This is a genomic window from Streptomyces polyrhachis (genome assembly GCF_042663125.1).
Lineage (GTDB): Bacteria > Actinomycetota > Actinomycetes > Streptomycetales > Streptomycetaceae > Streptomyces > Streptomyces polyrhachii.
In genome coordinates, this window is sequence record NZ_JBHSZO010000032.1 from 1 (window position 1) to 54,392 (window position 54,392).

A 54,392-nucleotide genomic window follows, 5' to 3' on the forward strand; every position below is an offset into this window, starting at 1 on the left:
TCGCCGACCCCGACACCCTGCACCACACCCCCATCGGCGTGCTGCGCTCCGTCGAGCGGCCCGTCTACGACACGCTGCTGGCCGAGCAGCTGGAGACGGCGGTGGAGCAGCAGGGCAAGGGCGACCTGGCGGCGCTACTGGCCGGGGGCGACACCTGGACGGTCGCGGGCTGAGGCGGCCGTTTCGTTTCGTACGGGCGAGGGCCCCGGATTTCCGAGCTTGCTGCTTGGAAATCCGGGGCCCTCGCCCGTGTGCGTACGTCCGTCGCCCGCCGTCCGTCGCCCGCCGTCCGTCGCCCGCGGCCGGTCGGCGGCCTCGCGTAAGGAGCCATAATCCGAGACGGACATGACAGCGCGCCCTCCCGCCCGCTACCGTCGGAAAAGTCGCCCCCGCCCCACCCGCGCACCGCCGCCCGGACAGGAGGACTGCCGTGCAGGCATCCGCCCAGCAGACCCGCACCGGGATGCTCTACGGCCTCGCGGCCTACGGCAGCTGGGGCGTCGTCCCCCTCTTCTGGCCGCTGCTGAAGCCCGCCGGCGCGACGGAGATCCTCGCCCACCGCATGGTCTGGTCGCTGCCCGCCTGCCTGCTGCTCCTGCTCGCGCTGCGCCGCTGGTCGTGGATAGGCCCGCTGCTGCGCCGGCCCCGCCGCCTCGCGCTCGTCGCCCTCGCCGCCGCGATCATCACGGTCAACTGGGGCGTCTACATCTGGGCGGTCAACTCCGGCAAGGTCGTCGAGGCGGCCCTCGGCTACTTCATCAACCCGCTGATCTCCATCGCCTTCGGCGTCCTGCTGCTGCGCGAGCGGCTGCGCCCCGCGCAGTGGGCGGCGGTGGCGACGGGGGCGCTCGCGGTGCTCGTCCTGACCGTCGGATACGGGCAGTTGCCGTGGGTGGCGCTGACCCTGGCGTTCTCCTTCGGCACGTACGGCCTGGTCAAGAAGCGCATCGGGCTGGAGGGCGTGGAGGGCTTCGCGGCGGAGACGGCGATGCAGTTCCTGCCGGCGCTGGGCTTCCTGGCGCTGATCGCGGGGCGCGGCCAGTCCACCTTCGCCAGCGACGGTACGGGCCACGCGCTGCTCCTCGCCGCCTGCGGCGCGGTGACGGCCCTCCCGCTGATCTGCTTCGGCGCCGCGGCGGTGCGCCTGCCGCTCTCCACGATCGGGATGCTGCAGTACCTCGCCCCCACCCTGCAGTTCGCACTGGGCGTCCTGTACTTCCACGAGTCGATGCCCCCGGAGCGCTGGGCGGGCTTCGCCCTGGTCTGGGCGGCGCTGTCCCTACTGACCTGGGACGCCCTGCGGACGGCGAGGCGGGGGCGCGCGGCGGGTACGGCCGCAGAGGGCGCCCTCGATCCGGCCGAGGAAGATCCCGTCTCCCTGCGTTAGCGGCACGGGCCTCCCGCCTCAGTCGCAGTCGACACGATTGCGACGTAAGACAGAGCGTCTTACGCTGGACCCATGGCCGAGACCATCACCATTCGCACCGACAGCGAGACCGAGCAGGCGCTGGCTGTTCTGACACAGGACGGCACCTCGCGTTCGGCCGCCATAAGGCAGGCCGTGATGGAGAGCGCCATGCGCCGGGAGCGGGCTGCCGCCATGCGGCGGGCCGTGCTCGGCATGCCGCTGGGCGAGCCCGATGCCGTGAATGTCGCCGAGGAGATCGCGCGGGCCCGGGAGGACGAGCGCTGATGATCTACCTGGACTCGGCTGCCGTGGTCAAACTGGTCCATGCCGAGGCCGGGTCCCGGGCACTGCGCGCCTGGCTGCTGGAGCGGGCGGACGACAGCTGGGTCAGCTCGGCACTGCTGGAGATCGAGGTCTTCCGGGCCCTCGCCCGGCACGCGCCCGAAGCACTGACCCGGCTCCATCCGGTGCTCGACCTGGTCGAGCTGGTCGGTCTGGAGCCGGCCGTCCGGCTACTCGCGCAGACCCTGCAGCCGGCGACGGTGCGCAGCCTCGACGCCGTCCACCTTGCCACCGCCCTCCACCTCGGCCCGTTGGTGACCTCGTTCGTCACCTACGACAAGCGACTGGCCGACGCGGCCCGCGGCGCGGGCCTCTCCGTAGCCGCACCGAGCTGACACGGTCCGCCCCACGCACGACCCGAGGAGCGGGACCGCCCTCGCGCGGCCACACTGGGAGGGTCTGGCGTACGACCTCACCGCAAGGAGTCCGGGATGCTGCGCGACGTCGAGGAAGCCGACCTGCCGGTGTTCTTCACCTACCAGCAGGACCCGGAGTCCGTCCGGATGGCGGCCTTCACCCTCGCCGACCCCGCCGACCACGACGCCTTCACGGCGTACTGGGCACGGCTGCTGGACGATCCCGGCACGGTGAAGCGGACGATCGCCTTCAACGGCGAGGTGATCGGCTGGGTCGCGGTCTTCGACCGGGGCGCGCGCCGCGAGCTGACGTACTGGCTGGCCCGCCCGTACTGGGGCAAGGGCCTGGCCACCCAGGCCCTCACGGAGTTCCTCCACGAGGTCACCGAGCGCCCGCTCTACTGCCGGGCGGCCACGGACAACGTGGCGGCGCTGCGGGTCCTGGAGAAGCTGGGCTTCGTGGTGGTGGCCGAGGAGTCGGAGTTCGCGGGCGGCCGGGGGGAGCGGACGGAGGAGGTCGTGCTGGAGCTGGTGCGGTAGCCGGGGACGCCGCGGCGCCCCTACTGTGGCGCGATGACCGAAGTGATCGTTCTCAACGGTGGTTCCAGCTCGGGGAAGTCCGGGATCGCGCGGTGTCTGCAGGCGGTCCTGCCGGACCCGTGGCTGGCCCTCGGGACCGACACCTTCGTCGACGCGCTGCCCGCGGCCATGCGGGCCTCGGATGCGGGGATCGAGTTCGCCCCGGATGGCGGGGTGGTCGTCGGGCCACAGTTCCGGACCCTGGAGGCGGCCTGGATCGCGGGGGTCGCCGCGATGGCCCGCGCCGGCGCCCGGGTCATCGTCGACGAGGTCTTCCTCGGCGGGCCCGACTCCCAGCAGCGCTGGCGGACGGCCCTGTGCGGAGTAGGGGTGCTGTGGGTCGGCGTCCGCTGCGACAGCGCGGTCGCCGCCGAGCGGGAGATCGCCCGCGGCGACCGGGTCGTCGGGATGGCCGCGGCCCAGGCGGAGCTGGTCCACCGGGACGTGGTGTACGACCTGGAGGTGGACACCACACGTGCCGGGGCGATGGAGTGCGCGCGGGCCGTCGCCGCGCGCCTCGGCTGACCGACGGCACCGATGCCGTCCCGGGGCGGCCACCCGTCTCGTACGGGCGGCCGCCCCGGTCCGGCGTCGGGGTCAGCCCGCTGCCAGGCGCTCCAGCTCCGCCTTGTCCACCGCGCCGACGAACATCCGGTCGTCGTCGGTGACCAGGACGTTCACCAGGTTCGTCGAGAAGAGGCGGCCGCCGTCCGCCTTGGTGGTCAGCGCGCCGAGGAGAGCTGCGGGGCCGCCTTCGCCGTCCTGCTCGCCCTTCCCGTCCTTCCCGTCCTTCCCGCTCTTCGCCTTGTCCGGCAGCCGCAGCTCCGCGACCGTCGTCCAGTCGGAGCCGTGGATCTTGACGTCCTTGGCGCCCTCGGCGCCCTTGCCGAAGCCGCCCAGCAGGCCCTCGGGCCCCGCGCCGTCCTTGCGGTGCTCACCGAGCTTCTCCTCGGTGACCTTCGTCCCGGCCGGCGGCTTGTACGCGAAGACGTCGGCGGCCGGCTTGGCGAAGCTCACCTGCGTGAAGCCGGCCTCCACCACCTTGGCGTCGCTGTCGGAGGTCAGCGTGAACCTCAGCGGCACGCCGTTCTCCGCGATGGCGATGCGGATGTCCTTCACCGTGGACGCCCGCTCCTTGGGCGCGATGCGCAGCAGGTAGGCGTCCTGCCCGGCGACGCTCGTCGTCCCCTCCACGCTCACGGAGGTGCTCTCCCCCACCTGTGCGAGGGCCTGCTTCGCGAACTCGCGCGGGCTGAGGTCGGCCAGTTCCTCCGGCAGCGCGGTGGCGCCGTCCTTCCCCCCGGCGCGGGCGGCGTCGGCGCCGGTGCCGTGGAAGACCTCCTTGGCGCCCCCGCCGTACGCCCAGACGTCATCGCCGTTGTGCAGCACGGTGTAGTCGCCGCCCCGCTCGCCGACCAGGGTGGCCTTCTGCCGCTCGGGGCCGTCGGCGGCGACGCGCAGGGTGTGCTCCCCGGAGAGGAGCCCCATGACGGCGGCACGCGGATCCGCGCCCGCCTCCGTCCCCCCGCCGAGGCCGCCCGGGAGGGTGGGCAGCCCGAGGTCGGCCCTGAACTTCACGGTGCCCTGCACGGCCTGCGCGTCCGAGTCGAGGACCTTGGCGATCAGCTCCTCGGCGGAGAGGTCCGCCAACCCCGCGCTGTCCTGCGCCAACGCGGGCACGAGCCCGATCGTCGCGGCGGCGAGCGCGGCGATGCCGGCGGGCACCCCGTACCGCACGGCCTTCCGCGTCCGCTTCACCGGCTCGTCCCCCACCGCCTGCGGAGCCCCGATCCGGATCATGCCCGGCTCAAGCTGCCCCTGCGTGTGCCCCGCACCCTGCTCCGGCGGATCCTGCGTCATGTCGTCTACCTCCGTCGTCGTCACGTCCGGCACTCGTCCACCTGGACAGCTGTCGCGAACCGCCGAGCCGGTGACCCCCGAGTTCAGCCTCCATCCCACCACCGAAACCCGCCCAGGACGTCACCCCAGAGAGGTGAATCGCCTACATCGGGGGGATGAGACCCCCACCCCCAGAGGGGGAGGCCACCACGGCCCGGCGTAAAACCGTGGACCGACCGACGCACTCCGCCCGGCGGCGAATCCGGCGGACAGCACGACAAGACATCCGTCAGTCCATCCCCAACTCCTGGCCAAGCCCGGCCAGTTCGTCCGCCGCATCGCTCCGGCGCCGGTCGTCCGCACGCTTGTAGCGCATGAGGTCTTCGAAGCGGACGCGCCGATGGCGGCCGGCGCGGCGGTACGGGATCCTGCCGTCGTCCAGCAGTCCGATGAGGTGGGGGCGGGAGACGTTGAGCACGTCGGCCGCCTGCTTCGGGGTGAGCTCCGCCTCCATGGGCATGGGCAGACCGGACCTGCGACCCGGCATACCGGAGATTCCGCCCCGCGTCCGCGAGACGGACCCAGCCTCAGCCCGTCCGCTCCACGACCGCCTCGCACAGGCCCTCCAGGGCCGAGCGGGCCGCGCAGTGCGGGAGGGCCGCGAGCATCGCGCGGGCCTCCTCCGCGTAGCGGATCGTGTCGCGGCGGGCCTGGGCCAGGGCCGGGTGGGCGCGCAGGCGGGTCAGGACCTCCGCGTGGCGGGCGTCATCCGTGAGGTCGCCGTCCAGCAGCGCGCACAGCTCCAGGTCCTCGCGCGAGCCGCTGCGCGCCGCCGCCGCCCGTACGTGCAGGACCGGCAGCGTCTGGATGCCCTCGCGCAGGTCCGTGCCCGGGGTCTTGCCCGACTCGTGGGAGTCGGAGGCGATGTCCAGCACGTCGTCGGCCAGCTGGAAGGCGATCCCGATGCGCTCGCCGTACTGCGTCAGTACGTCCACCACCGAGTCCGGCGCCCCCGAGGTCATCGCGCCGAAGCGGCCGGCCACCGCGATCAGCGAGCCGGTCTTCCCGGAGAGGACCTCCAGGTAGTGGTCGATCGGGTCGCGGCCCGCCGCCGGGCCCGCCGTCTCCATGATCTGGCCCGTGACCAGCCGCTCGAACGCCCGTGCCTGGACGCGGACGGCCTCGGGGCCCAGGTCCGCCAGGATGTTCGACGCGCGGGAGAAGAGGAAGTCGCCGGTGAGGACGGCCACCGAGTTGTCCCAGCGGGTGTTCGCCGTGGGCACGCCCCGGCGCATGTCCGCCTCGTCCATCACGTCGTCGTGGTAGAGCGTCGCCAGGTGCGTCAGCTCCACGACCACCGCCGCGGGCACGACACCCGGCGCGTACGGGTCCCCGAACTGCGCCGCCAGCAGCACCAGCAGCGGCCGGAAGCGCTTCCCCCCGGCCCGCAGCAGATGCTGCGCCGCCCCGGTGACGAACGGGACGTCGCTCTTCGCCGCTTCGAGCAGCCCCTCCTCCACGGCCGCCAACCCGGCCTGGACGTCGGCCTCAAGAGCCTCGTCCCGAACGCTGAGCCCGAAGGGTGCGACCACGGTCACGGGGCTCCTCCTGTCTGCGGACGCTCACGCGAAGCGCCTCGGAAGCGGATTGGACTGTCGGTGCGGGACCCGGTGTTGATCTCGCCGCGAAATGTCGACGTGTCACCGGCGAACACCGTGCCCCACCTTCGCAGCGTATCCGGTCACGTAACGATCACAGCGGGCGGCTGCCCCTACCGCGGGCGCGGGAACGTAGTGTGAACAGGCAGCCCACCTGCGACTCCACCACCCACTCCACGACCGACGAGACAACCCGAGGCCCAGGCCATGCCCGAGCGAAGCCCACTCGACCTCCCCGAAGACCACCCCTTCGGCCCGCACAACCTCCCCTACGGCGTCTTCACCACCCCCGCCGACCCGCGCCCGCGCCTCGGCGTCCGCTACGGCGACCACGTCCTGGACGCCTCCGCCGCCGCCCGCGCCACCGGCTCCCCGCACGCCGGGCTGCTCGCCGCGCCCACGCTGAACCCGCTGCTCGCCGCCGGCCGTCCGACCTGGCAGGCGGTACGGGCCGAGGTGCGCGCCTGGCTCACCGCGCCGGAGCACCGCGCGGCCGTCACGCCGCTGCTGGTCCCCCTCGCCGAGGCGACCATGCACCTGCCGTTCGAGGTCGCCGACTACGTCGACTTCTACGCCAGCGAGCACCACGCCTCCAACGTCGGCCGGATCTTCCGCCCGGACGCCCCGGACCCCCTCACCCCGAACTGGAAGCACCTCCCCATCGGCTACCACGGCCGCGCGGGCACGGTCGTCGTCTCCGGTACGGACATCACGCGCCCCAGCGGCCAGCGCAAGACCCCCGCCGACGCCGCCCCCGTCTTCGGGCCCTCCACCCGCCTGGACATCGAGGCCGAGGTGGCCTTCGTCGTCGGCGCCCCCTCCGCGCAGGGCGCGCCGGTCGCGCGCGGGGACTTCCGCGAGCACGTCTTCGGCCTCTGCCTGCTCAACGACTGGTCGGCGCGCGACCTCCAGGCCTGGGAGTACGTGCCCCTGGGCCCCTTCCTCGGCAAGTCCTTCGCCACCTCGGTGAGCGCCTGGGTGACCCCGCTGGAGGCCCTGGAGTCGGCGCGGGTGGCGCCCCCGGCCCGTACGCACCAGCTGCTGCCGTACCTGGACGACACAGCCGACGCGCAGGACGCCCCCGACGGCCTCGACCTGCGCCTGGAGGTGGCGATCAACGGCGAGACCGTCTCGCGCCCGCCCTTCGCCGCGATGTACTGGACGGCCGCCCAGCAGCTCGCGCACCTGACGGTCAACGGCGCCAGCCTGCGCACCGGCGACCTCTACGCCTCGGGCACGGTCTCGGGCCCCGAGCCCGACCAGCTCGGCTGCCTGCTCGAACTGACCGCGGGCAAGGGCCCGTTCCTCGCGGACGGCGACGAGGTGACGATCACCGCCTGGGCCCCCGGCCCGGACGGCACCCGCGTCGGCCTGGGCGAGGTCACGGGCCGCATCGCGCCCGCGATCGGCTGACGGCGACCGCGAGCAGGGAAAAGCACCGCGGCCGACCCCCTCGTACGGGGTCGGCCGCGGTGCTTTCGCGGGGATCAGCGCTGTGCGGGGGATCAGCGGACGAACACCCCCGCGTCCCCGGCCAGGTTGAGGAAGTACTGCGGGGCCAGCCCCAGCACCAGCGTCATCGCCACCCCGATGCCGATCGCCGTCGACGTCAGCGCCGACGGAACGGCCACCGTCGGCCCGTCCGCCTTCGGCTCGCTGAAGAACATCAGCACGATCACCCGGATGTAGAAGAACGCCGCGATCGCCGAGGACAGCACGCCGATCACCACCAGCGGGACCGCGCCGCCCTCCGCCGCCGCCTTGAAGACCGCGAACTTGCCCGTGAAGCCCGAGGTCAGCGGGATGCCCGCGAAGGCCAGCAGGAAGAGCGCGAAGACCGCCGCCACCAGCGGCGAACGCCGGCCCAGGCCCGCCCACTTGGACAGGTGCGTCGCCTCGCCGCCCGCGTCGCGCACCAGCGTGACCACCGCGAAGGCGCCCAGCGTGACGAAGGAGTACGCGCCCAGGTAGAAGAGCACGGACGTCACACCGTCCTCGGTCGCCGCCGTGACACCGGCCAGGATGAAGCCCGCGTGCGCGACGGAGGAGTACGCCAGCATCCGCTTCACGTCCGTCTGCGTCACCGCCAGGATCGCGCCGATCACCATCGTCGCGATGGCCACGCCCCACATCACCGGCCGCCAGTCCCAGCGCAGGCCCGGCAGCACCACGTACAGCAGCCGCAGCAGCGCCCCGAAGGCCGCGACCTTCGTCGCCGCCGCCATGAAGCCCGTCACCGGGGTGGGCGCGCCCTGGTAGACGTCGGGCGTCCACATGTGGAACGGCACCGCGCCGACCTTGAAGAGCAGTCCCACCAGCACCATCGCGGCGCCGATGAGCAGCAGCGCGTCGTTGCCCATGGTGCCCGCGAGCGCCGGGTCCATCGCCTTGCCGGTCCCCTCGACGACCTCGGCGATCCGGGCGTACGACAGGGAGCCCGCGTAGCCGTAGAGCAGGGCGACACCGAAGAGGAGGAAGGCGGAGGAGAAGGCGCCCAGCAGGAAGTACTTCACCGCGGCCTCCTGCGACAGGAGGCGCTTGCGGCGGGCCAGCGCGCACAGCAGGTACAGCGGCAGCGAGAAGACCTCCAGCGCGACGAAGAGCGTCAGCAGGTCGTTCGCCGCCGGGAAGACCAGCATGCCGGCGACGGCGAAGAGCAGCAGCGGGTAGACCTCGGAGGTGGTGAACCCGGCCTTGACGGCGCTTTGTTCGGCCTCGCCGCCCGGCACCGCCGAGCCCTGCGCGGCGAAGGAGTCCACCCGGCGGCCGTGCGCCTGGGGGTCCAGGCGGCGTTCGGCGAAGGTCATCAGGCCGACGACCGCGACCAGCAGGATCGTGCCCTGCAGGAAGAGCGCCGGTCCGTCCACGGCGACGGCGCCCATCGCGGCGATGTCGGCGTTCTTGTTCGCGTAGCCGTCCAGGGCCAGCCAGAGCACCGCGCCGAAGCCGGCCGCCAGGCCCGCGAAGGCCAGCACGGTCTGTACGGCGTAGCGCGCGCGGCGGGGCGCGAACGCCTCCACCACGACGCCCAGGACCGCCGCGCCGATGACGATCAGCGTCGGGGCGAGCTGGACGTACTCGAAGGACGGCGCCTCGATCCGGGTGGCGGGTTCCTGTGCGACCGTCCACAGGCTGTGGACAACGGTGGCGGTCACTTGTGCTCTCCCTTGGCGTCGGCCTGCTCATGCCCGCCGGCCGGCTGGTAGCCGAACCAGCTGCCGTCGGTGGCGGCGGGGTGTTCGGGCGCGGGGTCCTTCTTCTCGACCTCGGTGAGCGAGCGCTCCACCGACGGGTCGACCAGGTCGGTGAGCGGCTTGGGGTAGACGCCCAGCCCGATCAGCAGTGCGATCAGCGGCGCGATCACCAGCACCTCGCCGACCCGCAGGTCGGGCAGCTTCTCCAGGCCGGCCTTGACGGGTCCGGTCATCGTGCGCTGGTAGAGCACCAGTACGTACAGCGCGGCCAGCACGATGCCGGCGGTGGCGATGATCCCGACCGCCGGATAGCGGGCGAAGGTGCCGACCAGCACCAGGAACTCGCTGACGAACGGCGCCAGTCCGGGCAGCGAGAGCGTCGCCAGGCAGGCGACGAGGAACATGCCCGCCAGCACCGGGGCGACCTTCTGCACCCCGCCGTAGTCGGCGATGAGCCGCGAGCCGCGCCGGGCGATGAGGAAGCCGGCGACCAGCATCAGCGCGGCGGTGGCGATGCCGTGGTTGACCATGTAGAGCGCGGAGCCGCTCTGGCCCTGGGAGGTCATCACGAAGATGCCCAGCACGATGAACCCGAAGTGCGAGATCGAGGCGTACGCGACCAGGCGCTTGATGTCGCGCTGCCCGACGGCGAGCAGCGCCCCGTAGATGATGCTGACCAGCGCCAGCGCCAGGACCAGGGGCGTGGCCCACTTGCTGGCCTCGGGGAAGAGGCCCAGGCAGTAGCGGAGCATCGCGAAGGTGCCGACCTTGTCGACCACGGCGGTGATCAGCACGGCGACGGGGGCGGTGGACTCGCCCATCGCGTTGGGCAGCCAGGTGTGCAGCGGCCACAGCGGCGCCTTGATGGCGAAGGCGGCGAAGAAGCCGAGGAACAGCCAGCGCTCGGTGTCGGCGGGGAGCGCCAACTCGCCGTCCGCGCGGGCCTGGAGGATCTCCGGGAGGGAGAAGGTGCCCGCGCCGAGCTGGTCGTGGGTGACGACGAAGACGCCGATCACCGAGGCCAGCATGACCAGTCCGCCGGCCAGGTTGTAGAGCAGGAACTTCACGGCCGCGTACGTGCGTTGCCGGGCGGCCGCCTCCTCGTCGTCCCCCCCGTGGGCCCGGTCGCCGAAGCCGCCGATGAGGAAGTACATCGGGATGAGCATGGCTTCGAAGAAGAGGTAGAAGAGGAAGATGTCGGTGGCCTCGAAGGAGAGGATCACCATCGCCTCGACGGCCAGCATCAGCGCCAGGTAGGGCCGCGAGCGCTCGCCGCCCTCCTCGTTGCCCCGGGTGTCCAGCCAGCCCGCCGCGATCAGGAACGGGATCAGCAGCGCGGTGAGCAGGATCAGCGCCACGCCCACGCCGTCGACGCCCAGTTGGTAGCGGACCCCGAAGTCCGGGATCCAGGCGTGCGACTCGGTGAGCTGGAAGGCCGCGCCGCCGGGCTCGTAGCGTACGGCCACCGCGAGGGCCAGGCCCAGGGTGGCCAGCGAGACCGCGAGGGCGAGGGGTTTGGCAAGCGAGCGCCGCGCCGCGGGCACGGCGGCGGTGGCCAGCGCGCCCAGGGCGGGCAGGGCCGCCGTCGCCGTCAGCAGGGGAAAAGACATCTCAGACCGCCCTCATCAGCAGGGTGGCGGCGATGAGTACGGCCGCGCCGCCGAACATCGAGACCGCGTAGGAGCGGACGAAGCCGTTCTGGACGCGCCGCAGCCGCCCGGAGAGGCCGCCGACCGAGGCGGCGGTGGTGTTCACGACGCCGTCGACCACCTTGTTGTCCACGTAGACCAGACCGCGGGTCAGGTACTCGCCGGGCTTGACCAGGGCGACGTGGTTGAGGTCGTCCTGCAGCAGGTCGCGCCGGGCGGCCCGGGTGAGCAGGCTGCCGCGCGGGGCGACGGCCGGCACCGCGCGCAGTCCGTACATCAGGTAGGCGAGGCCGACGCCCAGGACCATCGAGGTGAGCACCATCGCGGTGATCAGGCCGACGCTCAGCCCGTCCGGCAGGTGGCCGTGCTCGAAGTCGGTGACGGGGCTCAGCCAGCCGGTGAAGCGGTCGCCGAGGTGGAAGAACCAGCCGGCGAAGACCGAGCCGACCGCCAGGACCGCCATCGGGACCACCATGACCATCGGCGACTCGTGCGGGTGGAACGCCTTCTCCCCCTCGCCCGCCTCGGCGTTGAGGGCCTCCCAGCGCTTCTCGCCGAAGAACGTCATCAGCATCATCCGCGTCATGTAGAACGCGGTGATCCCGGCGCCCAGCAGGGTCGCCCCGCCCAGGATCAGCCCCTGGGTGCCGCCCTTGCCGAAGGCGGCCTCGATGATGCCGTCCTTGGAGTAGAAGCCGGAGAGGAACGGGAAGCCGATGATGGCGAGGTAGCCCAGGCCGAAGGTGGCGAAGGTCCACGGCATCGAGCGCCACAGGCCGCCGTACTTGCGCATGTCGACCTCGTCGTTCATGCCGTGCATGACCGAGCCGGCGCCGAGGAAGAGGCCGGCCTTGAAGAAGCCGTGCGTGACCAGGTGCATGATCGCGAAGGCGTAGCCGATCGGGCCCAGGCCCGCGGCCAGCACCATGTAGCCGATCTGCGACATCGTGGAGCCGGCGAGGCCCTTCTTGATGTCGTCCTTGGCGCAACCGACGATCGCACCGAAGATCAGCGTCACCGCGCCGACCACGACGACCGCGAGCTGCGCGTCGGGCGCCCCGTTGAAGATCGCGCCGGAGCGGACGATCAGGTAGACGCCGGCGGTGACCATGGTGGCCGCGTGGATCAGGGCCGAGACCGGGGTCGGGCCCTCCATCGCGTCGCCGAGCCAGGACTGCAGCGGCACCTGCGCGGACTTGCCGCAGGCGGCGAGGAGCAGCATCAGCCCGATCGCGGTGAGCGTCCCCTCGGACGCCTCGCCGGCGGCGCCCAGCACGGGGCCGAAGGCGACGGAGCCGAAGGTGGTGAACATCAGCATGATCGCGACGGCGAGACCCACGTCGCCGACCCGGTTGACGAGGAACGCCTTCTTCGCGGCGGTGGCGGCGCTGGGCTTGTACTGCCAGAAGCCGATCAGCAGGTACGAGGCCAGGCCCACGCCCTCCCAACCCACGTACAGCAGCACGTAGTTGTCCGCGATGACGAGCAGCAGCATCGCGGCGAGGAAGAGGTTGAGGTAGCCGAAGAAGCGGCGCTTGCCCGGGTCGTGCTCCATGTACCCCATCGAGTACAGGTGGATCAGCGAGCCGACGCCGGTGATCAGCAGCACGAAGGTGATCGACAGCTGGTCCAGCTGGAAGCCGACGTCGGCCTGGAAGCCGCCGACCTCGATCCAGGTGAAGAGGGTGCTGTGCAGGCCGCGGTGCTCGGCGCCGCGGCCGAGCATGTCGACGAAGAGGGACAGGCCGATGCCGAAGGAGGCGAAGGCCAGCGCGGTGCCCAGGGCCGGGCCGATCCGGTTCAGCGCGCGGCCGCCGCAGAGCAGCAGGGCGGCGCCGGCCAGCGGCACGCCGACGAGCAATCCGATGAGTGACTCCACTGGTTCGTACCCCTTACAGCTTCATCAGGCTGGCGTCGTCGACCGAGGCCGAGTGGCGGGAGCGGTAGAGCGCGACGATGATCGCGAGGCCGACCACGACCTCGGCGGCGGCCACGACCATCGTGAAGAAGGCGAGGACCTGGCCGTCGAGGTTGCCGTGCATCCGGGAGAAGGTGACCAGCGTCAGGTTGCAGGCGTTGAGCATCAGCTCCACGCACATGAAGACGATGATCGCGTTGCGCCGGATCAGCACCCCGGAGGCGCCGATGGTGAACAGCAGGGCGGCGAGATAGAGGTAGTTGACGGGATTCACTTGGCCCCGGCCTCCTTCCGTGAGTCACGCCCGGCACTGTCGGCGCCGTCAGCGCTGTCCGTACGGTCGGCGCGGGCCTGCGGTACGACCACCGCCGGGTCCTCCTTGCCCTGGTAGTCCGCCGTGCGGCGCTCGATCGCCGCCAGGTCGTCCAGCGCCTGCTTGGACACGTCGCGGACCTGGCCGCGGGCGCGCAGCGTCGGGTTGACCGTCAGCTCGGAGAGGCTGCCGTCGGGCAGCAGGCCGGCGATGTCGACCCCGTTGTGGCGGGCGTAGACGCCGGGCGCGGGCAGCGGGGCGACCTGGGTGCCGTCCTTGATGCGGGCCGCGGCCTGCTCGCGCTGGCTGAGCGGCTGCTCGGTGCGCTCGCGGTGGGTGAGGACCATGCCGGCGACGGCGGCGGTGATCAGCAGGGCGCCGGTCAGCTCGAAGGCGAAGACGTACTTGGTGAAGACCAGCTCGGCCAACCCCTGGACGTTCCCTGCCGAGTTGACGGCCCCCAGGCCGTTGAACTCCTTGATGGAGGCGTTGCCGAGGCCGGCCATCAGCAGCACGCCGAAGCCGAGGCCGCAGACCACGGCCAGCACCCGCTGGCCCTTGATGGTCTCCTTCAGGGAGTCCGCGGCGGTGATGCCGACGAGCATCAGCACGAAGAGGAAGAGCATCATGACCGCGCCGGTGTAGACGACGATCTGCACGACACCCAGGAAGTAGGCGCCGTTGGCGAGGTAGAAGACGGCCAGGATCACCATCGTCCCGGCGAGGCAGAGCGCGGAGTGCACCGAGCGCTTCATCAGCACCGTGCCCAGCGCGCCCGCCACGGCGAAGACCGCCAGCACCCAGAACTGGGCGGCCTCCCCCGAGGAGGTCTGGTAGGCGGCGAGGGTGCTCGTCATGCCTGTCATGACGAGCACCCCCCCACCGGCTGCTCGCCCTTGGACACCGCCGCCTGCTGCTCCGTGCCCGGAGCGGCCTCGGCGACCAGGCCCGCGTAGTAGTCCTTCTCCGTCATCCCGGGGAAGATCGCGTGCGGGGAGTCGACCATGCCCTCGGTCAGACCCACGAGCAGCTCCTCCTTGGTGTAGATGAGCGATTCGCGGGAGGAGTCGGCCAGTTCGTACTCGTTGGTCATGGTCAGCGCCCGGGTCGGGCACGCCTCGACGCACAGCCCGCACAGGATGCAGCGCAGGTAGTTGATCTGGTAGACGCGGCCGTAGCGCTCGCCCGGCGAGTAGCGCTCCTCCTCGGTGTTGTCCGCGCCCTCCACGTAGATCGCGTCGGCCGGGCAGGCCCAGGCGCACAGCTCGCAGCCGATGCACTTCTCCAGCCCGTCCGGGTGCCGGTTGAGCTGGTGGCGGCCGTGGAAGCGGGGCGCGGTGGGCTTCTTGTACTCCGGGTACTGCTCCGTCAGCCGCTTCTTGAACATGGCCTTGAAGGTCACGCCGAAGCCGGCGACGGGGTTGAGCCGCTTGGGCTTGCCGCCCGGGGTTCGCGCGTCAGACACCGTCCGCCTCCTTGCCTTCCGATTCGGGGCCGCCCGTGGCGACGAGTTCACGCGGGTGGCGCGCGGGCCTGCGCGGCACGGGGGGCAGGTGCTGGCCGGGCAGCGGGGGTACGGGGAAGCCGCCGGCCATCGGGTCGAAGTCCTTCTTCTCCGCCGCCTCGCGGGCCTGCGCCTCCTGCTCCCCGCGCTGGCGGAAGGCGTCGAAGGCGAAGGAGGCCACCAGGAGCACCCCGACGACCCCGCCGACGTACAGCACGATCTGCTGGATGTCGTAGTCCTCGTTACGCAGTGCGCGGACCGTGGCGACCAGCATCAGCCAGACCAGCGAGACCGGGATGAGGACCTTCCAGCCCAGCTTCATGAACTGGTCGTAGCGCACCCGGGGCAGCGCGGCGCGGATCCAGACGAAGCAGAAGATCAGCCCGCAGAGCTTGGCGGTGAACCAGAGCATCGGCCACCAGCCGTGGTTGGCGCCCTCCCACACGGTGCTGACCGGGGCGGGCGCGCGCCAGCCGCCGAGGAAGAGCGTCACCGCGATGGCCGAGACGGTCACCAGGTGGACGTACTCGGAGAGCATGAAGAGCGCGAACTTGATCGAGGAGTACTCGGTGTTGAAGCCGCCGACCAGGTCGCCCTCGGACTCCGGCATGTCGAAGGGCGCGCGGTGCGCCTCGCCGACCATGGCCACCAGGTAGATCACGAAGGAGACCGGCAGCAGCACGGCGAACCACCGCTCCTCCTGCGCGGCGACGATCGTGGAGGTGGACATCGAGCCCGCGTACATGAACACGGCCGCGAAGGACAGGCCCATCGCGACCTCGTAGGAGATCACCTGCGCCGTGGCGCGCACCCCGCCCAGCAGCGGGTACGTCGAGCCCGAGGCCCAGCCCGCGAGCACCACGCCGTAGGCGGCGACGGAGGCGGTGGCCAGGACGAAGAGCATCGCCACGGGGAGGTCGGTGAGCTGCATGGTGGTGCGCTCGCCGAAGATCGAGATCTCGTTGCCGGGGGGCCCGAAGGGGATCACCGCGATGGCCATGAAGGCGGGCACCGCGCCGATGATCGGCGCGAGGACGTAGACCGCCTTCGAGGCGTTGGTGACGTTGATGTCCTCCTTCAGCATCAGCTTCACGCCGTCCGCGAGGGACTGCAGCAGCCCCCAGGGGCCGTGGCGGTTGGGGCCGATGCGCAGCTGCATCCAGCCGACGATCTTGCGCTCGAAGACGATCGAGACGAGGACGATCCCCATCAGGAAGGCGAAGCAGAAGACCGCCTTGAGCAGGACCAGCCACCAGCTGTCCTGGCCGAAGAGGGTCAGGTCCTCCGTGGCTGCGAGCCGGGTGAGTCCGGTCACTTGGTCACCTCCGTCTGGGCTGCGGTGGCGGCGCGGACGTCGACGACCTCACCGCTGCGGGCGCCCGTCGCGGCGGCCGTCCCGGGGGTGGTGGACTGCAGCGGCAGCCAGACCACCCGGTCGGGCATCTCCGCCGTCACCCGCAGCGGCAGCGTCACCGAGCCGAGCGGGCCGGTGACCGCGAGGGCGTCGCCGTTCTTGACGCCGGTCTCCTGCGCGGTGGCCGGGGAGAGGCGGACGACGGCGGCGTGGCGGGTGCCGGCCAGCGCCTCGTCGCCCTGCTGCAGGCGCCCGTTGTCCAGCAGCAGGCGGTGCCCGGCGAGCACCGCCTGCCCGGCCCGCGGGTCGGGCAGCGGGCGGGCCACCTCGGTCGGCGTGGCGGGCCGCGGCCCGCTCCAGACGCCGAGGCGGTCCAACTCCGTGCGCGCGGTACGTACATCAGGCAAACCCAGGTGTACGTCCATAGCGTCGGCCAGCATCGTCAGTACCCGATGGTCGGCGGGCGAGAGGCTGCGGGTCATCTGGTCCGGCTTGAGCGCGGCCTCGAACATCCGCGCGCGGCCCTCCCAGTTGAGGAAGGTGCCGGCCTTCTCGGCGACCGCCGCGACCGGCAGCACGACGTCCGCGAACTCCGTGACCTCACTGGGCCGTTGCTCCAGGCTGACCAGGAAGCCGACGTTCTCCAGCGCCTCGCGGGCCAGGCCCGGCTCGGGCAGGTCCGCGACCTCGACGCCGGCCACGAGCAGCGCGCCCAGCTCCCCGGCCGCCGCGGCGGCGAGGATCTGCCCGCTGTCGCGGCCGTGCCCGGCGGGCAGCGCCGCCAGGCCCCAGGCCGCCGCCGTCTGGCTGCGGGCCTGCGGATCGGTGGCCGGCCGCCCGTAGGGCAGCAGCCCGGGCAGCGCCCCGGCCTCGATCGCCGCCCGCTCCCCCGCCCGGCGCGGGATCCACGCCAGGGCGGCGCCGGTGGCGTCCGCCAGCCGGGCGGCGGCGCTGAGCCCGCCGGGCACGGCCGCCAGCCGCTCCCCGACCAGGATCACCGCGCCGGGCTCGCGCAGTGCGGTCGCGGCGCGCGAACCGTCCTCGCCCAGCTCCTCGTTGGCGATCAGCGCGTCCAGCCACAAAGGCTCGGTGCCGGGCCCGGCGGGCAGCAGCGTGCCGCCGGCCTTCGCCAGTCCCGGGGTGGTGTGCGTGGCCAGGCTGAAGGTGCGCTGGCCGTGCTTGCGCCACGCCTTGCGCAGCCGCAGGAAGACGCCGGGCGCCTCCTCCTCGGACTCGAAACCGGCCAGCAGCACCGCGGGCGCCTGCTCCAGCGCGCCGTGGCTCAGCCCCTCGCCGTCCAGGTCGAGACCGCGTCCGGCGACCCGGGCGGCCAGGAACTCCGCCTCCTCCGCGGAGTGGGCGCGGGCCCGGAAGTCGATGTCGTTGGTGTCGAGTGCGACGCGGGCGAACTTGGCGTAGGCGTAGGCGTCCTCGACCGTCAGCCGGCCGCCGGTGAGCACTCCGCTGCGGCCGCGCGCACCGGCCAGTCCGCGCGCGGCGGCGTCGAGGGCCTCGGGCCAACTGGCGCTCTGCAGCACACCGTTGCCGTCCCGTACGAGCGGAGTGGTGAGCCGGTCGGGCAGCTGCGCGTAGCGGAAGCCGAAGCGGCCCTTGTCGCAGACCCACTCCTCGTTGACCGCCGGGTCGTCCGCCGCCAGGCGCCGCATGACCTTGCCGCGCCGGTGGTCGGTGCGCAGCGCGCAGCCGCCCGCGCAGTGCTCGCACACGCTCGGCGAGGAGACCAGGTCGAAGGGGCGCGAGCGGAAGCGGTACGCCTTGGAGGTGAGCGCGCCGACCGGGCAGATCTGGATGGTGTTGCCGGAGAAGTACGACTCGAAGGGGTCGCCCTCCCCCGTGCCCACCTGCTGCAGCGCCCCGCGCTCCAGCAGCTCGATCATCGGGTCGCCGGCGATCTGGTTGGAGAAGCGGGTGCAGCGCGCGCACAGCACGCAGCGCTCGCGGTCGAGCAGCACCTGCGTGCTGATCGCGACCGGCTTCTCGAAGGTGCGCTTGCGGCCCTCGAAGCGGCTGTCGGACTGGCCGTGGGACATGGCCTGGTTCTGCAGGGGGCATTCGCCGCCCTTGTCGCAGACCGGGCAGTCCAGCGGATGGTTGATCAGCAGCAGTTCCATCACGCCGCGCTGGGCCTTCTCGGCCACGGGGCTCGACAGCTGCGTCTTGACCACCATGCCGTCGGTGCAGGTGATGGTGCACGAGGCCATCGGCTTGCGCTGGCCCTCGACCTCGACGATGCACTGCCGACAGGCGCCGGCCGGGTCCAGGGCGGGATGGTCGCAGAAGCGCGGGATCTCGATGCCCAGTTGCTCCGCGGCGCGGATCACCAGGGTGCCCTTGGGGACGCTGATCTCGACTCCGTCGACGGTCAGCGTCACGTGGTCGGGCGGCAGTGCCTCCCCGGAGGAGGCCGGCCCGGATGGGGCTGTGACGGTCATGCGGTCGCCTCCGAATCGGCCCACAGGGTGGACTTGGCAGGGTCGAAGGGGCAGCCCTTCTCGGTGATGTGCCGCTCGTACTCCGCGCGGAAGTACTTCAGCGAGGAGTAGATCGGCGCCGCGGCGCCGTCGCCCAGCGCGCAGAAGGACTTGCCGTTGATGTTGTCGGCGATGTCGGCGATCTTGTCGAGGTCGCCCATCGACGCCGTGCCCGCCTCGATGTCGCGCATCAACTGCACCAGCCAGTACGTGCCTTCCCGGCACGGCGTGCACTTGCCGCAGGACTCGTGGGCGTAGAACTCCGTCCAGCGGGTCACCGCGCGCACCACGCAGGTGGTCTCGTCGAAGCACTGCAGCGCCTTGGTGCCGAGCATCGACCCGGCCGCCCCCACGCCCTCGTAGTCCAGGGGTACGTCGAGGTGCTCCTCGGTGAACATCGGCGTGGAGGAGCCGCCCGGCGTCCAGAACTTCAGCCGGTGGCCCGGCCGCATCCCGCCGCCCAGGTCCAGGAGTTGGCGCAGGGTGATGCCCAGCGGCGCCTCGTACTGGCCGGGGCGGGCGACGTGCCCGCTGAGCGAGTAGAGGGTGAAGCCCGCGGACTTCTCCGTGCCCATCGACTTGAACCAGTCCTTGCCCCGCTGCATGATCACGGGCACCGAGGCGATGGACTCGACGTTGTTGACCACGGTCGGACAGGCGTAGAGGCCCTCGACGGCGGGGAACGGCGGACGCAGCCTGGGCTGCCCGCGCCGGCCCTCCAGCGAGTCCAGCAGCGCCGTCTCCTCACCGCAGATGTACGCGCCCGCGCCCGCGTGCACCGTCAGCTCCACGTCGACGCCCGAGCCCAGGATGTCGCTCCCCAGGTAGCCCGCCCGGTACGCCTCGCGCACCGCCTCGTGCAGCCGGCGCAGCACCGGCACGACCTCGCCGCGCAGGTAGATGAAGGCGTGCTGGGAGCGGATCGCGTGGCAGGCGATGACGATGCCCTCGATGAGGGAGTGCGGGTTGGCGTAGAGCAGCGGGATGTCCTTGCAGGTGCCCGGCTCCGACTCGTCGGCGTTGACGACGAGGTAGTGCGGCTTGCCGTCGCCCTGCGGGATGAACTGCCACTTCATGCCGGTGGGGAAGCCCGCGCCGCCCCGGCCGCGCAGACCGGAGTCCTTCACGTACGCGATGACGTCGTCGGGCTGCATGGCGAGGGCCTTGCGCAGCCCCAGGTAGCCCTCGTGGCGCAGGTACGTGGCCAGCTTCCACGGCTCCGGCTCGTCCCAGAAGGCCGAGAGCACGGGCGAGAGCAGCTTGTCCGCCCCGCCGTCGGCGGCGCCCGGAGCGCCGGAGCGGGCGGTGCCGCCCTCCTCGGTAGCCACCGACATCACTCCTCCTCCTCGGTGCGGGACGCGGTACGGGACGCGGTGCGCGGCGCGACGACCTCGGCCGGACGGGCGCCCTTGTCGGCCCCCCGGGCCGGCCCCTTGACCAGCCGCAGCCCCGCCAGCGAGGCCGGGCCCGCGCCGCCGCCCTCGGCGACCGCGCCCTCGCGCTGGTCGGGGAAGCCGGCCAGGATGCGCGAGGTCTCCTTGAAGCCGCACAGCCGCGCGCCTCGGGTGGGGCGGACCTCGGCGCCGGCGCGCAGGTCGTCGACCAGGCGCTTGGCGGAGGCGATGTCCTGGTTGTCGAAGAACTCCCAGTTGACCATCACCACGGGGGCGAAGTCGCAGGCCGCGTTGCACTCGATGTGCTCCAGCGAGACCTGGCCGTCCTCGGTGGTGTCGCCCTCGCCGTGGCCGCCGACGCCCAGGTGGTCCTTCAGCGCCGCGTAGATGGCGTCGCCGCCCATCACCGCGCACAGCGTGTTCGTACAGACACCGACCTGGTACTTCCCGCCCGGCCGGCGGCGGTACATCGAGTAGAAGGTGGCGACCGCCGTGACCTCGGCGGTGGTCAGCTCCAGCGTCTCGGCGCAGAAGCCGACGCCGGTGCGCGAGACGTACCCCTCCTGCGCCTGCACCAGGTGCAGCAGCGGCAGCAGCGCCGAGCGGCTGTCGGGGTAGCGGGCGACGATCTCGGCCGCGTCGGCCGCCAGCCGGGCGCGGACCTCGGCCGGGTAGTCGGGGGCGGGGAGCTGCGGCATGCCCAGGGCGACTTCGGTGCTCACCGGTCGACGCCTCCCATCACGGGGTCGATGGACGCCACCGCGACGATCACGTCGGCGACCTGGCCGCCCTCGCACATCGCCGCCATGGCCTGCAGGTTGGTGAAGGACGGGTCGCGGAAGTGGACCCGGTAGGGGCGGGTGCCGCCGTCGCTGACGGCGTGCACGCCGAGTTCGCCCTTGGGCGACTCGACCGCCGCGTACGCCTGGCCGGGCGGGACCCGGAAGCCCTCGGTGACCAGCTTGAAGTGGTGGATCAGGGCCTCCATGGAGGTGCCCATGATGTTCTTGATGTGGTCCAGGGAGTTGCCCAGGCCGTCGGGCCCCAGGGCGAGCTGCGCGGGCCAGGCGATCTTCTTGTCGCCGACCATCACCGGGCCGGGCGCGAGCCGGTCGAGGACCTGCTCGACGATCCGCAGCGACTGGTGCATCTCCTCCAGGCGGATCAGGTAACGCCCGTAGGAGTCGCAGGTGTCGGTGGTCGGGACGTCGAACTCGTAGGTCTCGTAGCCGCAGTACGGGTCCGACTTGCGCAGGTCGTGCGGGAGGCCGGCGGAGCGCAGGATGGGGCCCGTGGCGCCGGTGGCGAGGCAGCCGGCCAGGTCGAGGTGGCCGACGTCCTGCATGCGGGCCTTGAACACCGGGTTCCCGGTGGCGAGTTGGTCGTACTCCTTCAGGTTCCTGCGGAGCTTCCTGACCGTCTCGCGGACCGCGTCCACCGCGCCGGGCGGCAGGTCCTGGGCGAGGCCGCCGGGGCGGATGTAGGCGTGGTTCATCCGCAGGCCGGTGATCAGCTCGTAGAGGTCGAGGATCATCTCGCGGTCGCGGAAGCCGTAGATCATGACCGTCGTCGCGCCCAGCTCCATGCCGCCGGTGGCGATGCACACCAGGTGCGAGGAGAGCCGGTTGAGCTCCATCAGCAGGACGCGGATGAGCGTGGCGCGGTCGGGGATGTCGTCGGTGATGCCCAGGAGCTTCTCGACCGCCAGGCAGTACCCGGTCTCGTTGAAGAACGAGGTCAGGTAGTCCATGCGCGTGACGAAGGTGGTGCCCTGGGTCCAGGTGCGGTACTCCAGGTTCTTCTCGATCCCGGTGTGCAGGTAGCCGATGCCGCAGCGGGCCTCGGTCACCGTCTCGCCGTCGATCTCCAGGATGAGCCGCAGCACGCCGTGCGTGGAGGGGTGCTGGGGGCCCATGTTGACGACGATGCGCTCGTCGTCGGCGCGGCGGGCGGACGCGGCCTGGACGACCTCGTCCCAGTCGCCGCCGGTGACGGTGTAGACCTTGCCCTCGGTGGTGTCGCGGTGGGGGGCGTGCCCGTGTGCCCGCTCTGTCTGTTCAGCGCTCATCAGGAGTAAGACCTCCGCTGGTCGGGGGCCGGAATCTGGGCGCCCTTGTACTCGACGGGGATGCCGCCGAGCGGGTAGTCCTTGCGCTGGGGGTGGCCCTGCCAGTCGTCCGGCATCATGATCCGCGTCAGCGCCGGGTGGCCTTCGAAGACGATGCCGAAGAAGTCGTACGTCTCGCGCTCGTGCCAGTCGTTGGTCGGGTAGACGGCGACCAGGGAGGGGATGCGCGGGTCGTCGTCCGGGGCGCTGACCTCCAGCCGGATCAGCCGGTTGTGGGTGAGCGAGCGCAGGTGGTAGACGGCGTGCAGCTCGCGGCCCTTGTCCCCGGGGAAGTGCACGCCGCTCACGCCCGTACACAGCTCGAAGCGCAGGGCCGGGTCGTCGCGCAGGGTGCGGGCGACCTGCGGCAGGTGCTCGCGGTCGATGTGGAAGGTCAGCTCGCCGCGGTCGACGACGGTCTTCTCGATGGCGTTCTCCGGGACGAGGCCCTGCTCGTCGAGGGCGCCCTCCAGCTCGTCGGCGACCTCGTCGAAGACTCCGTAGCCCGAGCCGTCCTCGCCGGCGGGGCCGTACGGCCGCTGGGAGGCCCCCGGCAGCCGCACCGAGCGGACCAGGCCGCCGTAACCGGAGGTGTCCCCACCGTTGTTGGCGCCGAACATGCCGCGCTGGACGCGGATCTCCTCGCCGGCGCCGCCGCGCTGGCCGGGGAGGTTCTGCGCGCTCAGCTCCTTCTCCGGGTCGACCCCGTTGCCCTGTGCCCCGCTCACCGCAGCAGCCCCTTCAACTCGATGGTCGGCCGGGCCGCCAGCGCGGCGGCCTCCGCCTCGCGGGCGGCCTCCTCGCGGTTCACGCCGAGCTTGGAGTGCTGGATCTTCTCGTGGAGCTTGAGGATCGCGTCCAGCAGCATCTCGGGGCGCGGCGGGCAGCCGGGCAGGTAGATGTCGACCGGGATGACGTGGTCGACGCCCTGCACGATGGCGTAGTTGTTGAACATGCCGCCCGAGGAGGCGCAAACCCCCATGGAGATGACCCACTTGGGGTTGGGCATCTGGTCGTAGACCTGCCGCACCACGGGCGCCATCTTCTGGCTGACGCGCCCGGCGACGATCATCAGGTCGGCCTGGCGGGGCGAGCCGCGGAAGACCTCCATGCCGAAGCGGGCGAGGTCGTAGCGGCCGGCGCCGGTGGTCATCATCTCGATGGCGCAGCAGGCCAGTCCGAACGTCGCCGGGAAGACGGACGCCTTGCGCACCCAGCCCGCGGCCTGCTCGACGGTGGTGAGCAGAAAGCCGCTGGGCAGCTTCTCTTCGATACCCATCAGATATCCCTAGCCCTCGTCTTGCGGGTCAGTCCCATTCCAGGCCCCCACGGCGCCAGACATAGGCGTAGGCGACGAAGACCGTCAGCACGAAGAGACCCATCTCCACGAGCCCGAACATCCCCAGGGCGTCGAAGGAGACGGCCCAGGGGTAGAGGAAGACGATCTCGATGTCGAAGACGATGAAGAGCATCGCCGTGAGGTAGTACTTGATCGGGAACCGGCCGCCGCCGACCGGCTGCGGAGTGGGCTCGATGCCGCACTCGTAGGCGTCGAGCTTGGCCCGGTTGTACTGCTTGGGCCCGATGATCGCGGCCATGATCACGGAGAAGACCGCGAACCCGGCCGCGATGCCCCCCAGCACGAGGATCGGTGTGTAGGCGTTCACAACGGGTGCCTCGCTCCTCTCAGTCTTCGATGACTGCTGTCGGCCTTCGGCACGAGCCCCGCCCGCCTCGTGCGGTCCGTCGCCGTGACCGCGAAGATCGTGCTCATGTGAGGCAGTTCACAAGCCCGCGTGGGACGCATCCTATGCCCCTGTACTTGTGATCTGCGACACGGGGGGCGCCAACTAGTTTGTGATCTTTACCACCTGGCGGATGGTCATCTTTGCTGTCAGGACGGTAGATCTTGCGGCAAGCGGCGCGATGATCACCTTCGGTGACATTCAAGGGTGTTGAGGCAGGTCAGAGGGGTGGCTTAAGGCGGACGCCACTATCAAGTGACTTCCACTTTGCGCAAATTAGCGCTGGACGCGCCGAAGTGTTAGCGCGCCGTGGGGGGTTGGGCAGCATTAAGGAACAAACAAGGCTTTTCCTCCCTTACGTCCCCGACGCCACCTGAGCCTCCACCCCAGCACTCGCGGCTACCCGACCGCATGTCGGACATGCACGATACGTACCGTGACCTCGACCACACCGGAAAGGGCGTCAATTCGCGGCAGCGCCCACCGGCTTGAGTCCCCCGGACGGAGTGCTAGCCGGCCCCCCGCAACGCCCCCGTCCGGTAAATCCCGTGCCCAGCCCCGTGATCGGCCGGCCGCCCCGCCTCCGCGCCGGAGCGCGAAGGACGGTCGATACGTCCGATTGGTTCCGCGAAGGAACCGAACGTGAGGCATTCCACCTTGGTTGAAAGTGCACCTTTGGCCCTGATAGCAACGGTGGCTATGTCCTCCAAGACACTGAAAACCCATATACCCAGCCACCGGAAGCCCCGCCGCGGCCCGGCCCCGCTCCGGGCCCTGCGCACCGGGGTCGCCGGTGGCGCCCTCGTGACCCTGGTGGCCGCGGCCGCCCCCGCCTCCGCGGCGGAGACGGCGTCCGAGACCACCGCGGAGTTCCCCGCCCTCGACGCCACCACCGAACTCCCCGCACTCACGCAGACCGTGCGCGAGGGCGTCGAGGCGATGCAGCAGACCGCGTTCCTGACCGCCGTGGGCTCCGAGGCGCAGGACGCCCGGGAGTCGGCGCTCAAGGCGGCGCTCAAGGCCCGCAAGGCCGAGGAGGCCCGCAAGGCGGAGAAGGCCCGCGAGGCGGCCGCCGAGCGCGCCGAGGCGGCAGCGGCCTCGCGCTCGACGGCCCGCGCGAACCTCGGCGCCCCGGCGGCCACCGCCACCGTGACCGCCGCCCCCGCCACCGCCTCCGGCAGCGTCGGCACCCTGCTCGGCTTCCTGCAGGCGCAGGTCGGCAAGGCGTACGTGCTGGGCGCCACAGGCCCCTCCGCGTACGACTGCTCGGGCCTGACCCAGACGGCGTTCCGCCAGATCGGCATCTCGCTGCCGCGCACGGCGGCGGCCCAGTCCACGGCCGGCACCCAGATCCCCGTCTCCGAGGCCCGCCCCGGCGACCTGCTCTTCTGGGGCGGCGTCGGCTCGGCGTACCACGTGGCGGTCTACCTCGGCGGCGGCAAGTACCTGGACGCGGCGAACCCTTCGAAGGGCGTCGTGATCCAGGAGATGTCGTACTACATGCCGAGCTCAGCGGTCCGGGTCCTCTAAAACCCTCCCCCGGACACCTCAGACTGCGGGCCCCGTGCCGTCGTACGACGGCACGGGGCCCGAGGTCGTTCCACGCCGCCTCCTTGGGAACCGAGCCCCATCTTCCTACTGCCGGTAGGATTGGAGCCATGAGTGGTAGCAAGAAATACTCGATCAGCCTGCCCGAGGAGCTCGCCACGGCCGTCCGGTCCCAGGTGGGTTCAGGCGGTTTCTCCGCCTATGTCGCCGAAGCACTGGAGCAGAAGATCGCCATGGACCGACTCCGGCAGATCGTCACCGACTTCGAGACGGACAACGACGAGCTCACCCGCGAGGAGATCGAGGCGGCTCGCGCACTGCTGCGCCATGACCACCGGCAGACCGGCGAGGCCGCCGCCTGATGCCCGGCACCCTGCTGCTCGACAGCGAGGGTCTGTCGAAGCTCTACCGCAAGGACCGGACTGTCGTGGCCCTCCTCCAGGCAGCGGCGGAGGAGGGCGTTCGGGTGGCCACCAGCGCCATGACCGCCCTTGAGGCCGACTACGAACAGATCCACCCCGCCCGCATCACATGGGTGCTCTCCCGCGTGGACGTCCACGACGTCACCAGGAAGGTCGCTGACGAGGCCGCCGTGCTGCTGCGGTCCCACGGTCTCCACGGCCACAAGCACGCCACCGACGCCGCTTTCGCGGCCCTCGCCCGCAACGCACCCCGGCCGGCGACAGTCCTCACGTCCGACCCGGAGGACCTCACCCTCCTCTGCGGGCCTGGGGTTGAGGTCGTCAAGGTCTGATGGGGCGGGGCATTCGCCTTGCGCAGGGGGCGCGGGTGCGTTCGGCGCTTTTCGAGTACGCAACGACGCGACCGCACCCTTCCCCAAGCTCTCCGAGCAGGGGATACCCCACCCCCAAGCTCTCCGAGCAGGGGATACCCCACCCCCAAGCTCTCCGAGCAGGGGACACCCCATGACCGGAGTAAGGGCCCCGGATCGAGAACGCACCCCGAGCGCACCAGGAAGCCGGCCGCCGGAGTGAGGGGCCCGGAGCGACGACTCCGAAAAGACGTACCGCAACGCAGGCCCCCGACAGAGCAGCAAATCGACCGATGGCAAGTCAATCCCTATGGCTTTTCGGAGTTGTCGCGGAGAGGCCCCGCCCCCACAACGCAAAGCGGCCCCCTGCCGTCCCCCGCAGTTCCCCCGTCCTCGCCCCCACCACAGCAACCGCCGCAAGGCACAGCAGCCCCCCGCTGAGCAGAGCCACCCTTCCCGAGCTGACATCCGCAACCAGACCACCACGCAGATTGCCGAGGTCGGGCCCCGCCTGCCCCACGATCTGCTCAGCAGCGCCGACCCGCCCCAGAAGCTCGGGCGGAGTGTGCGCCTGGATCACAGTGCCCCGCGAGACCACCGAGACGGTGTCGGCCGCCCCGGCCACGACCAGGCAGGCCAACGGCGCCCACCGCCCCGACGACAGTGCGAACAGCGTCAACGCGGCCCCCCAGGTCGCGGAGCCGCCCAGCATGACGAGCCCGGGACACGCGAGCCGGGTGAAGGAACCGGAAAGAAGAGAGGCCGCCACCCCGCCGACGGCGACAGCGGTGAGGAACAGCCCCAGAGTCCGCGGATCCCCGCCGAAGCGCTCCTCGTTGACCAGCGGGAAGAGACTGACCGGCATCGACAGCACGGTGGCAGCCAGATCGGTGAGCAGCGCCCCCCGGATGACAGGGGTACGCGCCATGAACGCCAACCCGTCCCGCACGCCGCGAAGTCCGGGCCGTACCGACTCCCCTCCCCCCTCCATCCGGGGCAGACCGAACGCGCCGTAGAGCGCGGCCGTGAAGGTCACCGCATCGACCAGATAGCAGCCCCCCACTCCCAGCAACCCCACGACCAGGCCACCGAGCGCCGGTCCCGCCAGCATCGCCCCCTGGAACGAGGCACGCTGCAACGCCAGCCCCGCGGCCAGCTGTTGCGGCGGCAGCAACCGGGGGACGAAGGTACGCGAGGCCGGCCCGCCCCCCGCGACGAAGCAGGACTGGATAGCGACCAGCCCCAGCACGCCGCCGACAGGCACGTTCCCGAGGAAGCCCTGGAGCGCGAGAAGGAAGGAGCACACCGCCTGCCCGCCGGTCATGGCCAGGTAGAACCTCCGCCGGTCCACCCGGTCGACCAGCGCCCCGGCGAAGAGCCCGAGCGCAACGACCGGAACCGCCTGCGCCAGCCCGACGGCCCCCGTCCACAGGGTGCTCTCCGTCATGCGCCAGACCTGGAACATAACGGCGACGAGCGTCATCTGACTGCCGAGCCCGGAAAGGGCCTGCCCGATCCACAGCCGCCGGAACGGGGGTGACGACCGCAGCGGGCTGACGTCGATCAGCGAACGCCTCAGCCCCATTCGGGATCCTCGGCGAGTTTCGCGGCGATCCGGTCGTGGAAGCTGCGCCGGTCGAGGGCCTGCTCGATGTCGGCGACGACCTGCGAGAGCGGATAGGGGATCTCGGCCTCAAGCTCGGCAAGGGCCGCCTCGGTGGCCCGCCACTCTGCCGCCAACTGCCCGACGACACCACGCGCTTTGCCGGTGAGCGTCACCTTCCTGGTACGCGCGTCCTCCCCCGCGACGGTCTCCACCCAGCCCCCGGCCCGCATGGCGGCGACCTTCTGACTGACGGCGGAGTGCGTGAGCTGCACGGACTCGGCCAACTCCTTGATGGTCATGGGCCCATGGGCGTGCAACCGCAGCAACTCCATGACGGAACTCGGCTTGAGCCCCTCAATCCGCCGCGCGGCGTAGACACGCGCGATCTCGGCGTCAAGGGCCGCCTGAAGCAGCCGCAGTGGCCGCCAGAGACTCTGCTGCGAGGGGTCGGAAACCTGAGGGTCAACCATGAACACACTGTAACAGCACTTATATAAGCACTGTTAGTTCATGGAGGATCCCCCAAGCGCACCCGTACCCGCCCGCCCAAGGGAGGGGCCCGGAGCGACGACTCCGAAAAGACGCACCGCAACGCAGGCCCCCGGCAGAGCAGCAAATCGACCGATGGCCAGTGAATCCCTATGGCTTTTCGGAGTTGTCGCGGAGAGGCCCCGCCCCCACAACGCAAACGCCGAACGCACGGCTCACGCGTTCGGCGCGACCTTCGTCAGGCCGTTGATGATGCGGTCCATCGAGTCCCCGCCGTGCGGGTCCGTCAGGTTCGCCAGCAGCTTCAGCGTGAAGCGCATCAGCACCGGATGCGACAGGCCCCGCTGCGCCGCCACCTTCATCACCTTCGGGTTGCCGATCAGCTTCACGAAGGCACGCCCCAGCGTGTAGTAACCGCCGTAGGTCTGCTGCAGCACCCGCGGATAGCGCTCCAGCGCCAACTCCCGCTGCGCCCCCGCGGCGCGCCCGTGCGCCTGGACGATGACGTCCGCCGCGAGCTGCCCCGACTCCATCGCGTACGCGATGCCCTCCCCGTTGAAGGGGTTGACCATGCCGCCCGCGTCCCCGACCAGCAGCAGCCCGCGCGTGTAGTGCGGCTTGCGGTTGAAGGCCATGGGCAGCGCCGCGCCCCGGATCGGCCCCGTCATGTTCTCCGGGGTGTAGCCCCACTCCGCCGGCATCGAGGCGCACCACGCCTTGAGGACCTCGCGCCAGTCCAGCTCCTTGAAGGCGGAGGAGGAGTTGAGGATGCCCAGGCCGACGTTGGACGTACCGTCGCCCATGCCGAAGACCCAGCCGTAGCCGGGCAGCAGCCGGTCCTCGGCGCCGCGCTTGTCCCACAGCTCCAGCCAGGACTCGAGGTAGTCGTCGTCGTGGCGGGGGGAGTTGAAGTACGTGCGCACGGCCACGCCCATCGGCCGCTTCTCGTCGCGGTGCAGGCCCATCGCCAGCGACAGCCGAGTGGAGTTGCCGTCGGCGGCGACCACCAGCGGCGCGTGGAAGGTGACGGGCCGCTTCTCCTCGCCGAGCTTGGCCTCGACGCCGGTGATGTGGCCGGTCCGCGAGTCGAGCACGGGAGCACCGACGTTGCACCGCTCGTACAGCCGCGCCCCCGCCTTGACCGCCTGCTGGGCGAGCAGCTCGTCGAAGTCCTCGCGCTTGCGCACCAGTCCGTAGTTCGGGTACGCGGCCAGCTCGGGCCAGTCCAGCTGCAGCCGCATGCCGCCGCCGATGATGCGCAGCCCCTTGTTGGGCAGCCAGCCGGCCTGCTCGGAGACGTCCAGGCCCATGGCGAGGAGCTGCTTGGTGGCGCGGGGGGTGAGGCCGTCGCCGCAGACCTTCTCGCGGGGGAAGGCGGTCTTCTCCAGCAGCAGTACGTCCAGGCCGGCCTTGGCCAGGTAGTACGCCGTCGTCGAGCCCGCGGGCCCGGCGCCGACGACGATCACGTCGGCGGTGTGCTCGGTGAGGGTCACGGCTGCTCCTGGAGATCGTGGCTTGTCGGGACGAATCGCAGTGTACGAGGGAGGGGCGGGGCGGCCGGGGAGCCGGCGGTCAGTCCTGCGGCCGCCGGCCCCGGTGCAGGGCCACGATGCCGCCGGTGAGGTTGCGCCAGGCGACCTGCGACCAGCCGGCGCCCTGCAGCCGGGCGGCCAGCGCCGGCTGGTCGGGCCAGCTGCGGATGGACTCGGCGAGGTAGACGTACGCGTCGGGGTTGGAGCTGACGGCGACGGCGGCCTGCGGCAGCGCGCGCATCAGGTACTCGCTGTAGACGGTGCGGAAGGGCGCCCAGACCGGGTGCGAGAACTCGCAGATCACGATCCGCCCGCCGGGCCGCACCACGCGCAGCATCTCGCGCAGGGCCGCGTCGGTGTCCTGGACGTTGCGCAGCCCGAAGGAGATCGTCACCGCGTCGAACACCCCGTCCGCGAACGGCAGTCGAGTCGCGTCGCCGGCGGTCAGCGGCAGCTGCGGGTGGCGCTTCTTGCCCTCGGCCAGCATGCCCAGGGAGAAGTCGCAGGGGACGACGTAGGCCCCGGCGGCCGCGAAGGGCAGCGAGGAGGTGGCCGTACCGGCGGCGAGGTCGAGGACCTTCTCCCCCGGCCGGGCGCCGACGGCCTGGGCGACCGCCCGGCGCCAGAGCCGGGCCTGGCCGAGCGAGATGACGTCGTTGGTCAGGTCGTACTTCGCGGCGACATCGTCGAACATCGCGGCGACTTCGTGCGGCTGCTTTTCCAGGGAGGCTCGCGTCACGCGCCCATTCTCGCCTACGGGCCGCGGCGGCCTGCGGCAGGGCCCCGGTCTGCCAGGGCCTGTCCGACGTTCCCCGGCCGCGCCCCGGCGCCCGGCGCCCCGCCGCGCATGGCGGCTTTACGCCAGGCGCGTTCCCGCCGCCCCCGGGGATGGCGTGCGGCGCGGCGGCGGGCGAGCCTCGTGGCACGGCACGGAACCGGGGGCTCGGATTCCGCGCCGGTCACGGGGTCCCTCGGCCTGCCCGCCCCGCACGGAGGGGAGCGGCGGGCAGGCCGAAGGCTCCAACACCCAGTCCGCACCCGCCCGTTGGACCTCAGCGCAGCCGGTGGACCAGCCGCCCGCCGAGCACCGTCGCCACGCACCGCGGCCCGGTATCCGACCCCGCGTCCGCCGCCTCCTCGAAGACCGCGAACGTCGCCGGCTCCCCCGCCCGCAGCTCGCCCGGCGCCACCGCGCCCATCCCGGAGCGCCGCAGCGCCTCCCGTACGGCAGGGCGCGAGGGCGGCGCGCCGCCCACCCGCACCGTGCCGCGCGCCAGCAGCCGCTGCAGCCCGCGCCGCGCGCTCGCGCCCCAACGGGCGTCGTCCATCGCCAGCTTGGCCAGCGCGTCCCCCGTCAGCGGCGCCGTCCCCAGCTCCCCGGCCTCGCGCGGATCGGGGTGGTAGGCGCCCTCCAGGAAGTCGCGCCCGTCGGCCAGCACCGCGCCCGGCGCGATGGTGCCGGGCCAGCGCCGCACCCGCACACCGGGCGCGGCCAGCTCCCCGTACGGCCCGACGGCGGCGATCAGCCGCCCCTCGACGAGCACGGCGCCGCCGGCGATCCGCGTCCCGTCGCCGGGTCGGACCGCGTCGGCGGCGTGGAGCGTACGCACGGAGGGGAGGGCCTCAGACCGCGTCGATGAGCTTCAGCCCGGGGTGCGCGGTGCCGCCCTCGATGGCGATGGAGGAGAGGTGGGAGACCACGTGGTCGTCCACCGGGTCGTTGGCCGGGTCGTCGTGGACGACCAGGTGCTCGTACGTGGTGGCGCGCTGCGCCGGCGTGCGCCCGGCCGCGCGGATCAGGTGGAGCAGCTCCATGCGGTTGGAGCGGTGCTTGGCGCCGGCGGAGGAGACGACGTTCTCCTCCAGCATCACCGAGCCGAGGTCGTCGGCCCCGTAGTGCAGGGAGAGCTGGCCGGCGTCCTTGCCGGTCGTCAGCCAGGAGCCCTGGATGTGCGCCACGTTGTCGAGGAAGAGCCGGGCGATGGCGATCATCCGCAGGTACTCGAAGAGGGTGGCCTGCGTGCGGCCCTTCAGCGCGTTGTTGTTGGGCTGGTAGGTGTACGGGATGAAGGCGCGGAAGCCGCCGGTGCGGTCCTGCACCTCGCGGATCATCCGCAGGTGCTCGATGCGCTCGGCGTTGGTCTCGCCCGTACCCATCAGCATGGTGGAGGTCGACTCCACGCCGAGGCCGTGCGCCAGCTCCATGATCTCCAGCCAGCGCTCGCCGCTCTCCTTGAGCGGGGCGATGGCCCTGCGCGGGCGGGCCGGCAGCAGCTCCGCGCCGGCGCCGGCGAAGGAGTCCAGGCCGGCGGCGTGGATGCGGCGGATCGCCTCCTCGGCGGAGACGCCGGAGATCCGCGACATGTGCTCGACCTCGGAGGCGCCCAGGGAGTGGATGACCAGCTGCGGGAACGCCTTCTTGATCGCGGAGAAGTGCTCCTCGTAGTACTCCACGCCGAAGTCGGGGTGGTGGCCGCCCTGGAACATGATCTGCGTGCCGCCCAGCGCGACGGTCTCCGCGCAGCGGCGCAGGATGTCGTCCAGCTCGCGCACCCACACCTTGTCGCTCTTGGGGGGCGCGAAGAACGCACAGAACTTGCACGCCGTCACACAGGAGTTGGTGTAGTTGATGTTCCGCTCGATGATGTACGTCGCGATGTGCTCGACGCCCGCGTAGCGGCGCCGGCGTACGGCGTCGGCGGCGGCGCCCAGCGCGTGCAGCGGGGCACCGCGGTAGAGGTCCAGGGCCTCCCCGGGGGTGATGCGACCCCCCTCGGCGGCGCGGTCGAGCACGGCCTGCAGGTCAGCGGCTGTCTTCTCCACGGTCTCCGATGCCCCTTCCGCACGGCGTAGGACCCCGGCCCGGAGTCCTGCTCGAAGCGTACGCGCATCGCGGCCGGCGCCCCGTGCCCGGGTGGCCGTCCGGGGGCCCGCCGGGGTCACTCCCCGAGCATCCGCACCCGTACGTCCGCCGGGTAGCCGCCGGCGCCGCCGGTCCGGCGGGCGAACTCCGCGATCCCCGCCAGCTGTCCGGCGCCCAGCCGGAAGTCCAGCGTGGTGAAGTAGCGCTCCAGCAGCTCCGCGTCGTACGCCTCCCAGCGCGCCGCCTGCTCGGCCACCTTCCCGACCTCCTCCAGCGACACCGCCAGCGACTCCAGGAAGGCGCGGTGCACGTCGGCGGCCAGCGCCGGCTCGCGCGCCGCGTACTCCCGCCGCGCGGCCCACAGCGCGAAGACGAACGGCAGGCCCGTCCACTCCTTCCACATCGCCCCCAGGTCGTGGACGTGCAGTCCCAACTCGGGGGCCTCGTAGAGGGAGGCCCGCAGCGCCGCGTCGCCGATCAGCACCGCGGCCTGCGCCTCCTGCATCATCAGCCGCAGGTCGGGCGGGCAGGTGAAGTAGTCGGGGGTGACGCCGTAGCGCTCGGCGAGGAGCAGCCGCGCCAGGCGCACGGAGGTGCGCGAGGTCGAACCCAGGGCGACGCGGGCGCCGTCCAGCCGGTCCAGGGGCAGCTGCGAGACGATCACGCAGGACATCACCGGGCCGTCGCAGCCCACCGCGATGTCGGGGAGGGCGACCAGCTCGTCGGCATGGCGCAGGTACTCGACCAGCGTCACGGGACCCACGTCCAACTCACCGGCGACCAGCCGCTCGCTGAGCTTCTCGGGGGTGTCCTTGGTCAGCTCGACGTCCAGGAGCGTGCCGGTGCGCGCCAGGCCCCAGTAGAGCGGCAGGCAGTTGAGGAACTGGATGTGGCCGACGCGCGGCCGGCTCGGCGCTCCAGTCGGTCCGTGCGGGGTGGCAGTCACCCGACGAGGCTACGCTTCGGGGCTCCCGGGGGCCTCGCGCGGGGGCCGTACGAGGATGCTGCGGGGGTGCTGCGAGGGCCTTCCGAACGTACGAACACGAGTTCACCAAGCCGTGATCATTGGATCTACCGCCCCCGGTCCTCCCATGCTAGGCTCCGTCGCAAGTTGCAGTTTGGTTTCCCTTGCAGTACAGAGCCTGCGGAGCATGTGACGCCGTGGGCTCTCGTCGTTTCAGACTTCGCATGCGCAGGTTCTGGGGGCAGGGCAACCCTTTGGCCCAAGGAGGGCTTATGGCTACCGGAACCGTCAAGTGGTTCAACGCCGAAAAGGGCTTCGGCTTCATCGCTCAGGACGGCGGCGGCCCCGACGTCTTCGTGCACTACTCCGCGATCAACGCCTCTGGCTTCCGCTCCCTTGAGGAGAACCAGCAGGTGAACTTCGACGTCACGCAGGGTCCGAAGGGCCCGCAGGCGGAGAACGTCACCCCGGTCTGAGTCCAGACCGGAGTGGAATCGCTCTGAAAGCACCACCCAAGGAGCCCCGACCGGCCGGTCGGGGCTCCTGCCTTTCCACCTGCGGCCTTCCACCTGCGGCCTTTCTACCTGCGGCCTTTCCACCTGCGGCCTTCCGCCCGCTGCCGCCCGCGCCCGCTACGTGTACAGCGCGTCCACCTCGTCGGCGTAGTCGCGCAGGATCCGGGCCCGCCGCAGCTTCATCGACGGGGTCAGGTGGCCGGTGCCCTCGGAGAAGTCCGCCGGCAGGACCGTGAAGCGGCGGATCGACTCCGCCCGCGAGACCAGCAGGTTCGCCTCGTCCACCGCGCGCTGCACCTCCGCGCGCAACTCCGGGTCCTCGGCCAGCCGCTTGGGCTGCGTGTCCGCCCTGCCGGTCATGTGGCACCAGTGCCGCAGGCCCTCGGGGTCGAGGGTGACGAGCGCGGCCACGTACGGACGGCGGTCGCCCACGACCAGGCACTGGCTGACCAGCGGATGCGCCCGCAGCCGGTCCTCCAGCGGGCCCGGCGCCAGGTTCTTGCCGGAGGAGGTGACGATGATGTCCTTCTTGCGGCCGATGATCGTCAGATAGCCGTCCGCGTCGAACTCGCCCAGGTCACCGGTCGGCAGCCAGCCGTCCGCGCCCGCCGCCGGGCGGATCGCCCACGCCTCGCTGTCCCAGTACCCGGCGAAGACCTGCCCGCCGCGCAGCAGCACCTCGCCGTCGTCGGCGATCCGGATCGCGGTGCCCGGCATCGGGTGGCCGACCGTGCCGAAGCGGGTGCGCAGCGGCGGGTTGAGCGCGATGGCCGCGGTGGTCTCCGTCAGCCCGTAGCCCTCGTAGACGTGCACGCCCGCACCGGCGAAGAAGAGGCCCAGCTCGCGCGCGAGGGGGGAGCCGCCGCAGATCGCGTGGCGGACCGCGCCGCCGAGCGCCTCGCGGATACGCCGGTAGACGAGGCGCTCGTAGAGCTGGTGCTGCAGCCGCAGGGCGGGGCCCGGTCCGCGCCCGCCGGCCTCCTGCGCCTCCAGCGCCGCGCCGTAGCGGCGGGCGACGGCGGCGCCCCGGTCGAAGGCGGCGGCGCGGCCCATGGTCTCGGCGGTGGCGCGGGCGGTGTTGTAGACCTTCTCCAGTACGTACGGGGTGACGACCAGGAAGGTCGGCCGGAAGGCCGCCAGGTCGGCGCGGAGGCGGTCGGCGCTGATCTCCGGTGCGTGGCCGAGGCGGACGCGGGCGCGCAGGCAGCCGATGGCGACCATCCGGCCCAGTACGTGCGAGAGCGGCAGGAAGACCAGGGTGGCGGCCGGCTCGGCGCTCACCTCGCGGAAGACGGGGTGGAGCAGGGCGATGGCGTTGTCGACCTCGGTGAGGAAGTTGCCGTGGGTGAGGACGCAGCCCTTCGGGGCGCCCGTGGTGCCGGAGGTGTACATCACCGTGGCGACGCTCAACGGACCGAGCTGCGCCCGGCGTTCGCCCACGACCGCGTCGGGGAGGTGGCGGCCGGCGGCGGCGAGCCGGCCCAGGGTGCCGGTGCCGAGCTGCCAGAGCTGGCGCAGCCAGGGCAGCCGGCCGCGCTCGGCGCTGATCATGCGGGCCTGCTCGACGTCCTCGACCACGCAGGCCACCGCGCCGGAGTCGGCGAGGATCCAGCGGGCCTGGAAGGCGGAGGAGGTCGGGTAGATCGGGACGGTGATGAGGCCGGCCGCCCAGGCCGCGAAGTCCAGCAGCGTCCACTCGTAGGTCGTACGGGACATCAGCGCCAGCCGGTCGCCCGGCCGCAGCCCGGCGGCGATCAGCCCCTTGGCGAGCCCGAGCACCTCGGCGGCGAACTCCCCGGCGCTGACGTCCGCCCACGTCCCGTCCGCGCGCCTGCGGCCGAGCACCGACTCGCCGGGCGCCTCGGCGGCGTTGGCGAAGGGGATGTCGGCGAGCGAACCGCGGGCGGCGGCGCCGGTGAGCGCGGGCACGGCGGCCTCGCGGACGGCGCCTTTGTACCGGCGCAGTTCGGGCGCCGGGGGTGCGGGCGGGCCACCGGCGGAGGCCGGGGCGGTCCGCGGTGCCGCGGGGGGTACGGGTGGTGCGAACTGCCCTGTCATCGCGGCTCCTGAGCAACCGTCAGCAACGCTTGTTAACCCGCGGGTAACGTTACTGACGGCCCATTCGGAAGCCAATACACCCAAGCCCGCCATATTGTGGCCGACCTGCGCTTTTACCAAACATGCACATCTCGGCGCGAAGAAATGCGCAGAAAGTGAGCAGCGGCGGGCGCTCAGTCCTCCTGCGCGCGGTTCGCGGCGAGGCTGCCCTTCGCCCGCTCGACGCGGGCGGCGATCTGCGCGGCCATCTCCTCGCGCTGGCGGCGCAGCAGGACGAAGCTCAGCGGCGCGGAGACCACGATGGCGAGCACCAGCACCCAGAGGTAGTTGGAGTCGCCCAGCCCGGCCGGCAGCACCCGCAGCCGCACCAGCCCGGCGACCACGACGAAGCAGCCGGCGAAGATGCCCAGGCGCATGAGGGTGTAGCGGACGGCGGGCCGACCGGTGGGGTTCGCGGACACAATGACTCCTGCGGGACGGGGACCGGCCCCGAATCACCCCGCGAGCGCGTCGCGGACCAGTGGGCCGGCACCCCGATTATCGCAGGGCGCCGGCAGCGCTCAGAGCCGCATGGGCTGCGGGGACTCGCGCAGGGCCGGGTCGGGGCCCTCGTACTCGCGGACGACCTCGTAGCGGGCGTCGCGCTCCACCGGGCGCAGGCCCGCGTCGCGGATCAGCTCGACCAGGTCCTCGCGGGTGAGCTGCTCGCCGTCCGCGCCGGCGGTCCCGTCGATGTCGTCCGCCCCGTGCTGCAGCACCAGCTGCGCGGTCTGCGCGCCGTGCGCGGTCCAGGAGACACGCAGGTGGGAGACGTTGTCCAGGAGGAGGCGGGCGAGCGCGAAGGTCTTCAGCACCTCCGCGCCGGTCACCGCCCGCTCCGGGGTCCCGGGGGCTTCGCACAGCGGGGTGACGACCTGGAGGGCGCCGGTGCGCTCCTGCAGTTCGCGCAGGCGCAGCAGCCCGTCGACGAGGGCGCCGGGCTCCTCGCCGTACCCGTAGCGCAGCTCCTCGACACCCGCCGCCGAGCCCGTCTCCCCGGCGCCGAAGTACGCCGCGTCACCGTGCTTGCCCCTGCGCACCTCGTGCGCCAGGCCGCCCAGCCACGCCAGGTCGTCGGACCCGTAGAGGGCGATCCCGTCCTCCCGGCCGAGCCGCTCGCCCGCGCGGACCCTCTCCTGCAGCTCGCGCTTGAGCCCTGCGTCCATCCGGCGCCGCCTCCCGATCCGTACCGCTGCCACTACCGCCGCACCGAGCCTACGCCGGGCCCTCCTCGGCCAGCTCCCCGACCCGGTTCTCCCACTTGGTGGAGAGCACGATGGTGGTACGGGTCCTGGCCACGCCCTTGATCGCCGAGAGCCGGCGGATGATCTTCTCCAGTCCGTCCACGTCGGCGGCGCGCACCTTGAGCATGTACGAGTCGTCCCCGGCGATGAACCAGCAGTCCTCGATGTCCGGCAGGTCCCGCATCCGGTACGCCACGTCCTCGTGGTCCACCGCGTCCGAGAGCTGGATGCCGATGAGCGCGGTGACCCCCAGGCCCAGCGAGGTCGCGTCCACGGTCGCCCGGTAGCCGGTGATCACCCCGGCCGCCTCCAGGCGGTTGATCCGGTCGGTGACGCTCGGGCCCGAGAGTCCGACGAGCCGGCCCAGCTCCGCGTACGAGGCCCTGCCGTTCTCCCGCAGGGCCTGGATGAGCTGCCTGTCCACGGCGTCCATGTCTGACGTAATGCCTTCCCGGTCGTGGGCTTGGTCGTCCTGCTGGGTGGTACGGAGGTCAGCGCCCGGCGTCCGGGCCGTCGCGGCGGGCCTGCCCCAGCTCGCCCTCCCACCGGCGGTAGAGCTTGTGCGGTACCCCCGCCGCGTCCAGTACCCGCCCGGCGACGAAGTCCACCAGGTCCTGGATGTCGCGCGGCCCCGCGTAGAACGCCGGGGAGGCCGGGAGCACCACGGCGCCGGAGTCGTCGAGGGCGACGAGGTGCCGGAGGGTCTGCCCGGCCAGCGGGGTCTCGCGCACCGCGAGGACCAGCGGGCGGCGCTCCTTGAGCGTCACGCTCGCGGCCCGCTGCAGCAGGTCCTTGGACAGGCCCAGCGCCACCCCCGCCACACAGGCGGTGGAGGCCGGCACGATCAGCATGCCCTTGGCCGGGTACGAGCCGGACGAGGGCCCGGCGGCCAGGTCCCCGGCCGCCCAGTAGCGCACGCCGTCCAGCGGTCCCGGGTCGAAGGCATCGGGCCGGCCGTCCGCGCCCGCCGCCAGCCAGCGGCGCAGGTCCGCGCGCCAGTGCGCGTCGCGCAGCGGCTCGCCCGTCTCGTCCAGCACCGTCAGCCGCGCGGCCCGGCTGACGACCAGGTCCACGCTCTCGCCCGCCGCCAGCAGCCCGCGCAGCACGGCCGCCGCGTAGGGCGTACCCGAGGCACCGGAGACACCGACCACCCAGGGGCGGCGCACAGGCGCCGCGGGGTGGGTGGGGGGCAGGCTCTCCATAGCCTCGCAGCCTATCCGGCCGGTGCGGGAGTGGTGGAACTCGGGCGGGTGCGTGCGACGTTACTTATGGTGAGGGGATCACTGTCCGACAGGGGGACGCGGTGGCGTACGAACCGTTCGGCACGGGTGGAGCGACCGGCCCGCAGCAGCCGCCCGGGACGCCGGGGCCCACGGGCCGGCCGGCCGCCGGGAGCGCGGTGCTGCGGGCGCGGCGGGCCGCCGTCGTGATGATCGTCTGGCTCTCGCTGCTGTGGATCCTGGAGAGCGCCGACCGGGTCTCCGGGCACGCGCTGGACACCTTCGGCATCCAGCCGCGCGACCCCGGCGAGCTGCGCGACGTCGTCCCGGCGGCCTTCACGCACTTCGGCTTCGAGCACCTCGCGGCCAACACCCTGCCGCTGCTGGTGCTGGGCTTCCTCGCCGCGATGGGGGGCACCCGGCGCTTCTTCGGCGTGGTCGTGATGATCGTCCTGGCCAGCGGCCTGGGCGTCTGGCTGGTCGCCCCGCCGAACTCCAACACCGCCGGCGTCTCCGGCGTGATCTTCGGCCTCTTCGGCTATCTGATCGTGCGCGGCTTCGTCGACCGCCGGGCGGTGGACATCCTGATCGGCGTCGTGGTCGCCGTGCTCTACGGCTCGATGCTCTGGGGCATCCTGCCCACCCAGGAGGGCGTCTCCTGGCAGGGGCATCTCTTCGGCCTCCTGGGCGGCGTCGCAGCCGCGTTCTACTTCAGCGACCGCAAGGCCGTGGAAGCGGGAGCGGCCAAGGCACCCTGGCGGCGGCTGCGGGGCTGACGGGGCTTCGGGCTACAGCCCCAGGCCCCGTACGGCCAGGTCCAGCAGCGCGCAGACGAAGAGCGCGATGCCGATGAAGCCGTTGACCGTGAAGAAGGCGCGGTTGAGGCGGGAGAGGTCGCCGGGCTTGACGATGCTGTGCTCGTAGAGGAAGGCGCTCGCGACGATCGCCAGGCCGAGCCAGAAGAAGGCGCCCGCGTGGGTGGCCAGGGCGTACCAGACCAGCAGGCCCATCGCCACCGCGTGGCAGGCCCGCGCCCCGTACAGCGCGGCGGGGATGCCGAAGCGCGCGGGGACGGACTTCACGCCCTCGGCGCGGTCGGCCGCCACGTCCTGGCAGGCGAAGATCAGGTCGAAGCCGCCGATCCAGACGCCGACCGCGAGGCCGAGCAGCACCGCGTCCCAGGACCAGCTGCCGCTGACCGCCAGCCAGGCGCCGATCGGGCCCATCGCCTGGGCGAGGCCCAGGATCGCGTGCGGGAAGTTCGTGAACCGCTTCCCGTACGGGTAGACCACCATCGGGACCACGGCGAGCGGGGCCAGGGCGAGGCACAGCGGGTTGAGCAGCGCCGCCGCGCCCAGGAAGAAGGCCAGCGCGATCAGCGCGCCGGTCCACGCCGAGCGCACCGAGACCGCGCCGCTGGGGATCTCACGGCCGGCGGTGCGCGGGTTACGGGCGTCGATCTCGCGGTCGATGATGCGGTTGCAGGCCATGGCGAAGGTGCGCAGGCCCACCATCGCGACGGTGACCAGCAGCAGCGTCCACCACTGGATGCCGCCGTCGCCGTCGAGGAGCATCGCGGTGAGGGCGGCGATGTAGGCGAAGGGCAGCGCGAAGACCGAGTGCTCGATCATCACGAGCCGCAGGAAGGGCTTGACCCGGCCTGCGGTCGTGGGAACAGGGGTGGGGGACACAGCGCTCACAGGCCGTACTCCGGATCATCCCCGCAGAAGCGGGGCCGACTCGGCTCCGCGCTGCTGCTTGCCAGCTTCCCGGTTGGACTCACAGGCCGTATTCCTTCCAACGCCGCGTCACCCGATCGGATGTCTCCGGGTCCGACACCACCATCTCCGGCCACCCCCCGTCCCTCGTGTAGCCCTCCTCGGGCCACTTCGCGGTCGCGTCGATGCCCGCCTTGCCGCCCCAGAACTGCTGGTACGAGGCGTGGTCGAGGTGGTCCACCGGGCCCTCGACGAGCGAGAGGTCGCGGGCGTAGTCGGTGTTGCCCAGCGCCCGCCAGGCGACCTCGTGCAGGTCGTGGACGTCGCAGTCGGCGTCGACCACGACGACCAGCTTGGTCAGCGACATCATGTGCGCGCCCCAGACCGCGCTCATCACCTTCTGGGCGTGCTTGGGGTACTTCTTGTCGATCGAGACGATCGCGCAGTTGTGGAAGCCGCCGGCCTCGGGAAGGTGGTAGTCCACGATGTCGGGGACGATCACCTTCAGCAGCGGCAGGAAGAAGCGCTCGGTGGCGCGGCCCAGCGGCCCGTCCTCGGTCGGCGGGCGGCCGACGACGATGGACTGCAGCAGCGGCCGGCTGCGCATCGTCACGCAGTCGATGGTCAGCGCCGGGAAGGGCTCCTGCGGGGTGTAGAAGCCGGTGTGGTCGCCGAACGGCCCCTCGGGGAGGGTCTTGCCGGGCTCCAGCCAGCCCTCCAGGACGACCTCCGCGTTGGCCGGGACCTGCAGCGGGACCGTCTTGCAGTCGACCATCTCGACGCGCTTGCCGCCGATGAAGCCGGCGAGGAGGTACTCGTCGATGTCGCCGGGCAGCGGCGCGGTGGAGGCGTAGGTGACGGCCGGGGGGCAGCCGAAGGCGATGGCGACGGGGAGGCGCTCGCCGCGCTTGGCGGCGGCGGCGGCGTGGTTGCGGCTGTCCTTGTGGATCTGCCAGTGCATGCCGATGGTGTTGCGGTCGTGGCGCTGGAGGCGGTAGAGGCCCAGGTTGCGCACGCCGGTGTCGGGGTCCCTGGTGTGGGTCAGGCCCAGGTTGAAGAAGGAGCCGCCGTCCTGCGGCCAGGTGAAGAGCGCCGGCAGCGCGTCGAGGTCCACGTCGTCGCCGGTGAGGACGACCTCCTGGACGGGCGCGTCCTTCACCTTCCTCGGCGGTACGTGCGCCATCCCGGCCAGCTTGCCGAAGGCCTCCCGTACGCCCGTGAAGCCGTGCGGCAGCTCGGGTTTCAGCAGGCCGCCGACCTTCTGGCCGATCTCGTCGTACGAGGTCAGGCCGAGCGCCTTGAGCAGCCGGCGGTCGGTGCCGAAGACGTTCATGGCCAGCGGCATCGCCGAGCCCTTGACGTTCTCGAAGAGGAGGGCGGGGCCGCCGGCCTTGTTGACCCGGTCGGTGATCTCGCCGACCTCCAGGTACGGGTCCACTTCGGCCCTGATCCGCTTGAGGTCGCCGTCGCGCTCCAGCGCCCGCAGCAGCGAGCGGAGATCGTCGTATGCCATACGGGCCAGTATCCGCCAGGGTGCCCCCCTCGCCTACGAGCGGCCCCCCGAATACGAATACGAACACCGCACCCGCATGTCAGACGCTCCCGCTAACCTGGCGCGGTCATGGGGGTGTTGACCCCCCTCCTCTCTCCCCGTGGGGCGCTCCGAAGTGATCCGCTACATCCCGTACCTGCTGTTCCTGGCGCTGTGGATCTACGCCTTCGTCGACTGCTTGAACACCCCGGAGGACGAGGTGAAGCATCTGCCGAAGGTCGGCTGGGTGCTGATCATCCTGTTCTTCGCGACGCTGGGCTCCATAGCCTGGCTGCTGGCCGGCCGCCCCCGGCGGTCCGCACCGGCCATGGGTTCGACCCCGGCCGAGTGGCACCGTTCGTACGAACCGAAGGCCACCCTCGCGCCGGACGACGACCCCGAGTTCCTGGCCTCGCTGCGGGAGGCCAACCGCAGGGACGAGTCGCTGCTGAAGGACTGGGAGGCCGATCTGCGCCGCCGCGAGGAGGAGCTGCGCCGCCGCGAGGACGGGCCGGAGAGCGCCGACGGCGGCAAGTGAGCGGCCGTCCCCTTCGGTGCGCCGTGCCCGGTTAGGCTGGAGGCGGCACTACGGGGCCGCCCGTGCGCGGCCCCGGCACCACAGCGACGCAAGGGGCTCCACCATGCTCAGGTATCTCCCGTTCCTCCTGGTCCTGGCGCTGTGGATCTACACCTTCATCGACTGCCTCAACACCCCCGAGGACAAGGTCCGCAATCTGCCGAAGCTGGCCTGGCTCGTCATCATCGTGTTCTTCGGCTACCTGGTCTTCGGCCCGCTGGCCTGGCTGATCGGCGGCCGGCCGCGCCGCGAGGCGACGGCCGGCGGCGGCGCGCGGACGTACGGGAAGGGGCGACCCGGCCGGGGTGGCTGGGTCGCCCCTGACGACAATCCGGACTTCCTGCGCTCGCTCGACACGGACCGGCCCAAGCGCCCCGAGGGCGGCGGCGACTCCGGGGGCGAGGAGGGTCCGGCGGGTCAGACGCCCGAGTAGGAGTGCAGGCCGCTGACGAAGAGGTTGACGCCGTAGTAGTTGAAGAGGAAGCACAGGAAGGCGACGATCGCGAGGTAGGCGGCCTTGCGTCCCTTCCAGCCGGCGGTCGCGCGGGCGTGCAGGTAGCAGGCGTAGGCGACCCAGGTGATGAAGGACCAGACCTCCTTGGGGTCCCAGCCCCAGTAGCGGCCCCAGGCGTTCTCCGCCCAGATCGCGCCGGCCACGATGGTGAAGGTCCAGAACGGGAAGACGGCCGCGTTGATGCGGTAGGCGAACTTGTCCAGCGAGCCGGCCGAGGGCACCCGGGCCAGCACGGACCTGGCGAAGGCGCCGGGCTGGGGGCCTGACGGGTCGGCGAGCTTGGCCTCGTAGCGGTCGCGGAAGAGGTAGAGCACCGTGGCGACCATGCCGACGTAGAAGAGCGCGCCGCAGCAGATGGCCAGCGAGACGTGGATCCACAGCCAGACCGAGTCCAGCGCGGGGACGAGCTGGTCGCTGTCGGTGTAGAGGACGGCGACGGCGAGGCCGAGGTCCAGCAGCACGGTGGTGACCAGCGGCAGCCCGATCCAGCGGACGTTCTTCTTCAGCGCCAGCAGGATCAGGTACGCGCCGACGATCACCATCGAGAAGGTGGTCGAGAACTCGAACATGTTGCCCCACGGGGCGCGCTGGACCGACAGCCCCCGGGAGACGACCGCGCCGGCGTGCAGCAGGAAGGCCAGCGCGGTCAGCGAGATCGCGATCCGCCCGGAGAGGTCGCCCTGCTCGCTCTCGCCCGACGCACCGGGGCCGTCCTCCACGTCGCGCCCGCCCGGTCCTGGCCGGGTGACGACGGCCGGCCGCGCCAGCACGGTGGTGCCCGCGCCCTGCTTGACCTGCACGGTGACACCGGGCGCGGCCCCCTCGGCGGAGGCGGCCCCGGCGGGGGTGCGGGTCAGCGCGGCGGAGGTCAGCGCGATCCTGCTGCGGCTGCCGAAGGCCCACTCGGCGATGTACGCGACGAAGGCCAGGGTGTAGACGGCCATCGCGGAGTAGACCAGGTAGTTGCTGATGTCGGCCAGGTTCTCGTTGGCCGCTGCGGCCAGCGGGAAGGAGGTGGTGGTCACGCGCGCGCTCCCTCGTCGGAGTCGTGGTGGGCCGCTGGGGCCGGGGGGACTGCTGGGGACGGAGCTGCTGGGGCCGGGGCTGCCGAGGAGGACGCCGGCTCGGTCCGTACGGTCTGCGGCGCCGCGTCCTGCAGGGCGGCGGCCAGCTCGGCCAGCTCCCCGGGGAGCCTGGCGCTCTCGCTGCGGCCCAGGGCGGCCAGCTCCACGACCGTCGTGCCGTCCGCACCGCGCCGGGCCCGTACCCACACCCGGCGGCGCTGGATGAACAGCGAACCCGCCAGGCCGACGATGGCCAGCACGGCGCCGGTGAGCGCCCAGCCGTTGCCGTACTGCTTGGAGATCTTGAAGGTGGCCCAGGGCTTCACGCCGTCGAAGGTCAGCGTGCCCGCGCCGTCGGGGAGGGTGAGGGTGTCGCCGACGGCGAGCTGCTGCTTGAACGGCTCGCCCTTCGCGTCCTTGAACTGCTTCATCCGCGCCGTGTCGAGCTGGTAGACGTTCTGCGGGGTGCCGCCGTCCAGGCCCAGGTCGCCGTGGAAGGCGGTGAGGAAGAGGCCGGGGTTGAGCAGCTCGGGGAACTGCGAGGCCATCTTCCCCGAGCCGGGGAGGTAGGTCGGCATCAGGAAGCCCGTGAAGCCGAGCTGGTCCTTCTTGCCGTCCTTGCCGACGTAGTCGGTGACCTTGATGGCGCCCTGGGAGGAGAGGTTGCGCTTCTCCGCCGGGATCATCGGCACGGGGCCGCGGAAGGCGAGGTCCCCCTGCCCGTCGCGGACGGTGACCACGGGCGCGTAGCCGTTGGAGAGCAGCCAGACCTTGGTGCCGTCGATCACCAGCGGCTTGTTGACCTCGATGGAGGTCTTCCGCTGCGTGCCGTCGGCGCCCTTCCAGTACGTGATGTCCGCGCGGAAGACGCGCGGGGTGCCGCGCTGCGGGCCGGTGCGCTGGTAGCGGGCGGTGAACTTGTCCAGCGTGAAGCCGAAGGACTCCGGGTCCCCGGTACCGAAGGCGCTCTCCTTGTAGTAGTCGTACTGGGTGAGCGTGTTGGCGAAGCCGTCACCCTCGACAACGAGCTTGCCGCCCTCGGTGTGGAAGAGCCGGCCGGCGGCGAAGGCGATGAGCAGCACGAAGAGCGCCACGTGGAAGAAGAGGTTCCCGGCCTCGCGCAGATAGCCCTTCTCGGCCGAGACGGCGTCCCCGCTGGTGTACGTGCGAAAGCGCCGCTTGCGGAGCCGGCCGTGCGCCGCCGTCAGCACCGCCTCCGGTTCGGCGTCCGTGCGCCAGGTCGCGTAGACGGGAAGGCGGGAGAGGCGGCTGGGCGCCTTGGGCGGGCGGGCGCGCAGCTGGCCGGCGAACTGCCAGGTGCGCGGCACGATGCAGCCGGCCAGGGAGACGAAGAGCAGCAGGTAGACGGCGGAGAACCAGACCGAGCTGTAGACGTCGAAGAGCTGCAGGCGGTCGTAGAGCGGCCCGAGGGTCGAGTGGCTCTCGCGGAAGGCGATCACCTTGCCCTCGTCCACCGCGTTCTGCGGGATCAGCGAGCCGGGGACGGCGCACAGCGAGAGCAGGAAGAGCAGGATCAGCGCGACGCGCATCGAGGTGAGCTGGCGCCAGAACCAGCGGGCCCAGCCGATCAGCTCCCGGCCGGCGGAGAGTCCGGGGGCGGGCTCGTAGGGGCCGGAGGCGGAGCCGTCGTCGAGCGGCGCGGTCGACAGCTGCGAGCCCGCCTCGGTCAGCTCGCGCTCGTCGGCGCGGTCGGCGCGATCGGCACTCTCAGCGCGGTCGGCGGACGACCGGCCGGTGGACACGGACATGCTCTCTCAGATCCCAACGGTGAAGTTCGACGACCAGACCGTCATCTCGTAGACGATCCGGTCCCAGCCCCCCGTGACCAGCAGGACACCGACCGCGACGAGCATGCCGCCGCCGATCCGCATCACCCACACATAGTGCCGCTTGACCCAGCCGAACGCTCCCAGTGCCCGGCGGAAGGCGACGGCCGCCAGCACGAACGGCACCCCCAGCCCCAGGCAGTACGCGGCCGTCAGCAGCGCCCCGCGCCCGGCGCTGGCCTCGCTCGCGGAGAGCGAGAGCACGGCGGAGAGCGTCGGCCCGATGCAGGGCGTCCAGCCCACCCCGAAGAGCACCCCCAGCATCGGCGCCCCGGCCAGCCCGATGGCGGGCCGCCTGTGCAGCCGGAACTCGCGCTGCGTCATCCCCGGCCACAGGTAGCCCATGAAGGACAGCCCGAGCAGGATCGTCAGCGCGCCGAGGACCTTGTTGAGCGTCTCGCGGTGCGCCAGCAGCGTGCTGCCGAAGCCGCCGAAGAGCGCGCCGCCCGAGACGAAGACCACGGTGAAGCCGAGCACGAAGAGCCCCGCGCCGAGCACCATCCGCCCGCGCCGGGCCTCGGCCAGGTCGGTGCCGCTGACGCCCGTGACATAGCTCAGGTAGCCCGGGACCAGCGGCAGCACGCAGGGCGAGAAGAACGAGACCAGCCCGCCCAGCACCGCGACGGGCAGGGCGAGCAGCAGGGCGCCGCTGGTGACGGTCTCGGTCATGGGGCGGTCACTTCTCGGCGATGATCGGGTCGAGGGCCTTGCGCAGTTCGAGGGCGTTGAGCGACTTGATCGCGCGGACGGCGATGCGGCCCTCGCGGTCGATGATCAGCGTGGAGGGGATGGACTGCGGGGGCAGGCTGTTGGCGGGGAACTCCAGGATCAGCTTGCCGCTCGGGTCGAACAGGCTCGGATAGTCGATCCCGTACGTACGGTCGAAAGCCTGCGCGTTGGCGGCGTCCAGGTCCCGGGTGTTGATCCCGACGAACTGCACCCCCTCGCCCTTGGTGGCGTCCGCGACCTCCTTCAGGTGCGGCGCCTCCTTGCGGCACGGCGCGCACCACGAGCCCCAGACGTTGAGGACGACGACCTTCCCCTTGTAGTCGGCGAGGGACAGCTCCTCCCCGTGGGTGGTCTTCCCGGAGATCGCGGGGGCCGCGACCCGGTCGACGGCCTTCACGCTGGTGATCTCACCGGTCCCGGCGACGAACTTGGTGTCGTTGCCCCCGGAACTCTTGCCCCCGCCGTCAGCCGAGCAGGCGCTCAGCGCGAGAACTCCGGCGACCGCCAGCAGCGCGGCGACGCGGCAGGGGGCAGCCCCTGCTCGCAGAGCTTGGGGAAGGGCCCTCCTCGCAAAAATCATGTGAAAAGTTTCCCATGCCTCGGTAGGGGATCTTTGGCACCCCCCGCCCCCGTCCGCGATGCCCGGTGTGAAGGGGGCGTGAACGCCTCACCGGCGAGGCGCCGCCCCCCGGATCGCACCGCGTCCGAACCGCGCCTGCGCGCCCGCCAGCAGATGCCGGGGCACGAGATCCCGCGCCGGCTCGCTGTAGTGCACGGACACGATCCGATCACCCTCGTACGTGAAGGACGTCAGCGAGGCCAGCGTGCACTCCCGCGACCGCGGATCGTGCCACAGGCGCCGCCGCTCCACGTACGACCGCAGCGTCCAGATCGGCAGCTGGTGGCTGACGCACAGCGCCTCGTGCCCGCGTGCCGCGTCCTTCGCCGCGTCGATCGCGGCCGTCATCCGCACCACGAGGTCCACGTACGGCTCGCCCCAGGAGGGCTTGAAGGGGTTGGTGAAGTGCTTCCAGTTCGCCGGGCGGCGCAGCGCCCCGTCGCCGACGCCGAAGGTCTTGCCCTCGAAGACGTTGCCGGCCTCGATCAGCCGCGCGTCGGTGGCGAGGTCCAGGCCGTGGCTCTTGGCGGCCGGCGCGGCGGTCTCCTGGGCGCGCTCCAGCGGGGAGGCGACGACGTGCGTGATGTCGCGCCCCTCCAGGTGCTCGGCGACCCGCTCGGCCATCTTCCGCCCCAGGTCGGAGAGGTGGTAGCCGGGCGCACGGCCGTAGAGGACCCCGTCGGGGTTGTGCACCTCGCCGTGGCGCAGGACGTGCACCACCGTGATGTCGGTGCTCTCAGGGCTCTCGGCGTTCCCGGCGTTCCCGGGGTTCCCAGCGTTCATGTTCCCCATCATTCAGCAGTCTCCGAAGCCTCGGCCGCCGCCCGTGCGGCGGCCGGCAGTGCGGCGGCGATGATCTCGATCGCCGCCGGGTCGTCGGCGAGGGCGGTCGAGACGAACCAGGACTCGAAGGCCGACGGCGGCAGGTAGACGCCGTCCGCGAGCAGCGAGTGGAAGAAGGCGGTGAAGCGGAAGGCGTCCTGCGCCTTGGCGCCGGCGAAGTCGGTGACGGGCTCGTCGGTGAAGAAGACGGAGAACATGTTCGACGCGTTCTGCACCCGGTGCGCCACACCCTCCTTGGCCAGCGCCTCGGTGACGAGCGCCTGGACCGTCCGGGAGACGGCGTCGACCTTCTCGTACGCCGCGTCGTCCAGCAGGCGCAGCTGCGCGAGGCCGGCGGCGGTGGCGACGGGGTTTCCGGAGAGGGTGCCGGCCTGGTAGACGGGGCCGGCGGGGGCGAGGTGCGCCATCACGTCGGCGCGGCCGCCGAAGGCCGCGGCGGGGAAGCCGCCGCCCATCACCTTGCCGAAGGTCATCAGGTCGGGGGCCACCCCGTCGACCCCGTACCAGCCGGCCTTCGAGGTGCGGAAGCCGGTCATCACCTCGTCGGAGACGAAGAGCGCGCCGTGCTGGACGCAGAGGTCCTTCAGTCCCTGGTTGAAGCCGGGCGCGGGCGGCACGACGCCCATGTTGCCGGGGGACGCCTCGGTGATCACGCAGGCGATCTCGCCGGGGTGGGCCTCGAAGGCGGCGCGCACGGCTGCCAAATCGTTATACGGCAGGACGATCGTCTCGCCGGCCTGGGCGCCGGTGACGCCGGGGGTGTCGGGCAGTCCGAAGGTCACCAGGCCGGAGCCGGCGGCGGCGAGGAGGGCGTCGACGTGGCCGTGGTAGCAGCCGGCGAACTTCACGACCTTGGCGCGGCCGGTGAATCCGCGGGCGAGGCGGATCGCGGACATGGTCGCCTCGGTGCCGCTGGAGACCAGTCGTACCTGGTCAACCGGGTCGATACGGGCGACGATCTCCTCGGCGAGCGCCACCTCGCCCTCGCCGGGCGTGCCGAAGGAGGTGCCCCGGGCCACGGCCTCCTGGGCGGCGGCGGTGACCTCGGGGCGGGCGTGGCCGAGGATCATCGGGCCCCAGGAGCAGACGAGGTCCACGTAGCGGCGGCCGTCGGCGTCGGTCAGATACGGACCCGTACCGGACACCATGAACCGGGGCGTACCGCCCACGGCGCGGAAGGCACGGACCGGGGAGTTGACCCCGCCGGGGGTCACGACGGCCGCACGGTCGAAGAGGGTCTGCGAGACTGGAGCCTGGTACGGGTAAGTCATGTGGCCCAGTTTCGCAGAGGCGCGGACCGTTCCCGGGCGGGGCGTTTCAGGGTAGCTCCGCGGGGGATGTCTCTGAGACGATGATCGGGTTGCGTGGCGGGGGCAGGGCTGCCTGAGACGCGCGTTGCCTGGAAAGAGCGGTCGGGTGGAGATATGCATCGCGGTGGCGAAGTCGGCGAGGGAACCGATGACCGGGGTCCCCGGCGTTCCCGGGCTGGCCGCCACCGACGCGAGGCCGACACCGAAGCCGCCGACACGGGGGATGCCGCGAAGGACGCGGCGAGTGTGAGCAGGGGCGCGCGCATGGGAGTGACGTACCGCTATTTCGGCGCTCCCGACGGGGCGACGGCGGCGCGGGTGCCGATCTCGATGCGGCCCGACGAGCTGGGCGGGGACGAGCTGGGTCAGGGCGGCCTCTTCGCGAAGGTGAAGCCCGAGACGATGGCGGCGATGGTCCTCACGGGCATAGAGGGCATCCCCCTGCACAAGGTCCCGCCGCTGGAGCTGGTGGTCCTGCACCCGGACTACGCGGTGGTCAAGCTCCCCATGACGGTCGTCGACCCCCTGCGCGGCATCGGCGAGGAGTCGGTCGGCGCGGCGGCTTTCATCTGGTCGACGGTCCCGGACCGCGGCGGCCCGCGCGACGCCTTCGAGGTCTACCGCATGCTGCACGAGTGGCAGGACTTCGCGGAGCGGCTGCACGAGGCGGGGCACCAGCTGTACTGCCTGGTGTGGCCCTGAGCCGCTGGTACGGCCCTGAGCGCTAGTACGGCCCTGAGCGCTGATGTGACGCCGATCCGGGATCCTCGCGCTGCGGGGGCTTGACCCTCTCACCGTGTCAGGGGCTGGAGTAGGGGCGTCATGTTCACCATCGGAGAGTTCGCCGGGCACGGGCGCGTGTCGGTCCGGATGCTGCGTCACTACGACGCCGTCGGGCTGCTGCGGCCCGCCCGTACCGATCCCGTCAGCGGCTACCGCTTCTACGAGGCCGCCCAGCTGGCCCGGCTCAACCGTGTCATCGCGCTCAAGGATCTGGGGTTCACCCTGGAGCAGGTACGGGCGATCCTCGACGAGGACGTCGGTACCGGGGAGTTGCGCGGGATGCTGCGGCTGCGCCGGGCGGAGTTGGAGTCGGCCGCCGCGGAGGCGGCGGCGCGGCTGGTGCGGGTCGAGGCGAGACTCCGGAGTATCGAGAGCGAGGGCTGTATGCCTGCCGAGGATGTTGTCGTCACGTCTCTTCCGGCGCTGCGGGTCGCCGAGTTGAGCGCCGTCGCGCCGAGTTTCGCGCCGCAGGAGATCGGTCCGGTCGTCGGGCCGCTCTTCGGCGAGCTGTGCCGCCGGGTGGAGGCGGCGGGCGTCGCCGTCACCGGGCCGGGGGTCGCGCGCTACGAGGCCGTGGAGGGGGACGGCCCAGAGGACGCGGAGGGCGCGATCACCGTACGGGCGGGGCTGCCCGTCGCTTCACCTGCCGCTGACCTCACGCTCGTTGACCTGCCCGCCGTTCCGCTCGCCGCGACGATCATCCACCGCGGGTCGATGGACACCGTGCTGCCCACCGCGCAGGCGCTGGCGCACTGGATCGCGGCCCACGGCTACCGCCCGCTGGGGCTCGCGCGGGAGGTCTCGCTGGCCTGCCCCGAGGACCCGCAGGAGTGGGTGACGGAGCTGCAGCAGCCGATCGCGGCGGGCTGAGGGCTGGGCTCTGAGGGCGGGGCTCTGGCGGCGGGGGTGCTCTGACGGCGGGTGCGCGTCCGCCGTCAGAGCACCGCGATCCCCAGGGGGCGCTCCCCCGCCGCGAGGCGGTGGGTTTCGCCGGTGGCCAGGTCCACGACCGTGATGCCGTTCCAGTAGCCGTCGCGGGTGAATCCGCCGGTCACGTAGGCCGTGGCGCCGTCGGGGGAGGCGGTGACGTCCTCGTGCGGGCCGTCGAGCGCGATGACCCGCTCGCGGCCGTCGGGGGTGCGCACCGTCAGGGAGGCGGCGGCGTCCTCGGCCGCGTCGATCGGGCCGGTGCCGACGACCAGCAGGGTGCCGTCGGGGGTGAGCGCGGTGCCGTGCTGGTGGGTGTTGGCGGTCATCCGCTCGATACGGGTGGCGCCCGTCGCCGGGTCCACGACGGCCAGCCGCTCGCCCTCGAAGGGCAGCAGCAGCCTCCCGTCGGCCCGTACGGCCGTGTAGTGCGGTTTGAGCCAGGAGCCCAGGCCGCCTTCCGTGCCGTACGGGGCGACCTCGACGCGGCGGGTGCGCAGCGAGTCCGCCGCGACCACCGTGACGTCGTAGGAGTCGTGGCCGGTGGCGTAGACCTCGCGGCCGTCGCGGGAGACGTCGACGTCGAAGGGGCGCCGGCCCACCTCCGCGCTGCCGGTCACGCGCAGGGTGCGGGTGTCCACCACCTCGACGGTGCCGTTGGTACCGGGCCGGTTGACGCCGACATAGGCCCGCGTGCCGTCGGGGGACAGGGCGATGCCCATGCCGCCGCCCCGGTACTCGCCGCCGGTCGGCTCCCCGAGGCCGTCCGTCTCGTACGGGACCAGGGCGAGGCGCTCGCGTGCGCGGGTGTCCACCACCGCGACCCCCTCGGCGGTGGCGACCCACGCCCGGCCGTCCGCGCCGACGGCCAGGCCGTACGGTGCGGTGCCGACCTCGACGGAGTCGAAGGCACCCCGCTCGGGGTCGACGAAGGTGACGGTGTCCGCGCCGAAGTCCGCCACGAGCAGCGTCCCGTCCGGGGTCTCCCCGGCGGGGGCCTGCGCGGCAGCCGGGGGTTTCGAGGCCGCCGCCCCCGGCTCGCGCGCCGCCGCCCGCTCCCCCGCCGTGCAGCCGGCCGCCAGCAGCACCGCGCCCGTGAGCAGCGCGGTCGCGGCGCGCCTCACCGTACGGCCCTCAGCAGGCCCGCGATGTCCTCGAAGCCGCGCCGCTCGGCGTGCTCCAGGGCCGTGACGCCCTCGCCGTCCGCCAGCGCGGGGTTCGCACCCGCCGTGATCAGCAGCTCCACGATCTCCAGGTGCGCCCGGCCGCCGTCGCCGAGGATCACGGCCTCCAGCAGGGCGGTCCAGCCGAGGCGGTTGACGTGGTCGACGTCGATGTCCGTCTCGCGCAGGACGGCGCGCACGTAGTCCACGTGCCCGCGCTCGCTCGCCGGGATGAGGGAGACGCCGCCGAAGCGGTTGGTGATCCGCAGGTCCGCGCCGGCCGCCAGCAGCAGGCGCATCATCGCGACCCCGCCGGTCACCCCGGTGACCAGCCAGGGGGTGTCCTGGCGGTCGTCCTGGGCGTCGGGGTCGGCGCCGGCCGCCAGCAGCAGCCGCGCGGCGGCCGTGTGGTCGCCGAGCGCGGCCAGCAGCAGGGGGGTGCGCCGGTGCTCGTCGCGGGCCTCCACCGCGGCGCCGGCGTCGAGGGCGGCGTGGACGGCGTCGGTGTCGCCGGCTGCCGCGGCGGTCAGCAGGGTGCGGTCGAGGTCGTTCATGCGGTGCTCCTCACGGGTGGGGGCGGAGGCTCTGCGGCCCGCCCTGTCCTCCATCGTGGGGGCGCCGCCGGGCCCGCCGCCTCGTCGTATCGGAGGCGGAGTGCTGCCGGGACGGTGGATGCCGGTGTCATCCGATCGGACGACACCGGCCGCCCGACCCCTGCGGAGAATGGGAGTATCTGCCCGTTCGAGCGACTGCGGAAGGCGGTACCCCGATGCCCGCAGGGCAGCTCCCGCAGGGCGATCCGGACGCCCGCTGGCTGGCGGCCGCGATGAACGCGACGTTCTTCCTGCTGCTCGGCTCCGCCCTGGTGCGCTTCGTCCAGCGGCACGGCTCCGAGGTGAACGCCCCCACCGTGGTCACCCTGGCCGTGCTGCTGGCCGCGGTGTACGTGATCGGACCCGGCCGGGGCATCCCGGCGATCCCCCGCGATCCCGTCCGGCCCTCCGTGCGGACGCTGGCCTGGCTGGCGTCCGTCGTCGCGGTGTGGGCGGTGCTGGTGGAGCTGGCGCCCAGCTTCGCCTGGGTCGCCGTCCCCCTCATCTACGCCGCCCTGCGTACCCTGCCGCCTCTGGCCGGATACGCCCTCGTCGGCGTGCTCTGCCTCTTCGTGATCGCCGCGCAGCTGACCCTGGCGCCCCGTTTCGACCTGGACCTGGTCGTCGGGCCGGCCGCCGTCGCCGCCTTCGCCACCGCCGTCTTCACGTACCTGCGGCGCCAGGCCGCCCGCCAGCAGGACCTCATCGACGATCTGCTGCGCACCCGCCGGGAGTTGGCCGCCACCGAGCGCCGCGCCGGGACGCTCGCGGAGCGCCAGCGGCTGTCCATGGAGATCCACGACACCCTCGCGCAGGGGCTCTCCAGCCAGCGGATGCTGCTCCAGGCCGCCGAGCGCACCTGGGAGAGCGAGCCGGGCGGGGCCCGCGAGCACGTGCGCACCGCCGCCTCGATCGCCGAGCACAACCTCGCGGAGGCGCGCCGCTTCGTCCACGATCTGGCGCCCGCCGACCTGGCGCGCGGCGGGGGGCTGGCGGCGGCGCTGCGGACGCTCGCGGAGCGCGAGAGCCGCGGGGGGCCGGCCGTGCGCGTGCACATCGACGACCACACCGGCGACCACGGCGCCGGGTCCGCGCTGCCCGAGCGGGTGCGGTCGGCGCTGCTGCGGATCGCGCAGGGCGCGCTGGCCAACGTGCGCGAGCACGCGGGCGCGACGACCGCGGCGCTGACCCTGACCGTCCTGGACGACCAGGTGGTGCTGGACGTCGCCGACGACGGCGCGGGCTTCGACCCCGAGGCGCTGCCCACCGCGTCCAGCGCGCCCGCCGGCGTGCGCGGCCACGGCGTCCCCGCCTTCCGCGCCCGCGTCCACCAGCTCGGCGGCACGCTGGCCATCGAGTCGGCGCCCGGCGAGGGAACGGTGCTGACGGCGGCGATCCCGCTGGGGACGCGGTGAGCGGTACGGCGTAAACAGGGCGCGGCGCGCGAAACCCCGTGAAAACGAACACGATTT

At 72.1% G+C, this 54,392-nt stretch carries 55 protein-coding genes and 1 pseudogene; 17 read left to right on the top strand and 39 right to left on the bottom strand.

What is annotated here, in order from left to right:
• The 6 genes and pseudogenes from ACFQLX_RS19205 to cpt all read left to right on the top strand — a co-directional run.
• Window positions 1–173 (top strand): annotated as a pseudogene (locus ACFQLX_RS19205) (2-oxoacid:ferredoxin oxidoreductase subunit beta); the annotation flags it as partial.
• A gap of 290 nt (window positions 174–463) precedes the next feature.
• Window positions 464–1,387: an EamA family transporter RarD gene (gene rarD / locus ACFQLX_RS19210; RefSeq protein ID WP_386416965.1), complete on the top strand. Its 924-nt coding sequence runs from the start codon at window positions 464–466 to the stop codon at window positions 1,385–1,387.
• 72 nt (window positions 1,388–1,459) lie between these two features.
• Window positions 1,460–1,693 carry a hypothetical protein gene (locus tag ACFQLX_RS19215; protein WP_386416846.1) on the top strand — a complete coding sequence of 78 codons (234 nt, stop codon included), beginning with the start codon at window positions 1,460–1,462 and terminating at the stop codon, window positions 1,691–1,693.
• Window positions 1,693–2,085 (top strand): type II toxin-antitoxin system VapC family toxin, encoded by a 393-nt coding sequence (locus ACFQLX_RS19220; RefSeq protein ID WP_386416847.1) that lies wholly within the window; start codon window positions 1,693–1,695, stop codon window positions 2,083–2,085. Before ACFQLX_RS19215 ends, ACFQLX_RS19220 begins: the two co-directional genes overlap by 1 nt.
• 96 nt (window positions 2,086–2,181) lie before the next feature.
• Window positions 2,182–2,646, top strand: coding sequence for a GNAT family N-acetyltransferase (locus ACFQLX_RS19225; RefSeq protein ID WP_386416849.1), 465 nt, complete (start codon window positions 2,182–2,184; stop codon window positions 2,644–2,646).
• Window positions 2,647–2,679: 33 nt separating this feature from the next.
• Window positions 2,680–3,210 (top strand): chloramphenicol phosphotransferase CPT, encoded by a 531-nt coding sequence (gene cpt, locus ACFQLX_RS19230; protein WP_386416851.1) that lies wholly within the window; start codon window positions 2,680–2,682, stop codon window positions 3,208–3,210.
• A 72-nt stretch (window positions 3,211–3,282) separates the two neighbouring features.
• Here cpt and ACFQLX_RS19235 read toward each other — a convergent pair whose 3' ends face one another.
• The 3 genes from ACFQLX_RS19235 to ACFQLX_RS19245 form a co-directional block, all read right to left on the bottom strand.
• Window positions 3,283–4,545 (bottom strand): LolA family protein, encoded by a 1,263-nt coding sequence (locus ACFQLX_RS19235; protein ID WP_386416853.1) that lies wholly within the window; start codon window positions 4,543–4,545, stop codon window positions 3,283–3,285.
• A 268-nt stretch (window positions 4,546–4,813) separates the two neighbouring features.
• Window positions 4,814–5,044 carry an excisionase family DNA-binding protein gene (locus ACFQLX_RS19240; RefSeq protein ID WP_386416855.1) on the bottom strand — a complete coding sequence of 77 codons (231 nt, stop codon included), beginning with the start codon at window positions 5,042–5,044 and terminating at the stop codon, window positions 4,814–4,816.
• Window positions 5,045–5,111: 67 nt separating this feature from the next.
• Window positions 5,112–6,122 carry a polyprenyl synthetase family protein gene (locus ACFQLX_RS19245; protein ID WP_386416857.1) on the bottom strand — a complete coding sequence of 337 codons (1,011 nt, stop codon included), beginning with the start codon at window positions 6,120–6,122 and terminating at the stop codon, window positions 5,112–5,114.
• 267 nt (window positions 6,123–6,389) lie between these two features.
• On the opposite strand from ACFQLX_RS19245, the gene fahA reads away from it, so the two are divergent.
• Window positions 6,390–7,595: a fumarylacetoacetase gene (fahA, locus tag ACFQLX_RS19250; RefSeq protein WP_386416858.1), complete on the top strand. Its 1,206-nt coding sequence runs from the start codon at window positions 6,390–6,392 to the stop codon at window positions 7,593–7,595.
• Window positions 7,596–7,687: 92 nt separating this feature from the next.
• Here fahA and nuoN read toward each other — a convergent pair whose 3' ends face one another.
• Genes nuoN through ACFQLX_RS19320 form a run of 14 tightly spaced genes read right to left on the bottom strand, consistent with a single transcriptional unit; the run spans window position 7,688 to window position 23,774 of the window.
• Window positions 7,688–9,337: an NADH-quinone oxidoreductase subunit NuoN gene (nuoN, locus tag ACFQLX_RS19255; protein WP_386416860.1), complete on the bottom strand. Its 1,650-nt coding sequence runs from the start codon at window positions 9,335–9,337 to the stop codon at window positions 7,688–7,690.
• On the bottom strand, window positions 9,334–10,986 hold the full coding sequence (locus ACFQLX_RS19260) for an NADH-quinone oxidoreductase subunit M (protein ID WP_386416862.1): 1,653 nt from the start codon (window positions 10,984–10,986) through the stop codon (window positions 9,334–9,336). The genes nuoN and ACFQLX_RS19260 overlap by 4 nt, the downstream gene beginning before the upstream one ends.
• A 1-nt stretch (window position 10,987) precedes the next feature.
• On the bottom strand, window positions 10,988–12,904 hold the full coding sequence (gene nuoL / locus ACFQLX_RS19265) for an NADH-quinone oxidoreductase subunit L (protein ID WP_386416863.1): 1,917 nt from the start codon (window positions 12,902–12,904) through the stop codon (window positions 10,988–10,990).
• A 13-nt stretch (window positions 12,905–12,917) separates the two neighbouring features.
• Window positions 12,918–13,217, bottom strand: a complete 300-nt coding sequence (gene nuoK, locus ACFQLX_RS19270; protein WP_386416864.1) for an NADH-quinone oxidoreductase subunit NuoK — start codon at window positions 13,215–13,217, stop codon at window positions 12,918–12,920.
• A complete protein-coding gene (locus tag ACFQLX_RS19275) occupies window positions 13,214–14,113 on the bottom strand; it encodes an NADH-quinone oxidoreductase subunit J (protein ID WP_386416967.1) in 900 nt (299 codons plus the stop codon). The genes nuoK and ACFQLX_RS19275 overlap by 4 nt, the downstream gene beginning before the upstream one ends.
• A 5-nt stretch (window positions 14,114–14,118) precedes the next feature.
• Window positions 14,119–14,721 (bottom strand): NADH-quinone oxidoreductase subunit NuoI, encoded by a 603-nt coding sequence (gene nuoI / locus ACFQLX_RS19280; RefSeq protein WP_386416866.1) that lies wholly within the window; start codon window positions 14,719–14,721, stop codon window positions 14,119–14,121.
• Window positions 14,714–16,075, bottom strand: coding sequence for an NADH-quinone oxidoreductase subunit NuoH (nuoH, locus tag ACFQLX_RS19285; protein WP_386416868.1), 1,362 nt, complete (start codon window positions 16,073–16,075; stop codon window positions 14,714–14,716). Before nuoH ends, nuoI begins: the two co-directional genes overlap by 8 nt.
• A complete protein-coding gene (locus ACFQLX_RS19290; RefSeq protein ID WP_386416870.1) occupies window positions 16,072–18,567 on the bottom strand; it encodes an NADH-quinone oxidoreductase subunit G in 2,496 nt (831 codons plus the stop codon). The genes nuoH and ACFQLX_RS19290 overlap by 4 nt, the downstream gene beginning before the upstream one ends.
• Window positions 18,564–19,940 (bottom strand): NADH-quinone oxidoreductase subunit NuoF, encoded by a 1,377-nt coding sequence (gene nuoF / locus ACFQLX_RS19295; RefSeq protein WP_386416872.1) that lies wholly within the window; start codon window positions 19,938–19,940, stop codon window positions 18,564–18,566. The genes ACFQLX_RS19290 and nuoF overlap by 4 nt, the downstream gene beginning before the upstream one ends.
• Window positions 19,940–20,698 carry an NADH-quinone oxidoreductase subunit NuoE gene (gene nuoE, locus ACFQLX_RS19300; RefSeq protein WP_386416969.1) on the bottom strand — a complete coding sequence of 253 codons (759 nt, stop codon included), beginning with the start codon at window positions 20,696–20,698 and terminating at the stop codon, window positions 19,940–19,942. Before nuoE ends, nuoF begins: the two co-directional genes overlap by 1 nt.
• Window positions 20,699–20,718: 20 nt before the next feature.
• The gene (locus ACFQLX_RS19305; RefSeq protein ID WP_386416874.1) at window positions 20,719–22,068 is read right to left on the bottom strand and encodes an NADH-quinone oxidoreductase subunit D; all 1,350 of its coding nucleotides are present in this window, start codon (window positions 22,066–22,068) and stop codon (window positions 20,719–20,721) included.
• Complete coding sequence (locus tag ACFQLX_RS19310) at window positions 22,068–22,835, bottom strand: NADH-quinone oxidoreductase subunit C (RefSeq protein WP_386416875.1); 768 nt, start codon at window positions 22,833–22,835, stop codon at window positions 22,068–22,070. Before ACFQLX_RS19310 ends, ACFQLX_RS19305 begins: the two co-directional genes overlap by 1 nt.
• Entirely contained in the window at window positions 22,832–23,386 is a 555-nt protein-coding gene (locus ACFQLX_RS19315) for a NuoB/complex I 20 kDa subunit family protein (protein WP_386416877.1), read from the bottom strand. Before ACFQLX_RS19315 ends, ACFQLX_RS19310 begins: the two co-directional genes overlap by 4 nt.
• Before the next feature lie 28 nt (window positions 23,387–23,414).
• Complete coding sequence (locus ACFQLX_RS19320; RefSeq protein WP_386416878.1) at window positions 23,415–23,774, bottom strand: NADH-quinone oxidoreductase subunit A; 360 nt, start codon at window positions 23,772–23,774, stop codon at window positions 23,415–23,417.
• A 777-nt stretch (window positions 23,775–24,551) separates the two neighbouring features.
• On the opposite strand from ACFQLX_RS19320, the gene ACFQLX_RS19325 reads away from it, so the two are divergent.
• The 3 genes from ACFQLX_RS19325 (at window position 24,552) to ACFQLX_RS19335 (ending at window position 26,154) form a co-directional block, all read left to right on the top strand.
• Window positions 24,552–25,382: a C40 family peptidase gene (locus tag ACFQLX_RS19325; protein ID WP_386416880.1), complete on the top strand. Its 831-nt coding sequence runs from the start codon at window positions 24,552–24,554 to the stop codon at window positions 25,380–25,382.
• Window positions 25,383–25,510: 128 nt separating this feature from the next.
• The gene (locus ACFQLX_RS19330) at window positions 25,511–25,762 is read left to right on the top strand and encodes a hypothetical protein (RefSeq protein ID WP_386416882.1); all 252 of its coding nucleotides are present in this window, start codon (window positions 25,511–25,513) and stop codon (window positions 25,760–25,762) included.
• Window positions 25,762–26,154, top strand: coding sequence for a DNA-binding protein (locus tag ACFQLX_RS19335; protein ID WP_386416884.1), 393 nt, complete (start codon window positions 25,762–25,764; stop codon window positions 26,152–26,154). Before ACFQLX_RS19330 ends, ACFQLX_RS19335 begins: the two co-directional genes overlap by 1 nt.
• A gap of 319 nt (window positions 26,155–26,473) precedes the next feature.
• On the opposite strand, the gene ACFQLX_RS19340 is transcribed toward ACFQLX_RS19335, so the two are convergent.
• From ACFQLX_RS19340 to ACFQLX_RS19370, 7 genes are all read right to left on the bottom strand, one after another.
• Window positions 26,474–27,757, bottom strand: coding sequence for an MFS transporter (locus ACFQLX_RS19340; RefSeq protein ID WP_386416886.1), 1,284 nt, complete (start codon window positions 27,755–27,757; stop codon window positions 26,474–26,476).
• Entirely contained in the window at window positions 27,748–28,248 is a 501-nt protein-coding gene (locus ACFQLX_RS19345; protein WP_386416887.1) for a MarR family winged helix-turn-helix transcriptional regulator, read from the bottom strand. The genes ACFQLX_RS19340 and ACFQLX_RS19345 overlap by 10 nt, the downstream gene beginning before the upstream one ends.
• A 234-nt stretch (window positions 28,249–28,482) precedes the next feature.
• Window positions 28,483–29,760 (bottom strand): geranylgeranyl reductase family protein, encoded by a 1,278-nt coding sequence (locus ACFQLX_RS19350; protein WP_386416888.1) that lies wholly within the window; start codon window positions 29,758–29,760, stop codon window positions 28,483–28,485.
• Window positions 29,761–29,839: 79 nt separating this feature from the next.
• Window positions 29,840–30,538: a demethylmenaquinone methyltransferase gene (locus tag ACFQLX_RS19355; protein WP_386416889.1), complete on the bottom strand. Its 699-nt coding sequence runs from the start codon at window positions 30,536–30,538 to the stop codon at window positions 29,840–29,842.
• A 313-nt stretch (window positions 30,539–30,851) separates the two neighbouring features.
• Window positions 30,852–31,409, bottom strand: a complete 558-nt coding sequence (locus ACFQLX_RS19360; protein WP_386416891.1) for an imidazolonepropionase-like domain-containing protein — start codon at window positions 31,407–31,409, stop codon at window positions 30,852–30,854.
• 13 nt (window positions 31,410–31,422) lie between these two features.
• Window positions 31,423–32,622 (bottom strand): cyclic dehypoxanthinyl futalosine synthase, encoded by a 1,200-nt coding sequence (mqnC, locus tag ACFQLX_RS19365; RefSeq protein ID WP_386416893.1) that lies wholly within the window; start codon window positions 32,620–32,622, stop codon window positions 31,423–31,425.
• A 116-nt stretch (window positions 32,623–32,738) separates the two neighbouring features.
• Window positions 32,739–33,608: a menaquinone biosynthetic enzyme MqnA/MqnD family protein gene (locus ACFQLX_RS19370; protein ID WP_386416895.1), complete on the bottom strand. Its 870-nt coding sequence runs from the start codon at window positions 33,606–33,608 to the stop codon at window positions 32,739–32,741.
• Between the two features lie 290 nt (window positions 33,609–33,898).
• On the opposite strand from ACFQLX_RS19370, the gene ACFQLX_RS19375 reads away from it, so the two are divergent.
• A complete protein-coding gene (locus tag ACFQLX_RS19375) occupies window positions 33,899–34,102 on the top strand; it encodes a cold-shock protein (RefSeq protein ID WP_003984261.1) in 204 nt (67 codons plus the stop codon).
• Between the two features lie 156 nt (window positions 34,103–34,258).
• Here the strand turns inward: ACFQLX_RS19375 and ACFQLX_RS19380 are convergent, their stop codons facing one another.
• From ACFQLX_RS19380 to ACFQLX_RS19400, 5 genes are all read right to left on the bottom strand, one after another.
• Entirely contained in the window at window positions 34,259–36,199 is a 1,941-nt protein-coding gene (locus ACFQLX_RS19380) for an AMP-dependent synthetase/ligase (RefSeq protein ID WP_386416897.1), read from the bottom strand.
• Window positions 36,200–36,372: 173 nt separating this feature from the next.
• A complete protein-coding gene (locus ACFQLX_RS19385) occupies window positions 36,373–36,660 on the bottom strand; it encodes a DUF4229 domain-containing protein (RefSeq protein ID WP_386416899.1) in 288 nt (95 codons plus the stop codon).
• Between the two features lie 99 nt (window positions 36,661–36,759).
• Entirely contained in the window at window positions 36,760–37,404 is a 645-nt protein-coding gene (locus tag ACFQLX_RS19390) for a hypothetical protein (RefSeq protein ID WP_386416901.1), read from the bottom strand.
• A gap of 49 nt (window positions 37,405–37,453) precedes the next feature.
• Window positions 37,454–37,915, bottom strand: coding sequence for an Lrp/AsnC family transcriptional regulator (locus tag ACFQLX_RS19395; RefSeq protein WP_386416902.1), 462 nt, complete (start codon window positions 37,913–37,915; stop codon window positions 37,454–37,456).
• Between the two features lie 58 nt (window positions 37,916–37,973).
• Entirely contained in the window at window positions 37,974–38,684 is a 711-nt protein-coding gene (locus ACFQLX_RS19400) for a UbiX family flavin prenyltransferase (protein ID WP_386416903.1), read from the bottom strand.
• A gap of 227 nt (window positions 38,685–38,911) precedes the next feature.
• Here ACFQLX_RS19400 and ACFQLX_RS19405 point away from each other — a divergent pair, with 227 nt between their 5' ends.
• Window positions 38,912–39,478, top strand: coding sequence for a rhomboid family protein (locus ACFQLX_RS19405; RefSeq protein WP_386416970.1), 567 nt, complete (start codon window positions 38,912–38,914; stop codon window positions 39,476–39,478).
• Between the two features lie 12 nt (window positions 39,479–39,490).
• On the opposite strand, the gene mqnP is transcribed toward ACFQLX_RS19405, so the two are convergent.
• Together mqnP and ACFQLX_RS19415 are read right to left on the bottom strand one after the other, a co-directional pair.
• The gene (mqnP, locus tag ACFQLX_RS19410; RefSeq protein WP_386416905.1) at window positions 39,491–40,402 is read right to left on the bottom strand and encodes a menaquinone biosynthesis prenyltransferase MqnP; all 912 of its coding nucleotides are present in this window, start codon (window positions 40,400–40,402) and stop codon (window positions 39,491–39,493) included.
• A 79-nt stretch (window positions 40,403–40,481) separates the two neighbouring features.
• Complete coding sequence (locus tag ACFQLX_RS19415) at window positions 40,482–41,933, bottom strand: menaquinone biosynthesis decarboxylase (protein WP_386416906.1); 1,452 nt, start codon at window positions 41,931–41,933, stop codon at window positions 40,482–40,484.
• 154 nt (window positions 41,934–42,087) lie between these two features.
• Here ACFQLX_RS19415 and ACFQLX_RS19420 point away from each other — a divergent pair, with 154 nt between their 5' ends.
• Together ACFQLX_RS19420 and ACFQLX_RS19425 are read left to right on the top strand one after the other, a co-directional pair.
• Window positions 42,088–42,489 (top strand): PLD nuclease N-terminal domain-containing protein, encoded by a 402-nt coding sequence (locus ACFQLX_RS19420; RefSeq protein ID WP_386416972.1) that lies wholly within the window; start codon window positions 42,088–42,090, stop codon window positions 42,487–42,489.
• A 103-nt stretch (window positions 42,490–42,592) separates the two neighbouring features.
• Window positions 42,593–42,961 carry a PLD nuclease N-terminal domain-containing protein gene (locus ACFQLX_RS19425; protein WP_386416907.1) on the top strand — a complete coding sequence of 123 codons (369 nt, stop codon included), beginning with the start codon at window positions 42,593–42,595 and terminating at the stop codon, window positions 42,959–42,961.
• Here ACFQLX_RS19425 and ccsB read toward each other — a convergent pair.
• The 6 genes from ccsB to hemL all read right to left on the bottom strand — a co-directional run bounded on the left by ccsB (window position 42,946) and on the right by hemL (window position 49,415).
• Window positions 42,946–44,067, bottom strand: a complete 1,122-nt coding sequence (ccsB, locus tag ACFQLX_RS19430; protein WP_386416909.1) for a c-type cytochrome biogenesis protein CcsB — start codon at window positions 44,065–44,067, stop codon at window positions 42,946–42,948. The two genes, ACFQLX_RS19425 and ccsB, sit on opposite strands and share 16 nt — an antisense overlap.
• On the bottom strand, window positions 44,064–45,875 hold the full coding sequence (resB, locus tag ACFQLX_RS19435; protein ID WP_386416910.1) for a cytochrome c biogenesis protein ResB: 1,812 nt from the start codon (window positions 45,873–45,875) through the stop codon (window positions 44,064–44,066). The genes ccsB and resB overlap by 4 nt, the downstream gene beginning before the upstream one ends.
• A 6-nt stretch (window positions 45,876–45,881) precedes the next feature.
• Entirely contained in the window at window positions 45,882–46,622 is a 741-nt protein-coding gene (locus ACFQLX_RS19440; RefSeq protein WP_386416912.1) for a cytochrome c biogenesis CcdA family protein, read from the bottom strand.
• 7 nt (window positions 46,623–46,629) lie between these two features.
• Complete coding sequence (locus ACFQLX_RS19445) at window positions 46,630–47,262, bottom strand: TlpA family protein disulfide reductase (protein WP_386416913.1); 633 nt, start codon at window positions 47,260–47,262, stop codon at window positions 46,630–46,632.
• Window positions 47,263–47,349: 87 nt separating this feature from the next.
• Window positions 47,350–48,084, bottom strand: a complete 735-nt coding sequence (locus ACFQLX_RS19450; protein ID WP_386416914.1) for a histidine phosphatase family protein — start codon at window positions 48,082–48,084, stop codon at window positions 47,350–47,352.
• Between the two features lie 8 nt (window positions 48,085–48,092).
• Window positions 48,093–49,415 (bottom strand): glutamate-1-semialdehyde 2,1-aminomutase, encoded by a 1,323-nt coding sequence (hemL, locus tag ACFQLX_RS19455; protein WP_386416916.1) that lies wholly within the window; start codon window positions 49,413–49,415, stop codon window positions 48,093–48,095.
• Between the two features lie 153 nt (window positions 49,416–49,568).
• Here hemL and ACFQLX_RS19460 point away from each other — a divergent pair, with 153 nt between their 5' ends.
• Together ACFQLX_RS19460 and ACFQLX_RS19465 are read left to right on the top strand one after the other, a co-directional pair.
• Window positions 49,569–50,156 carry a hypothetical protein gene (locus ACFQLX_RS19460; RefSeq protein WP_386416917.1) on the top strand — a complete coding sequence of 196 codons (588 nt, stop codon included), beginning with the start codon at window positions 49,569–49,571 and terminating at the stop codon, window positions 50,154–50,156.
• A gap of 120 nt (window positions 50,157–50,276) precedes the next feature.
• A complete protein-coding gene (locus ACFQLX_RS19465; RefSeq protein WP_386416919.1) occupies window positions 50,277–51,107 on the top strand; it encodes a MerR family transcriptional regulator in 831 nt (276 codons plus the stop codon).
• Between the two features lie 65 nt (window positions 51,108–51,172).
• On the opposite strand, the gene ACFQLX_RS19470 is transcribed toward ACFQLX_RS19465, so the two are convergent.
• Together ACFQLX_RS19470 and ACFQLX_RS19475 are read right to left on the bottom strand one after the other, a co-directional pair.
• Entirely contained in the window at window positions 51,173–52,288 is a 1,116-nt protein-coding gene (locus ACFQLX_RS19470) for a YncE family protein (RefSeq protein WP_386416920.1), read from the bottom strand.
• Window positions 52,285–52,881 carry an ankyrin repeat domain-containing protein gene (locus tag ACFQLX_RS19475; protein WP_386416921.1) on the bottom strand — a complete coding sequence of 199 codons (597 nt, stop codon included), beginning with the start codon at window positions 52,879–52,881 and terminating at the stop codon, window positions 52,285–52,287. Before ACFQLX_RS19475 ends, ACFQLX_RS19470 begins: the two co-directional genes overlap by 4 nt.
• A gap of 215 nt (window positions 52,882–53,096) precedes the next feature.
• On the opposite strand from ACFQLX_RS19475, the gene ACFQLX_RS19480 reads away from it, so the two are divergent.
• A complete protein-coding gene (locus tag ACFQLX_RS19480) occupies window positions 53,097–54,335 on the top strand; it encodes a sensor histidine kinase (protein WP_386416923.1) in 1,239 nt (412 codons plus the stop codon).
• Window positions 54,336–54,392: the final 57 nt, after the last annotated feature.

Coding starts and splice junctions, on each gene's coding strand:
- rarD (WP_386416965.1), top strand. CDS start 464: ATGCTCTACGGCCTCGCGGCCTACGGCAGCTGGGGCGTCGTCCCCCTC.
- ACFQLX_RS19215 (WP_386416846.1), top strand. CDS start 1,460: ATGGCCGAGACCATCACCATTCGCACCGACAGCGAGACCGAGCAGGCG.
- ACFQLX_RS19220 (WP_386416847.1), top strand. CDS start 1,693: ATGATCTACCTGGACTCGGCTGCCGTGGTCAAACTGGTCCATGCCGAG.
- ACFQLX_RS19225 (WP_386416849.1), top strand. CDS start 2,182: ATGCTGCGCGACGTCGAGGAAGCCGACCTGCCGGTGTTCTTCACCTAC.
- cpt (WP_386416851.1), top strand. CDS start 2,680: ATGACCGAAGTGATCGTTCTCAACGGTGGTTCCAGCTCGGGGAAGTCC.
- ACFQLX_RS19235 (WP_386416853.1), bottom strand. CDS start 4,545: ATGACGCAGGATCCGCCGGAGCAGGGTGCGGGGCACACGCAGGGGCAG.
- ACFQLX_RS19240 (WP_386416855.1), bottom strand. CDS start 5,044: ATGCCCATGGAGGCGGAGCTCACCCCGAAGCAGGCGGCCGACGTGCTC.
- fahA (WP_386416858.1), top strand. CDS start 6,390: ATGCCCGAGCGAAGCCCACTCGACCTCCCCGAAGACCACCCCTTCGGC.
- ACFQLX_RS19260 (WP_386416862.1), bottom strand. CDS start 10,986: ATGTCTTTTCCCCTGCTGACGGCGACGGCGGCCCTGCCCGCCCTGGGC.
- ACFQLX_RS19275 (WP_386416967.1), bottom strand. CDS start 14,113: ATGACGAGCACCCTCGCCGCCTACCAGACCTCCTCGGGGGAGGCCGCC.
- ACFQLX_RS19290 (WP_386416870.1), bottom strand. CDS start 18,567: ATGACCGTCACAGCCCCATCCGGGCCGGCCTCCTCCGGGGAGGCACTG.
- nuoF (WP_386416872.1), bottom strand. CDS start 19,940: ATGTCGGTGGCTACCGAGGAGGGCGGCACCGCCCGCTCCGGCGCTCCG.
- nuoE (WP_386416969.1), bottom strand. CDS start 20,698: ATGCCGCAGCTCCCCGCCCCCGACTACCCGGCCGAGGTCCGCGCCCGG.
- ACFQLX_RS19305 (WP_386416874.1), bottom strand. CDS start 22,068: ATGAGCGCTGAACAGACAGAGCGGGCACACGGGCACGCCCCCCACCGC.
- ACFQLX_RS19315 (WP_386416877.1), bottom strand. CDS start 23,386: ATGGGTATCGAAGAGAAGCTGCCCAGCGGCTTTCTGCTCACCACCGTC.
- ACFQLX_RS19325 (WP_386416880.1), top strand. CDS start 24,552: ATGTCCTCCAAGACACTGAAAACCCATATACCCAGCCACCGGAAGCCC.
- ACFQLX_RS19330 (WP_386416882.1), top strand. CDS start 25,511: ATGAGTGGTAGCAAGAAATACTCGATCAGCCTGCCCGAGGAGCTCGCC.
- ACFQLX_RS19335 (WP_386416884.1), top strand. CDS start 25,762: ATGCCCGGCACCCTGCTGCTCGACAGCGAGGGTCTGTCGAAGCTCTAC.
- ACFQLX_RS19340 (WP_386416886.1), bottom strand. CDS start 27,757: ATGGGGCTGAGGCGTTCGCTGATCGACGTCAGCCCGCTGCGGTCGTCA.
- ACFQLX_RS19345 (WP_386416887.1), bottom strand. CDS start 28,248: ATGGTTGACCCTCAGGTTTCCGACCCCTCGCAGCAGAGTCTCTGGCGG.
- ACFQLX_RS19375 (WP_003984261.1), top strand. CDS start 33,899: ATGGCTACCGGAACCGTCAAGTGGTTCAACGCCGAAAAGGGCTTCGGC.
- ACFQLX_RS19380 (WP_386416897.1), bottom strand. CDS start 36,199: ATGACAGGGCAGTTCGCACCACCCGTACCCCCCGCGGCACCGCGGACC.
- ACFQLX_RS19390 (WP_386416901.1), bottom strand. CDS start 37,404: ATGGACGCAGGGCTCAAGCGCGAGCTGCAGGAGAGGGTCCGCGCGGGC.
- ACFQLX_RS19395 (WP_386416902.1), bottom strand. CDS start 37,915: ATGGACGCCGTGGACAGGCAGCTCATCCAGGCCCTGCGGGAGAACGGC.
- ACFQLX_RS19400 (WP_386416903.1), bottom strand. CDS start 38,684: ATGGAGAGCCTGCCCCCCACCCACCCCGCGGCGCCTGTGCGCCGCCCC.
- ACFQLX_RS19405 (WP_386416970.1), top strand. CDS start 38,912: ATGATCGTCTGGCTCTCGCTGCTGTGGATCCTGGAGAGCGCCGACCGG.
- ACFQLX_RS19415 (WP_386416906.1), bottom strand. CDS start 41,933: ATGGCATACGACGATCTCCGCTCGCTGCTGCGGGCGCTGGAGCGCGAC.
- ACFQLX_RS19425 (WP_386416907.1), top strand. CDS start 42,593: ATGCTCAGGTATCTCCCGTTCCTCCTGGTCCTGGCGCTGTGGATCTAC.
- resB (WP_386416910.1), bottom strand. CDS start 45,875: ATGTCCGTGTCCACCGGCCGGTCGTCCGCCGACCGCGCTGAGAGTGCC.
- ACFQLX_RS19440 (WP_386416912.1), bottom strand. CDS start 46,622: ATGACCGAGACCGTCACCAGCGGCGCCCTGCTGCTCGCCCTGCCCGTC.
- ACFQLX_RS19445 (WP_386416913.1), bottom strand. CDS start 47,262: ATGATTTTTGCGAGGAGGGCCCTTCCCCAAGCTCTGCGAGCAGGGGCT.
- ACFQLX_RS19450 (WP_386416914.1), bottom strand. CDS start 48,084: ATGAACGCTGGGAACCCCGGGAACGCCGGGAACGCCGAGAGCCCTGAG.
- hemL (WP_386416916.1), bottom strand. CDS start 49,415: ATGACTTACCCGTACCAGGCTCCAGTCTCGCAGACCCTCTTCGACCGT.
- ACFQLX_RS19460 (WP_386416917.1), top strand. CDS start 49,569: ATGCATCGCGGTGGCGAAGTCGGCGAGGGAACCGATGACCGGGGTCCC.
- ACFQLX_RS19465 (WP_386416919.1), top strand. CDS start 50,277: ATGTTCACCATCGGAGAGTTCGCCGGGCACGGGCGCGTGTCGGTCCGG.
- ACFQLX_RS19475 (WP_386416921.1), bottom strand. CDS start 52,881: ATGAACGACCTCGACCGCACCCTGCTGACCGCCGCGGCAGCCGGCGAC.
- ACFQLX_RS19480 (WP_386416923.1), top strand. CDS start 53,097: ATGCCCGCAGGGCAGCTCCCGCAGGGCGATCCGGACGCCCGCTGGCTG.